Raw genomic sequence first — 55,600 nt, 5'->3', positions numbered from 1 at the left:
AACAGGCCTGCGAAGATGATCATGCCGACGCGGTTGTTAGACTTGAACAGCGCCAGGCACTGATCGGCATCGTTGATATCGAGCGTGATGATCTGCCAGGCGAACATGCCGGCTGCGACAACCAAGCCGAGATAGGCGATGATGCCGACGCCTGCGAGCAGGAAGGCTGCGAAGGTGAGGATCAGCATCAGGCCATAGAGACCGACCAGCCACGGCTTGGTGTTGTCGCCGAAGAGACGCGCGGTCGAGCGGACTCCGATCAGCTCGTCGTCTTCCTTGTCCTGGTGGGCGTAGATGGTGTCATAGCCGATCGTCCAGACGACCGCGCCGATATAGAGCAGCACCGGCGCCAGCGACAGGCTGCCAAAGATCGCGGCCCAGCCCATCAGCGCGCCCCAGGAAAAGGCAAGCCCAAGGAAGAACTGCGGCCAGTCGGTGAAGCGCTTGGCGAAAGGGTAGAGCGCCACGATAGCAAGCGACGCAACGCCGAGGATGACGGAAAACCAGTTGAGCTGGAGGACGACCAGCAGGCCGACCAGCGCCTGTAGCAGGATGAAGATCTTCGCCTGCGTGCGGGTGACGCGGCCAGACGGCAGCGGGCGCGAGCGGGTGCGCGCGACTTCCATGTCGATCTTGTGATCGACGAGATCGTTATAGGTGCAGCCGGCGCCGCGCATGGCGACAGAACCGATGAAATAGAGCAGCAGATGCCAGATCAGCTGACCGCCGGAAAAGAGCCCCACATGAGCCGCCGCATTGGCCGCCATCGCCGCCGACCAGAAGCACGGCCAAAGCAGCAGCTGCCAGCCGATCGGCCGATCCCAGCGCGCCAGCTGCGCATATGGCCACAGCCATGGCGGCAGCACCCGGTAAACCCAGTTGTTGGACGGCGCATCCGCAACGCGCCCGTTGATTCCGTCGATCTGTTGCATGCGGTCATCTAGCGACGTGGGGGATGGCGGGTCAAGCGGGATGGTGGGGCTTACGCCGCACCCTAACCATTCCACCGCCGGATCACCGGCTCCGTCAAATCATGCTCATACCCCAGCACGCTGACGCTCGTCGTATCCAGCACGAAATGCGCCCCGCCCTCCGGCGGCAGCCCCAGCCAGCGGGCGGCCAGCACGCGGAGGAAGTGGGAGCTTGAGAAGATCAGGACTGGGGCGTTTGCCGCGCGGATCGCGGCGATGATGCGGTCGGCGCGGGTGCCGACGTCGGCGGCTTTCTCGCCATCGGGGCAGCCGTCGCTGAAGAGTTGCCAGCCGGGGCGTTGAGCCAGGATCTCCTTGGTCGTCACACCCTCGTAGGCGCCGTAGTCCCATTCGGCGAGGTCGTCCTTGACGACCATGCGCTCGCCGAAGCCGGCAAGGCGGCAGGTGTTTCGGGCGCGCTGGGAGGGGCTCGACCAGACTTCGGCGACGGTCAGGCCTTCAAGGCGCGGGCCGAGGCGGTGGGCGGCGGCTTCGCCGTTTTCGGTCAAGGGGATATCGCTGCGGCCGGTGTGGCGGCCGGACAGGCTCCATTCGGTCTCGCCGTGGCGCACCAGCGTAATCTCGGGGTAGGCACTGCTCATCTCGCAACCCTTTCAAAATGAAACAGCGGGAATAAAAAAGGCGCGGGTCTCGCCGCGCCTTTTCGTCAAGTCAGAGAATGACCTTTTCGAGCGGCGGACGCGTTGCCTCGAATTCCTTCAGCTTCGCCTCGTTCGCGGCGATATAGTCGCGATTGTCGGGGGTGGAATACTGGTTCTTGGAAATCTGGATCTGCATGATGAAAAGCTCATCCCAGCGGAAGCCCATTTCGGAGCCGGCCAGATAGAACTCCCACATGCGGAAGAAGCGTTCGTCATAAAGCGCCACGGCTTCGGCCTTGCGCGCCACGAAGCGCTCGCGCCAATGGCGCAGCGTGTAGGCATAGTGCAGCGGCAGGACCTCGACGTCGCGGACCAGAAGGTTCGCCTTTTCGATGGCCGGCAGCGTTTCGCCGATCGAGGGGATATAGCCCTGCGGGAAGATATACTTCTCGATGAAGGCGTTGGTGCCGAAGCTCGGCTTCGGGCGGGCGATCGAATGCAGCACCATGACGCCGTCATCGGCTAGCAGCTCGTGCACCTTGCGGAAGAAGTTGCCGAAGTTGCCGATGCCGACATGCTCGAACATGCCGACCGAGACGATGCGGTCGAACTTCTGGCCCTTCATCGTGCGGTAGTCCTGCAGCTCGAAGCGCAGCCGGTCGTTGAGACCGCGCTTTTGCGCCCGCTCGCGGGAGATCTTCAGCTGCTCCTCACTGAGCGTGATGCCGGTGAGATCGAGCCCCGGTGTGGACTCCGTCAGATACATGCCCATGCCGCCCCAGCCGGAGCCGATCTCCAGCGCGCGCTGGTTGGGCTGAAGCAGGAGCTTGGCGGCGATGTGGCGCTTCTTGGCGACCTGGGCCTCCTCCAGGCTGATGCCCGGCGGATTGTAATAGGCACAGGAATATTGCCAATCCTCATCGAGAAAGAGCTCGAACAGCTTTTCCGACAGATCGTAGTGGTGGGCAACGTTGCGCTTGTTGTGATTGACGGGCAGACGGCTCTTTAGCTGCTGCAGGGCGATGCGGCCGATCAGGAGGGCCGCCATCGGGATGTCGAAGATTTCGTTGGTGGTGTTCTGTTTCACCAGGGCCAGGAAATCGTAGATGTTGCCTTGTTCCAGAATGAACCGGCCATCCATGTACATTTCGCCGAGCTTGAGGGTGGGGTCTCGGCGGATCAGTCGCTCCGCCTCCTCGTCGGCAACGCGGGCGGCAACGAGATCTCCGGTGCCGTCCCCGATGGTGTGTGTCTCGCCATTGGCGAGTGTGAGCTTAAGGTTACCCTTGCGGATGATTTTTTGGACAATCGATAAGAAAGCCGACGCCATAAGTAAGGCCTCGCAATGTGACAGGAATCCAGTCAACTTAGGCCGTCTGGCCTGCCTTACAAGCGCCGTATTTGGCACTTCGGCAACAAGGCTGCCGAAGTGTGACATTTCTGCAATGCTTATCCGTAAACCCTTATTTTCGCTTCATGGCCTCGGCGAGTGCTGCGCCGAATGCCCCCTGGCTCTCCTGCTTGGGGCTCGACGAGCGCCGCTCGTTGCCGCCGCGAGGGGCTGGATTTGAACGGGTTTCGCCGCGTGGCGCAGGGGCGCTAGCGCCGTCATCCTTGCGCATGGAAAGGGCGATGCGCTTGCGTTTTGCATCCACCTCGACGACGCGAACCTTGACCACATCGCCGGCTTTCACAACTTCGTGAGGATCTTTGACGAAGCGGTCGGCGAGCTGCGAGACGTGCACCAGGCCATCCTGATGGACGCCGATATCGACGAAGGCGCCGAAGGCGGCGACGTTGGTTACCGTTCCCTCAAGCGTCATGCCCGGCTTCAGGTCGGAGATCTCGTTGATCCCTTCCGCGAAGGTCGCGGTCTTGAAGCTCGGGCGCGGGTCGCGGCCAGGCTTTTCCAGTTCCGACAGGATGTCCTTGACCGTCGGAAGGCCGAACTTGTCGTCGATGAACTGGCGCGGATCGACCGATTTCAGCACCGCGCTGTCACCCATCAGCGTGCGCAGGTCGCGGCCGCAGGCGGCAACGATCTTCTTGGCGACGCCGTAGGCCTCCGGGTGGACCGAGGAGGCGTCGAGCGGCTCCTTGCCATCGCGGATGCGGAGGAACCCGGCGCATTGCTCGAAGGTGCGCTGGCCGAGGCGCGCGACCTTGAGCAAATCACGACGGGTTTCGAAGCGTCCGGTTTCGTCACGATGCCTGACGATGGCTTCGGCGATCGAGGTTCCAAGGCCGGAGACACGGGCGAGCAGCGGCACAGAGGCCATGTTGAGATCGACGCCGACGGCATTCACGGCGTCTTCGACCACGGCATCGAGCGAGCGCGACAGCTTCTGCTGGTCGACATCGTGCTGATACTGGCCGACGCCGATCGACTTCGGTTCAATCTTCACAAGCTCTGCCAGCGGATCCTGCAGGCGGCGCGCGATGGAGACGGCGCCGCGCAGCGACACGTCGAGATTGGGGAATTCGGCAGCGGCCGTGGCGGATGCCGAATAGACCGAGGCGCCGGCTTCCGAGACGATGACCTTGGTGGGCTTCGCGCCCGGCAGATCGGCCAGCATGTCGGCAACCAGCCTCTCGGTTTCGCGACTGCCGGTGCCGTTGCCGATCGAGATCAGCTCGACATTGTGCTTGCGGATCAGCGAGGCGAGCTCGATCTGCGCACCGCGCACGTCGTTGCGTGGCTGGAAGGGATAGACCGTCGATGTCGCGACCACCTTGCCGGTGGCATCAGTGACGGCGACCTTGACGCCGGTGCGGATACCCGGATCGAGGCCCATCGTCGGGCGCGAGCCTGCGGGGGCGGCGAGCAACAGGTCCTTGAGATTGCGGGCGAAGACGTGGATCGCCTCTTCCTCGGCGCGTTCACGCAGCTCACGCATCAGGTCAAGCGACAGCGACATGGAGAGCTTCACGCGCCATGTCCAGCTGGCGACTTCCATCAGCCAGCGATCGCCGGGACGGCTGTTGCCGATCTCGTAGGCCGCAGCGATCATGCGCTCGACCGGCTTGTTCGGCGAGGCAGTCTCGGCGTCGGCCTCGATCGTCAGCGTCAGCACTTCCTCGTTCCAGCCGCGCAGCATGGCGAGCGCGCGGTGGCCGGGGGCCGTTGCCCAGCGTTCGGAATGGTCGAAATAGTCGGAGAATTTTTCGCCGGCCGCCTGCTTGCCATCGACCACCTTGGCCTTCAACAGCGCCGCACCGCGCATATGGGCGCGCAGCTTGCCGAGCAGGTCGGCATTTTCGGCAATGCCTTCGGCGACGATATCGCGGGCGCCTTCCAGCGCCGTCTTCACATCGGGGACATCAGCGGTGATATAGGCTTCCGCCAGCGTTGCCGGCTCCTTGGCGCGGTCGGCAAGGATTGCCTCGGCGAGCGGACCGAGGCCGCGCTCGCGGGCGATCTCGGCGCGGGTGCGGCGCTTCGGCTTGTAGGGCAGATAGAGATCCTCGAGCTCGGCCTTGGTGGCCGCGCCCTTGAGCTTTGCCATCAGCTCTTCGCTCATCTTGCCCTGGCCCGAGATGGACTCCACGATCGTATCGCGGCGGGCTTCGAGCTCGCGCAGATAGACGAGGCGTTCGGAGAGATCGCGCAGCTGCGTATCATCCAGGCCGCCGGTCACTTCCTTGCGGTAACGCGCGATGAACGGCACGGTCGCGCCCTCATCCAGCAACTCGATCGCGGCCTTGGCCTGCTCGGGCCGGGCATTGATCTCGGAGGCGATGACTGCGGAGAGCATGCGGATATCAGCGGCCATGATGGTTCCTGCGTTTCAATTGAGGTGGCGGACCATAGCGGCGAAAAGCGGCAAGGCAAGGATGGAGATGGGTTTCCACAGCGGAAGTGGGTGGTTGGAGGGGCACAACGGGCAAAGGCCGGGATGCTACGCGCTATAAGTGGCCATAATCTTAGGCCACTTGTGAATGGATCCCTAAATTCTACGCCGCTCACATCACGCTTTATGTGCGAACAACAGGCCCATCGGCGACTTCTTAAGTTCCTTATGTGCATTTTTCAGGTCCATGAAGCGCGCTGGTATGTCCTTTAACTTCGGGACATCCAATATCTGGTTTGCAGCGAAGGCCGCAGCACCGAAAAGCGGCGTTCCGGTTGCGATCGCCGCGATTTCGACGGCGCCAACTGAAATCCAAGTTCCGAGATCGTACCCAGCGAACTTGAGGCCCTTGTTCCGCAACTCCTTCACGTTCTTCTGATGATGCTCAAACGCAACCTGAATGTTCTCGACGATCTTGTCACTCGACCTGAAAAAGGCCTCGGGTTTAGTCTCGGCGATTTCGCCGACACCTGCGGAGAGCACCTCACGGATTTCGTGGAATGCACCTTGCTGTCGCATCTCAATCAAGGCGGGGGCCGGGATGTTCCCGAGCCATTCCATGTCTGTCTCGGCAGCCCGCTGCAGGCCCTTCACCATATGAAGATGGGTATTGTCCAACGCAATCGATGAATTGTATTCGAGCTTCCAGTTGAAGTACCGCCAAGAGGTGGGTGCATCGAGCAACGGCGTTCCGCCCAGATATCGGCTCTTCAGGAGCAGGTCTGTCGCCTGCATCATCCGGCCGACGGATTGTGCAGCCAAGACCTGCCCAGGGCCCGATCCCTCAGGCAGAAGATGGCCATCGCGCTGCATGGAGCGGGATATCTGCTCCTCGATACTTCCTGTCCAATCGGTATCGAACAACACACGGTCCGTGTCGGAGATCTGTGCTGCTGCCTTCTCGGGAGTGTCTAGGACATTACAGAACTCATAGAGCTCTTCGATACCTGAAAACTTGCGGCCAAACAGTTTCTCCGCGTGAGTGACACCGTCGCGCTGTGAGACATTGCGGAGGAATTCGACTTCGGATTCGTCGACGGAAGATCTAAACGGTGTCACGACCACGATCGGTGCGTCGAGCTTTGCTGTCGCTAGGTCGCGGTAACCCATGAGATTGATCGCATGCTTCGCGAGATAATAGAGCTGAACATCGGGGGATGAACGCTCGAACACATGCCTTGAGTGCCAGAACGGGTCCGAGAGTACGATGGTATCTATGTAGAGGCCGGTGCTGCTTGCGATGTTCCGTTGGTAGGATGGAAACAGGTCTCCGCCATAGATCGCCTTGGTCGATTGCAGGTCCTGAATATGGTAGTGGGACGGGTCCGCGGCCGCTCCCCAGAATTCTTCCAGCGCCTCCAGAAATTTCGGTATCTGCGGACTGTATTCTTCGACGTTCAGTGGGTGACTGGAAATCATGCGACCGAATTCGTGAGCGTCGGCACCCGCATCCTTGGCCGCCTTTACGAAGAACCCAAGATTTCTCTCGATGAACTCGAAATAGGAATTAGTGATGTACTCAAGAGACATTGCGTTTTTCGTGCGCTCACGATTGTCCATCGCCGCCACGGCAAGCGCCATCGAACGCACCCGCCCGTCAACAGTGGTCAGGTCGATCTTCCCGTCCGCACCCGTACGAACCGCCATCAGGCTTTGCTCAAGGCCTTCCGCCACCTCCTTGGCAATGAAGATCTTGCCTTCTGCGAACTTCGTCCGCAGCACCTCCAGGCGCCACCGTAATTCCTCGTCTCTTTCCTCTTGGTCCATCAACAGTTCCCCTCAAGCCGTTTACTCGCTGTCTGAAATTGCACTGGCACGACGGCATTTAAAAGAAACTAGGCCGTCCCGTCCAACACTGAACGACTGGAGGCACGTTTTGGAGATGAATGAGAATAAAGATTGCGAATAGTCGAAATCCGCTTCGCGCCGATAGACGACATTGCTATTCGACCGCGATGGAAAGCCTATTTCTGAACATCAAAGACTGCCGGATGGCACCCGAGCTAACCAAATCCCCTCCCCGCCCGCTCCATCCCGCTTTTGCAGCTTGTAAACCAGCGCCATTCTTTGCTAGCAGAGGCGACCGTTTTCAGACCCGCAAGGTAGCGCCTTCCCCGTGGAGGCAAGGAAAGTGACATGCCCGATCTGCTGTTAGAACTCCGCTCCGAAGAGATCCCGGCCCGCCTGCAGCGCAAGGCTGCCGGCGATCTGAGGAAGCTTGTGACCGACGCGCTCGTCGAGGCGGGACTTTCCTATGAGGGTGCGCGGGAATACTGGACGCCGCGCCGGCTGACGCTCGACATTCGCGGACTGACCGCCCGCTCCGCCGATGTGCGTGAGGAACGCAAGGGCCCACGCACCGACGCCAACGAAAAGGCGATCGAAGGTTTTCTTCGCGCGGCCGGGCTGTCGTCGATTTCCGAGGCGCAGGTGCAGAGCGATCCGAAGAAGGGCGATTTCTACGTCGCGATCATCTCCAGGACTGGCCGCAGCGCCGAGGAGATCATTGCTGAGGTGATGCCTTCGATCATCCGCGATTTCCCCTGGCCGAAGCCGATGCGCTGGGGCAAGGCCTCGTCGCAGCCGGGGTCGCTGCGCTGGGTGCGGCCGCTGCAGTCGATCGTCTGCCTTTTCGGCACCGAGCATGAGGAAACGACGGTCATTCCGTTCGAAATCTCCGGCATCGTCGCCTCCAACATCACCTACGGCCACCGCTTCCATGCGCCCGAGGCGATCACCGTCAAGCGCTTCGACGATTATGTCGCGAGCCTTGAGAAGGCCAAGGTCATTCTCGACGCCGAGCGCCGCAAGGACATCATTCTGCACGACGCGCGCGACGTCGCCTTCGCCAACGGCCTCGAACTGGTCGAAGACGAAGGTCTGCTGGAAGAGGTCTCCGGTCTCGTCGAATGGCCGCAGGTGCTGATGGGCAGCTTCGAGGAAGCCTACCTCTCGATCCCGTCCGAGATCATCCGACTGACGATCAAGACCAACCAGAAATGCTTCGTCACCCGCAAACCGGGTGAAGAGACGCTTTCGAACAATTTCATCCTCGTATCGAACATCGAAGCGACGGATGGCGGCAAGGAAATCATCCACGGCAACGGCAAGGTCGTGCGCGCCCGTCTTTCCGACGCGCTGCACTTCTGGAAGCGCGACCAGGGTGATCTGCCGGATCTGGAGACGCTGGAGGCTTCGGCCAAGAAGTTCGGCCTCGACCTGAAGAAGCCGCTCGACCAGCGCATGGCCAAGCTCGATGCGCTCAACGTCACCTTCCATGCCAAGCTCGGCACGCAGGGCGAGCGGGTGGAGCGCATCCGCGCCATGGCCGCCAAGGTCGCCTTCCCCGCTGGTGCCGACTACAAGCTGGTCGATCGTGCCGTGGTCCTCTCCAAGGCGGATCTGCGCACCGAAGCTGTCGGCGAATTCCCCGAGCTGCAGGGCGTGATGGGCCGCAAGTACGCCGCTCTTCAGGGCGAAGAAGCGGTGGTCTCGACCGCGATCGAGGAACACTACAAGCCACAGGGCCCATCCGACCAGCTGCCGCAGGACAAGGTGGCGATCACGGTGGCGCTTGCCGATAAGCTCGACACGCTGATCGGCTTCTGGGCCGTCGACGAGAAGCCGACGGGCTCCAAGGACCCCTTTGCGCTCCGCCGCGCCGCGCTCGGCGTCATCCGCATCATCCTGGAGCGTGGCGTGCATCTGACTTTGCTTCCGCGCATCGTCAGCCACATGGCGCGCATCGACATGGATATCGGCAATACGGTTGCCGCCGACGACATGTCGCGCCAGCTCGACCTCCTGTCGTTCTTCCACGACCGCCTGAAGGTTTATCTGCGCGACCAGGGCGCCCGCCACGACCTGATCGACGCGGTGCTGACGCCCGAGACCGACGATCTTCGCATGGTCGCCCGCCGCGTCGAGGCGCTGACGCATTTCGTCAGCTCCGAGGACGGCAAGAACCTGCTCGCAGGCACCAAGCGCGCCGTGCAGCTGCTGGCCGCCGAGGAGAAGAAGGGCACGGTGGTCGCCGACGGCGTTTCGGATGCGCTTCTGAAGCTCGACGCCGAGAAGGAGCTTTTCGCGGTGATCAAGACGGTTTCGGCCGAGGCATCCGGCGCGATCGAGAAGGAAGATTTCCGCTCGGCGATGGCTGCTCTCTCGACGCTGCGCGCCCCTGTCGACCGCTTCTTCACCGACGTGCTCGTCAACGACGAGGACGCGGCGATCCGCGCCAACCGTCTGGCGCTATTGCGCCTTATCCGCGAAGCCACCGGCACCGTCGCCGACTTTTCGAAGATCGCCGGCTGATCCCTCTCAGCCGACGATGCCCAAGGTGATCACAGCCAGGACCGCGTAACGCGCGGTCTTGGCGATCGTCACCAGAAGCAGAAATACCGGCAGCGGTTCACGCATCACGCCGGCAACGACTGTGATGGGATCGCCGACGATGGGCAACCAGCTTGCCAGCAGCGACCATTTCCCATACCGCCGATACCAACGCTGCGCCCGATTAAGCGCCACCTCCCCCACCGGAAACCACCGCTTGTGGCGAAAGCGCTCGATGCCGATGCCGAGCAGCCAGTTGACCAGCGAACCGAGGATATTGCCGAGGCTGGCGACCACGACGAGCAGCAGCGTGGAATATTGGCCGGAGAGAATGAGCGCGACGAGCCCGGCCTCTGACTGCGCGGGCAGGATGGTGGCCGCGATCAGCGAGATGGCGAAGAGGCCGGCATAGGCTGCAAGCGTGGTCATGTCGCACTGGGCTTGGTGGTCTGCATGGTGGGGCTCTCAAATGGCGACGGCGTGCGTTGGGGTTTCATGATCATGTTGCGGGGCTGGGCGCAAGCGTTTGGGGTGTTGAACGACGCGATCGGCACACCTTGACATGATATCACATGCGATATCATATAACCGCCATGATCGTCGTTGATGCAAATGTCATGGTTTCGGCTTTGCGATCCTCGAAAGGCGCCTCGCATCAGCTTGTGCGCGAGATGCTTACTGGTGGTGTCGCCTTCGCTTTGTCGCCGGCGGTGGCGCTGGAGTATGAAGATGTGCTGAAGCGGCCGGGCATTCTCGGCAAGGCTCCCTGGCTCAGCGAGAGTAAGATCGACATCTTGCTCGATGCGGTGTTCAGCAAGGCTGTGCTCGTCTCGCCGTGGTTTCACTTCAGGCCGTTCCTCGCTGATCCGAAGGACGACATCTACATCGAGTGCGCCCTGGCAGCCGGAGCCACCTTGATCGTCAGCAACGACCGCCATTTCCGGCATCCCGCAGTGAGCGCCTTTGGCATGTCAGTCATGAGCGCTGGAAATTTCATCGCGCAAAGGAGACAAGAGACATGAGCACCTATCCTCTCAGAATAGCCGATCATGTGATGGAAGAAGCCAAGCGCGCGGCGGCGGAGGACAATGTATCGCTGAACCAGCTGCTTTCCGCCTTCATCGCCGACGGCATCGGGCACCGGCGGGCGATCATGAGCTTGAAGAAGCGAGCGGAACGGGGCGATGCCAGTGCGGCCCTCGCCATCCTCAACAGTGTTCCCGATAGCGAACCAGATGCCGGCGACGAATTGGTCGCTGCGAAGAAGACGAGCCGGAAGTAGCACGGGAAACGGCTGACGGCGGTGCTGTGTACTGGGGAGTCTGTTCTCCGCAAGGTCCACTCACGTCGAGCTCGCCGATACGGCAGCAGATGCTCGGGACGAGCCCGAGCATGACGGCGGAGTGTGGGGCGCCGCCTCTAAGTTATTGAGATAGAAACGCTTTCAAATTCTCGGCGCCATCCTCGGCCTCGTGCCGAGGATCTAAGCACGTCTCCAAGAATGCGGCGTGAATGGCTCCCACGCCAAGCCACGCCACTGATCGCGCGCCCCCTCAACAACAAAAACAGCCGCCGGATCGCTCCGGCGGCTGTCGTCATCTATCGCTCTTCCCGAAAGTCTTACGCCGCGCGGCGGGTCTGCGCTGCCCCGTACTCAGCCTGGGTGCCGACGCGGAAGCCGCGGATCAGGTTGAGGAGCTCGTCGGTGTCGCTGGCGAGCGATTCCGCCGATGCGGTGGTCTCTTCGGCCATGGCGGCGTTCTGCTGGGTGGCGGCGTCGAGCTGGTTGATCGAGGAGGTGATCGAGCGCAGCGTCGTGTCCTGCTCGGAGGCGCTGTGGGCGATCTTCGAGACGATGTCGTTGGCGGCCTTGATCTGGTCGGAGATGCGCTTGAGCGCCTCGCCGGCCTCGCCGACGAAGCGAACGCCCTGTTCGACCTGGCCCGAGGAGCGGGCGATCTGGTCCTTGATCTCCTTGGCGGCGGCAGCCGAGCGCTGAGCCAGTTCGCGGACTTCCTGGGCGACGACGGCGAAGCCCTTGCCGCTTTCGCCGGCGCGCGCGGCCTCGACACCGGCGTTCAAGGCGAGCAGGTTGGTCTGGAAGGCGATGTCGTCGATGACGCCGATGATCTTGCCGATCTCCTCGGACGACTTCTCGATCCCGCCCATCGCCTCGATCGCCTGGGTGACCACGGCGTCGCTGCGGTTGGCCTCGGAGCTCACCGAGTGGACGCGCTTGCTTGCTTCATGCGCGCCTTCGGCGGTCTGGCGCACGGCGACGCTCAGTTCGTCGAGTGCCGCCGAGGTTTCCTCGAGGCTTGCGGCCTGGCGCTCGGTGCGCTGCGACAGCTCGTTGGAGGCACGGCGGATTTCTTCCTTGCTGACGGCGATATCGCCGCCCTTGACCGAGACCTTGGACATGGCGGCCTCGAGATGGCCGAGCGCGTCATTGAAGTTGTCGCGCAGGGTGGCGTATTTCTGGCCGAGATCGGCGCAGCGAACCGTGAGGTCGCCACGGGCGATCTGCTCGAGCGCCTGGCCGATGGTGGAGACCACATGGGCCTGCACTGTGGTTTCATCACGCTGCATGCGCTGATTGTTCTCGCGCTCGTCGTCGAGCGCCATCTGCTGGGCGGCTTCGCGCTCGGACATGGCGTGGCGCTCGCGGACCTTTTCCTGCAGCGCCTTCGTGGCCTTGGCCATCATGCCCACTTCGTTGTTCATGTCGGTGTGCGGAATGGCGATCGTGACATTCTCTTCGGCGACAGCCTGAAGGGCGGTGTGGATGCGGGTCAGCGGGCCGGAGATGCTGCGAACCACGTAGAAGGCGGCGGCGGCGCCGAGCAGCAGCACGACGAGGCCACCCGACAGCGCCTTCAGCACGTCGGAGCGAACCTGCGCGTCGAGATCGTCGAGATAGACGCCGGTCGCGACCACCACCTGCCAGGGTTCGAACGCCTTGGTATAGACAGCCTTGCGGAACTGCGCATCGGCCGGCTGGCCGGGCTTCGGGCCGTAGAAATCGACGATGCCACCGCCGGCGCGGCCGACCTTCACGATCTCGTCGCGGTAAGGCTTGCCACGGCTGTCGGGCGAGCCCTTGCTGCTCTTGCCAAGCTTCGGCGTATCGTAGGTGATGCGCATGACGACGTCGTAGTCGTAGCCGATGAAGTAGCCGTTGGGCTCGTAGCGGATCGACGAAAGCTGCTTGTATGCCAGCGCCTGCGCCTGTTCGCGGGTCAACTCGCCGGATTTCTCGCGGTCGTAATATTGCTGCATGATGGACAGGCCGGATTCCACCTGCGTGCGCAGCATCTCGTTGCGCTCATGATAGATCGCATTTGTCGAGGAGCGTATCTGCAGGTAGGAGGCGGCACAGAAGGCCACCATCAAGCCGGCGACAAGCAAAAACAACTGCCTGGAAATTCTAAGATTCTTCATTTGGCCTCGCAACGGAGCTCTGGTGAGATCATCCGGCGCGGTATCCTACCGCGTATGCGCCGGCGCCACGGCGCCCGACGCTGGTACTGCTGCGAAAACGACATGCGGCTACCGGTCGCAGCTAGAAATGGCCTGTTTTTTATAAGAAACACTTAACCAAGGACTAGATGATGTCCCAAACACGAAGTGGGTCCAAACGCGGTGCCAGGCTGGGCCGGCGAAGTATAAAATAGAAAATGCGCCCCTGCTTCTCTTCAGGAGCGCATTTCACCACCCTTTTGAGGTGGAGCCCCGGATGACCAAAACTTTGGACGGGAGGGGCAGGGAACTTTAAATCAGGGCCTAAGCTTGAAATTAGAAACGTCGAGCGGGCGCGTTTGTTCCGCCGGCTGGCCTGCAGCACCTGCGACGACGGGCTTGGTATCAGCGCTAATGACGGCCGACGTCGTCGCTGTATCGACACCGTCGACGGCGGCTGGGGCAGCGGCTACAGCCACCGGCGCGGGCGCCTTAGTCACGAACACGACGGGCGAGCCGCCCATCCAGCCTTCGGTGCGAAACAGCTTCTTTTCGCCGTCGATGTCGCGGATCTGCGAGTGCTCGAGCGCGCCATCGGCGAGCGTCGGGACGATATATTCCTTCTTCGCTTCCACGACCTGAAGCGGCGGGCATGTGGTGCAGGTCATCTTGAGGATGCTGCTGTCGGTCGAGGCCGCATCGGCGCCGATCACATCGATCGACGACGCCATGGCGGAACCCGCCATCAACGCACCGACGACACCCAAAACAACCGCAGAAACCTGACGCATGGAAACACTCCGTCTTACCTTGAACACAGGTTTAACGCGGCTTTATTTCCATCCCGTCAGGGGAAAGGGTAAAAATTTAGAGAACTGATCCGATTTCGATATCGGATCACGCTTTTTCGCGCTTGATCGCCTGCCAGCCGATGTCGCGGCGGCAGAAACCGTTGTCCCACTCCACCTTGTCGAGCAGCGCATAGGCGCGGGCCTGGGCCTCGCCGACCGTCTTGCCCGTCGCAGTGACGTTCAGAACGCGGCCGCCGGTGGCGACCAGCGCGCCATCCTTCAGCACTGTGCCGGCATGAAACACCTTGGCGCCCTCGCCCGCTTCGGGGATGGACTTGATCGGGGTGTTCTTGTCGTAGGAGCCGGGATAGCCCTTGGAGGCCATGACGACCGTCAGCGCCGGGTCATCGCTCCATTCGGCGGTCACCTTGTCCAGCGTGCCGGTGGCGGTCGCATAAAGGATCGGCAGGAGATCGCTCTTCAGGCGCATCATCAGCACCTGGCATTCGGGATCGCCGAAGCGGACGTTGTATTCGATCAGCTCCGGGCCCTTCTTGGTGATCATCAGGCCGGCGAAGAAGACGCCGGAGAAGGGATAGCCACTCTCGGCCATGCCGCGCATGGTGGGCTCGATGATCTCCTTCATCGTGCGCTCGACCATCTCAGGTGTCATGACGGGGGCCGGAGAATAGGCGCCCATGCCGCCGGTGTTCGGGCCGGTATCGCCCTCGCCCACCCGCTTGTGGTCCTGGGCGGTGGCGAGCGCCAGTGCGTGCTTGCCGTCGCTGAGGCAGAAGAAGCTTGCCTCTTCGCCATCGAGATAGGCCTCGACCACGACCTCGGCACCGGCAGCGCCAAACGCGCCTTCGAAGCAATCGTCGACGGCGGCAAGCGCCTCATCGATTGTCATCGCAACCGTCACGCCCTTGCCGGCTGCAAGACCATCGGCCTTGACGACGATCGGGGCGCCCTGCTCGCGGATATAGGCCTTGGCCTTGGGGGCGTTGTTGAAACGCTGGTAGGCGCCGGTCGGGATATCATAGCGGGCGCAGATATCCTTGGTGAAACCCTTGGAGCCCTCGAGCTGGGCGGCGGCGGCAGACGGACCGAAGACGGCGAAGCCCTCGGCGCGAAGGCGATCGGCAACGCCGGCCACCAGCGGCGCTTCCGGGCCGACGACGACGAAATCGATCGCGTTGTCCTTGCAGAAAGCAACGACTGCGTCGTTGTCCTCGGTGTTGACGGGGACGAGCGTCGCATGCTCGGCGATGCCTGGATTGCCGGGGGCGGCGTAGAGCTTGGTGAGTTCGGGCGATTGCGCCAGCTTCCAGGCCAATGCGTGCTCGCGTCCGCCCGATCCGATCAACAGAACCTTCATGCCCGTCCCTTTCCAGTTTGTGAGTGGCGGTTAAGGGGCTGGAGCGGAAAGGTCAAGCCTAAAGGCTACCAACCGCCGCCGCCACCACCGCCGCCGCCACCGCCGGAGAAACCACCACCCCCGCCGCCGGACGAGAAGCCGCCGCTGCCGCCGGAAAAGCCCGACGAGGTCGAGGTCACCGGCGCGGGGAGCGTCGAGGCGATGGTGGAGGCCATCGAGGAGGAGAAGCCGCCGATGCTGTCGCCGAAACTGCCGGAATGGGTCGGATACCACATGGGCGAATAGGCGGCCACCGCAGCTCCGGCTGCGGCAGCCGTCGCCAGCCAGGTCTGGAAAGCATCGCTCCAGGGTTTTTCGACACCGAGGGCGACCGCATAGGGCAGCAGCGTTTCGAAATGTTGCGGCGACATGGCGGGTGCGCCGGCCATGTTCATGCGGTCCTTTTCGGCAACCGTCAGGTAGCGGCGCAGGCCGTCGATGTGGTCCATCAGTCGGCTGCCGAGCGGCGTCGGCGCGCCCATCAGGAAGAAGAACACCACATTGATCATGACGATGCCGCCGACGGCGACGATGACGGGCCAGTGGTCGGCTGCTGTCAACTGTTCCACGGCGGCAGTGACGATGCCGGCGAGGATGGACAAAAGCGTGAAGCCGAAGAAGCCGCCGATGATCACGCCGCCGATCTTGCTGCGCAGCGATGCCCCCTTGCGGAAACTGAGGCCGAGGCGCGACGACAGGATGCCTAGGAACACCGCCGAGAAAACGGTGGCGGCGATGAAGCCGCCGAGATCGGCATCGATCTCGCCGAAGGCCAGAACGGCGATGATGAAGATGACGCTGAGGACAATGCCGCCGACCGTGTAGAGCGCATTCGAGTGATAATACTTGCCGCGATGTTCGCTCTCGATCGCCTGGCGGAACTTCTGGCCGGCGTCGCGCACCTTTTCGCCATTCGACTTGCTGATCGCAAAACTCTGGCCGAAGCGACCGACGAGGGAGAGGAAGGCGGCCTGGCCTGAAGGCAGGGCTTTCGGCAGCGGCTTGTCGGTTCGGGTGACCGTGATGCTGGAGCCGATATCGTCGAAGGTGACGTATCCCTTGACGGCGAGGTCAAGCGCGTTGGCCGAGAAGGCCGGCCAGCCGGCGCCGTTGAAGCCCTTGTTGTCGATATAGTTGACCAGCGCCGGCGACAGACCCTCGGGCGGGTCCCAGCGCGGCACGACGACACCTCGGGCCGGATCACGGCCTACCCTCACCCAGAAGAACACGTAATAGAGTGCGACGAGGAGAAGGCCGGCGACGGCGATGACATCGGCCATGTGGTCGCGCAGCCACCAGGCGCGAAGTTGCGCCGCCGATGGCTGGTCGATGACGCCCTTCGGCACGCCGGCGACGACGGTCAGGCCTTCGTTCTGCCCGAGCATGCGGGTGGTGGCGAAGATCGCCTGGTTGCCTTCGATGCGCGACGTGGCATTCGTGGCTCGCGAGCCAAACGGGCCGGTATAGGCGGCAAGCTTCGTCACCTCGCCCGATGGCATGGTGATGCGCGCCGAGGCCTGCTCGATGGCGAACTGCCAGCCGGTGCCGGTGACGTTCCAGTAGACCTCGTCATGGTCAGGGAAGTAGCGGATCATGCGATCGGCCTTGTAGGTCAAGACATAGGTGTGCTCGCCCTCAGGCACGATGGTGTCGCTGGAGCCGGCATAGATGCGGATGCCGCCATCGATGCTTTCGGTCTTATAGGGCTCAGGTTGCCCGTCACGGGTGACGGAGAGGAGATCGAAGCCGACGCGGATTGTGTGTCCCTCGCCATCCAGCATGGTGAGCGGGAAATCGCGGAAGATGCCGCGCTTGACCTTGAACCCCTCGGCAACGATCGAGATCGTCTCAGTCACGGTGAGGTCGCCGTCCTTGGCGACCTCGACTTCCGAATGGTAGGAAGTGATGCGTTCATTTGCGGCGGCAAGAGATGCCGCCAGCAGAAACATCAGAGCGGCAACGAGACCGGACAACCAACGCATCAAGACATTCTCCCCCTTGTCTTTTTGGATTGCCCGGCGAGATCGGCTGCCGGTTATTCGTCCTTAATCGCGACGCCGAGCGAGGACAGCACCTTCCAGTAATCCGGGAAGGTCTTGCCGACGCAATCCGGATCCAGAATGGTGATGCCGTCGATCTTCAGGCCGGCGAGCGCGAAGCTCATGGCGATGCGGTGATCGGCAAAGGTGTCGATATCAGCCGGCAGGTGCTGGCCAGCCAGCGCCGGGTCGGAAGAGACGATCAGGTCGTCGCCATCCTCGGTCGCAAGGCCTGCGCGGATGTTGTTGAGGCCGGTCGAGACGGCGTGGATGCGATCGCATTCCTTGACGCGCAGATTGGCGATGCCGACGAAGCGCACCGGCGTTTCGTTGAAGGCGGCGAGCACGGCGATGGTCGGCACCGCATCCTGCATCTGCGAGCCGTCGATTTCGGCGGGCAGATGCGGGAACTGCCTGATGACGTCGTAAGCTTTCGCGTCGGGCTGGGTGAAGTCCTCATTGGCAACGCCGAGGTCGATCGCGCCCTTGGTCAGCACTTCGGCGGCCCAGAGATAGGTGGCGGCGGAAGCGTCCGGCTCGATGACGAAATCGGTGGCGGTGTAGCCGGTCGGCTCGATGACCCAGGAGGACGGCGTCGGCTGGCTGACCTTGGCTCCGAAGGCGCGCATGACTGATAGCGTCAGGTCGATATAGCCGCGCGCGCCGATATCGGCACCGGCAAGCTCGATCGTGAACGGCTCGGAGCCGCAAGCGGCCGCCATCTGCAGGGCGGAGACATACTGGCTGGAGAGGCCGGCATCGATGACGACCTTGTTGTTCGCAAAACGGCCGTTGGCGTCGATCGTCACCGGCGGGCAGCCGGTCGGCGCTTCGATGGCCACGCCGAGCGACTTCAGGGCGTCGACCAGCGGCTTGATCGGGCGCTTGCGCATATGCTCGTCGCCATCGACCACATAACGGCCATGGCCGAGCGCCAGCGCTGCCGTCAGGAAGCGGGTGGCGGTGCCGGCATTGCCGAGGAAGAGCGGAGCTGCGGGCGCCTTGAGTTCGCCGGAGCTGGTGACGACTAAGGTCGTCGCGTCGGGCTCATCCACGGTCACGCCCATGGCGCGCAAAGCTTCGGCCATATAGCGCGTGTCGTCGCTCTTCAGCGCGCCGGTCAGCCGGCTGGTGCCCTTGGCGAGACCGGCCAGAAGCAGCGCGCGATTGGTGATCGACTTCGAGCCGGGAGGCACGGCGCGGCCGGACAGCGGCTTGGCCGCCGGGATGATGGTGAGCTTGTCTTTACTCATGGGCTTGTCTTCACTCATTACGTCTTTTCCGCTGGCCCTATCCGGCCGCGATCTTGCCCTGCTCATAGCAGTTTTTCAGCAAAGGCAAATGCCTGTTGTCAGAACTCTGAAGTCAGAACTTTAAGCTCGGGACGGCGCGATCGGCCTCGTTGGTGATCTCGAAATACTCGCGTTTGGTGAAACCGAACTGGTTGGCGACGAGGTTCGAGGGGAAGCTTTCGACCTTGACGTTGAGATCGCGGGCGGAGCCGTTGTAATAGCGGCGTGCCATCTGGATCTCGCTTTCCATGGTTTCGAGCGAGGTCTGCAGCTCGCGGAAATTCTCGTTGGCCTTCAAATCTGGATAGGCTTCGGCGAGCGCCATGACGCGACCGAGCGCTGCACCGAGCAGGCCTTCCGCCTGCGCACGGCCGGCGACATCGCCTGCCGGAACGGTCTGCGCCTGGTTGCGGAGCTTGACGACCTCTTCGAGCGTCGTCTTTTCGTGGGTGGCGTAGCCCTTCACCGTTTCGATCAGGTTAGGGATCAGATCGGCGCGGCGTTTCAGCTGCACATCGATGCCGGACCAAGCCTCCTCGGCCATCTGCCGGGCGCGCACGAGGCCGTTGTAGACAAAGACCGCATAGAGCGCGATCAGGACGATGAGGCCTAGAATAATATACATCGCGAATCCCCCGTTACGACGTCAAGTCGGCCGGGAGACTATGCGGCTTGGCGGCGCTTGTCATCTCCCGCCTTTCTTATCTGGCGCATCCCAAGATCTCGCGATACCGCGGCGGCCGGATAGGGCCTATCTTGACCATGGATCGGCCGACGGCGGCGGGATCCAAACAAGGTCACGAGGATCAATCAGCCATGAGCGCAGCCATCTTCCTGCTCAACATGCTTGCCATCGCTTCGTTCTTCATGCTCAAGGGCGCGCCGCGTCCGGCAGCGCGCACCGTAGAGGTGAAGGCAGACAGGCGCTATTGAGCGCTCAGGCAGCCTTGCCGGCGAGATTGACGCCACCAGCGTCGGTCAGCAGGAAGGCTTCGCCGCAGGCCTTGGCGAGCGTGCGCACGCGAAGGATATAGCTCTGGCGCTCGGTGACCGAGATCACGCCGCGCGCATCCAGCAGGTTGAAGACGTGGCTGGCCTTGATGCACTGGTCGTAAGCCGGGAAGACGCACTTGTGCAGCTTCTGGTTATCGCTATCTCCAGGCGCGCCGGCGGCGAGCAGCGCCTGGCATTCCTTCTCGGCATCGATGAAGTGGCGATGCAGCATCTCGGTGTTGGCGAATTCGAAGTTGTGGCGCGAATATTCCTGCTCTGCCTGCAGGAAGACATCGCCATAGCTGATCTTCTCGTCGCCTTCGCGGCCGTTGAAGTTCAGGTCGTAGACGTTGTCGACGCCCTGGACATACATGGCGAGGCGCTCGAGGCCGTAAGTCAGCTCGCCCGCGACCGGTGAGCATTCGAGGCCGCAGACCTGCTGGAAATAGGTGAACTGCGAGACTTCCATGCCGTCGCACCAGCACTCCCAGCCGAGCCCCCAGGCGCCGAGCGTCGGGCTTTCCCAATCGTCCTCGACGAAGCGGACGTCGTGCAGCAGCGGATCAAGCCCGATCGCGGCGAGCGAGCCGAGATAAAGCTCCTGCAGGTTCGGCGGGTTCGGCTTCAGGATGACCTGGTACTGGTAGTAATGCTGCAGACGGTTCGGGTTTTCGCCGTAGCGACCGTCGGACGGGCGGCGCGAGGGCTGCACGTAGGCGGCCTTCCAGGGCTTGGGGCCAAGCGCGCGCAGCGTGGTCGCCGGATGGAACGTGCCGGCGCCGACTTCCATGTCGTAAGGCTGCAGCACCGCGCAACCCTTGTCCGCCCAGTAGCTGTGCAGCGTCAGGATCAGCGCCTGAAACGAGCGCTTCGGGTTCATGTGGTCGGGGATGCTGGGTGCAGACATGAGGTTAGTCGCCATTCAATTGGATCGGTGGGCGACAGGTGCCACGAGCGGCGATGGGGGTCAAGGGTTTCGCATTCCGATCTGTTCCCCACAGTTTGCAGGGAGGACAAGCGGTGCCGGTTGCCTTATAGTGAGCACAGACCTTGCCTTGGAGACGATTATGAACGCCAAGAACGCCGTGATGCTATCGGATGAGGATCTTCGCTATGCTGAAGAGCTCGTCGAGGACGGGCGGTTTCCGAGCGTGTCCGACGTGGTCAAAGCCGGGCTTACGCGGATGCGGATGTTTGAGCAGGCTTCAAACGATCCGCTGGCCGGAATGGCGGACGAAATTAGGCGGCGCGCGGAATTGCCCGAGGATCAGCGCATTCCTTGGGATGGCAAAGCCATGGCAGAAAGACTGAACGAAAGGCTGGCTCGAAAATTCAAGGAAGAGGCGCCGGATGCCCTACACGATCACGCAGCATCCGCTCGTCGAAGCCGATCTGTATCAGATCGCTGAACTCATTTCGGACTTCGCCGGGCTGCGGATCGGCCAAAGCAAAATAAACGAAATAACAGCGTTCATCGACCGCCTAACCGATTTTCCTCATATCGGCTCCATCCGAAGCGACCTCTATCCCGGGCTGCGCGCCATTCCGGCCTCGGAAAAGGCAGTCGTCTGCTTCACCGTCGACGACGAAGCCCAATCCGTCTTCGTTCTCTGCATTAGCTATGGCCGAGCGGATTGGCAGGCGCGGGTTCGTGAACGCAGCTGATCAAGCCCCCCCCTCACTCATCATCCTTCTTCAAATGATACTCGCCCGTCACCGGGTCCTTCACCAGCGTACCGATCGCTCCGGTCTGCTGCTCCCTCTGGGCGCGGCGGGATTTTTCCTGCAGGCGCTTGGCTTCGGCCACGAAGCGGCGGTAGAGGAGCCAGGCGCCCAGGACGAGCACACCCATGATCAAAAGCTGCGGCATGTCGTCTGTCTTCAACCCCTCGTTATTTTAACGCAATTGCTTCATAGCCCGTATCGGCTCCACAATGCCTTGTCTTCGGCGGTCTCGACAAGACCGGCCGCGAAGCCGGAGGCGGCTCCTTCGAGCGATGATGATATGCCGGGAATGCGGCGTCCGAAAAGCCCCCTTGCAGGGGTTACGAGTTCCAGCTTGGTTTTCGAGCCGTAGCGTTTCTTCAATTCCTGGCGCATGTCGCCGAGACCGTCGATGAGGCCGAGTTCCAGGCCGCGCGTGCCGGTCCAGAAAAGGCCGGAGAACACCGTCTCGTCATCCCTCAACTTGCCGGCGCGGCGTTCGCGCACCATGGCGATAAAGACCTGGTGGATCTCCAGCTGCAGGGTCTTAAGATATTCGATGTCCTTTTCCTTCTCCGGCTGGAAGGGGTCGAGGATCACCTTGTTTTCGCCGGCGGTATAGACGCGGCGCTCGACGCCGATCTTCTTCAATAGCTCGGGGAAGCCGAAGCCCCCGGAGACGACGCCGATCGAGCCGACGATCGAGGTCGGGTCGGCGATGATCTCGTCGCCCGCAAGCGCGATCATGTAGCCGCCAGAGGCTGCCACATCCTCGACGAAGACGATGACCTTCTTCTGCTTTTCGCGCGCCAACTCGCGGATGCGGGTGAAGATCAACCGCGACTGAACGGGCGAGCCGCCGGGGGAATTGATTGAGATGGCGACGGCCGGCGCGTCCTTGAAGCTGAAGGCCTTTTCCAGCACCTGCGCGGTCGAGGCAAGGTTCAGCGCCGGGCGGAACTGGCTGCCGCCGGTCATAACCGCGCCTTGGAGCCTGACAACCGGGATCACGATGCCCTCCTTGCGGAAGCGCTTCGGCATCAGTTTTCTCAAAAATCCGGCCATTCCCATTCCTTCGTATAGGCTGCGTGAAACGTCTCTCCCATGTATGCGTCGCAGCGGCAAACACAATGGGCGAGACGCAAAACAACCGCGCGCCAAGTTTCTTGTTGCGAATGACTTGCATTATCATTCTAATCAGCCATATTGCTCTTATTGATAGAACAGGCGGATGCTGCATGGACATTATGACACCCAAGGCCAAGACGGGCTGGCGCCACGAGCGCGAGGAGGCGTCGATGGCCGATGTCCACCGTACCATCGGAACGCAGAAGCACGCCTCGCGCTGGCGCCGCGCCATCGCTTTCGTCGGCCCCGGATATCTGGTGGCCGTCGGCTACATGGACCCCGGCAACTGGTCGACCTCGCTCGCCGGCGGCTCGAAGTTCGGCTATACGCTGCTGACGGTGGCACTGCTCTCCAACCTGATGGCGATCGTGCTGCAATCGCTCTGCGCGCGCTTGGCCATCGGCTCCGGCCGCGATCTGGCGCAGGCCTGCCGCGATGCCTTCCCGCGCTGGGTATCGATCCCGCTCTGGCTGTTCGCCGAAATCGCGATCATCGCCACCGATATCGCCGAGGTGATCGGCACGGCGATCGGCCTCAACCTGCTGTTCGGCATTCCGCTCGAACTCGGCGTGCTCATCACCGCGCTCGACGTCTTCCTCATCCTCTATCTGCAGAAGATCGGATTCCGCTGGGTCGAAGCCTTCGTAATCGCGCTGCTCGGGATCATCACCGTCTGCTTCGGCGTGCAGATCTTCATGGCCGATCCGCAGTGGGGCGATGTGATCCGCGGCTTCTTCCCGACCACGGAGATCGTCTCCAATCCGGAGATGCTCTATCTGGCGCTCGGCATTCTCGGCGCCACGGTCATGCCGCATAATCTCTACCTGCATTCCGGCATCGTGCAGACCCGCGACTACGGCCACAGCCTGCCGGAAAAGCGCGAGGCGCTGACCTATGCGACGATCGATTCCACCGTGGCGCTTTGCTTCGCGCTTCTGATCAATGCCTCGATCCTGATCCTCGCCGCCGCGGCCTTCCATGCCAATGGACGCACCGATGTCGCCGAACTCGGCGAAGCCTCCTCGCTGCTGGCTCCGCTGCTCGGGCTTGCGCTGGCGCCGACGCTCTTCGGCATCGCGCTTCTGTGCTGCGGCCTGAACTCGACGGTGACGGCCACCATGGCCGGGCAGATCATCATGGAAGGGTTTCTGAAGATCAGGCTGCAGCCCTGGATCCGGCGATTGATCACCCGCGCCATCGCCATCGTGCCAGCCGGTTTCGTGACCATCTGGTATGGCGACGCGGGCACCGCCGAGCTCTTGATCCTGACGCAGGTCGTGCTCAGCCTGCAGCTTTCCTTCGCGGTCTTCCCGCTGGTGATGTTCACCGCCAACAAGGCGAAGATGGGTGACCTCGTGGCACCGCGCTGGCTGTCTGCCATCGCCTACACGATCGCCATCATCATCGCCGGGCTGAACATCAAGCTGCTGTTCGACTTCGTGATCGGCTAACGCCTGGAGTACGCCGCGCGGCCGTTGTTGAGGTCGTCGACGAAGGGGGAGAACTTGTGGCTCCCCTCCTGATGCATAATCAGCGGCGCGCGCAGCGACAGCCGGGCGCGTGAGCCCTTGATCGCGGTCACCAGGATGCGAACGGCGTTTTCGCCCTCGCGTGGATGGATAGCCGTGATCTCGATGCCGCCGAAGCGACGACCGCAGGCGTCGATGATCTCGGCGATCGATTCCGGGCGGGCGATGAGCGACAGCTGGCCGCCGGGGATCATGATGGCGCCGGCCGTGCGCAGCCAGCTTTCGAACAGGTCCGCCGTCATCGCGTGCGCCTCGGCCTTCAGCGCGTCCGGCGTCTTTCGGTCGCCGGGATCGTTGAAGGGCGGATTGAGGATGACGTGATGGAAGCTCTCGTCGATGAGGCCGGCATCGTTGCGCGCCTTGGCCTTCAGCGTCACATCCGCTTCGATCACCGTGACACGGCCCGCCATGTGGGCGTTTTCCTCAAGATCGAGACTGCGGCGGGCATAGCCTACCATCTCGGCGGAGCGCTCGAAGAGCACGACCTCGGCCTTCGACAGCCGCGAGGCGACGGCAAGACCGGCCGCACCGGCGCCGGCGCCGAGGTCGGCGACCTTTACCGCTCTCTCATCATCCACCAATGCAGCAAGCAGCATGGCGTCCATGCCGGAGCGATGCCCCCTGCCCTTCGGCTGGAGAATGTGAAAGGCGCCGCGATGGAAGGCGTCTATGGTCTCGGTTACTGGCTGATCGGGCGTGGGCTCGCGGGTCACGGTGTCGCTCACTTCTGCTCACGCAATTCGTCGCCGAGACCGGCGTCAATGAGGATGCGGCGGGCGCGGTCGGCCTGGTCGTCCTCGACCAGCAGACGGCGCGGCAGCATGCCGAGCGAGCCTTCCAATATGCTCATGCCCTGATCGGCGATGAAGCAATGGATACCGGCATCCTTCATCAGGCTTTCAGCGAAGGAGAGCAGCACGGGATCGTTGGCGCGGATAAGTTCATGCATTTACCGTGAAATCCCTTTCAATTTTCCGCGACGTGGCAATTTCGCCTCTTGCCGCTCAAGCCGCCCCTTTCTATTGTCAAATCCAATGAGTGAACAGGAGTCCGGGTCGTTGGGCGTGGTCATACCGCTTGAAGAAAGCAAAAACAAACTGGCATCCGTCAAGCCTTTGGTGGATCTAACCAAGGCGGACATGGAGCGGGTCAACCAGTTGATCCTTTCTAAGGCCGGTTCAGACGTGCAGATGATCCCCGAAGTGGCGAACCATCTGATCTCGTCCGGCGGGAAGCGCCTGCGCCCGATGCTGACGCTCGCCTCCTCCGCGCTCTATGGCTACCAGGGCGAAAACCACATCAAGCTCGCGACCGCGGTCGAGTTCATGCACACGGCGACGCTTCTGCACGACGATGTCGTCGATGAAAGCGACCTGCGCCGTGGCAAGTCCACCGCCCGCATGATCTGGGGCAACCAGGCGAGCGTGCTGGTCGGCGACTTCCTGCTCGGCCAGGCCTTCCGCATGATGGTCGATGTCGGCTCGCTCGATGCGCTCGACGTTCTCTCGTCCGCCGCCTGCGTGATCGCCGAAGGCGAAGTGCTGCAGCTTTCCGTCGCCAAGAACATGGAAACCACCGAGGATGATTATCTCTCGGTCATCCGTGCCAAGACAGCGGCGCTGTTTGCGGCTGCCGCCGAAGTCGGCCCGATCGTGGCGGATGCCGGCAAGGCCGGACGCAACGCGATGAAGTCCTACGGCATGAACCTTGGCCTCGCCTTCCAGCTGGTCGACGACGTGCTCGATTACGGCGGCAAGGCTGCCGATCTCGGCAAGAATGTCGGCGACGACTTTCGCGAAGGCAAGATCACGCTTCCCGTCATCCTCGCCTATCGGCGCGGCACCGAGGAAGAACGCGCCTTCTGGCGCAAGGCGATCGAGGGTGGCGAAAGCAACGATCAGAACCTCGAAAAGGCACTTGGCCTGATCACCAAGTACGGAACGCTGAACGATACCATTGGTCGGGCGGTCCATTATGGCACGATTGCACGCGATGCTCTCGCGCCGCTTCCCGATACGGCATGGAAATCCGCACTGATGGAAGTCATCGACTTCTGCATCGAGCGCGTCAATTAACCGACGATCATTGGTCCAAGGCTGATTTTCTTGCGGGGTCGCTTCAAAAAAGCCATCCTGTCGTGAATCAGTCTTCTCAACTGATTTTGCAGTCGACGCTGGTGGGCTGCTCTCACGAAAGGTTTTCTAATGCGGCGGAAATTTGCCATACGTCTTCTTTCGAGCGCGTCGCTTGCGGCAGTTCTGTCGCTGAGCGTGCTCGGCGGCGCCAATGCCGAAGACGCGGCCAAGAAGGACGACGCCAGCGCGACCGTGATCTTCGATCCCGATAGCGTCAACACCTTCTCCGGCGCATTGCTTGCCGCCCGCACCGCCGATGTCGACCACGATTACGAAACGGCGATCGAGCTCTACAAGAAGGCGTTGCAGATCGAGCCCGGCAATCCGGAGATCCGCCAGCGCCTGATGATCTCGCTGCTGCTCAATGGCGACATCAAGGACAGTGTGCGCTACGCCAACGAACTGAAGAACGATCCGAGCATCGAGCGCCTCTCGACCATCGTGCGCGGCGCCGACGCGATCCGCCGCGGCGAATACAAGACCGCCGAGAGCGCGCTGAAGACCACCGGCCCGACCGATCTCGACCGTGTCATGAACGACCTGATGGCCGCCTGGGCGCGACTGGGCGCCGGCAAGGGCAAGGATGCGCTGGCGCAGGTAGAGAAGCTGAAGGGGCCGGAATGGCTCGCCATCTTCCAGAATTACAATGCCGGCGCGATCGCCATCGTCAACGGCGACGTGCGCTCTGCGCGCAAGCACCTGAACGACGCCGTGCTCGACAAGGATGGTGCGGCCACCGCCCCCGATACCTTCATGCGCGCCATCATGGCGCTCGCTCGCCTCGAAGCGACGCAGGGCAACAAGCAGAAGGCGCTCGACACGGTTTCGGTCGGCGACAACCTGCTGCCCAACTACGCGCCGCTCAACGCGCTGCGCCAGAGCATCACCAATGACGAAAAGCAGGTGCAGCAGATCACGAACGCCAAGCAGGGTGCGGCCGGCGTTCTGTTCTCCTTTGCCGGCGCGCTGAACCGCGACGGCGCCGAGGATATCGTCTCGCTCTACCTGCAGATCGCCCGCGCGCTCGACCCTGATAGCGCCGACGCGCTGGTCATGCTCGGCGGCATCGCCGAGAAGCAGAGCCAGCTGGACCGCGCCATCGCGCTCTACAAGGAAGTGCCCGACAATTCGCCGATGAGCCGCATCTCCGAGCTGCAGCTCGGTCTGGCGCTGGCCGAAGGCGGCAAGGTCGAGGAAGCCCGTGCGCATCTGCAGGGGCTGATCCAATCGGATCCGAAGGATATTCGCAGCTACCTCGCCTATGGCAGCGTTCTCTCCGACGCCAAGGACTACAAGGCGATGGCCGAGAACTACGACAAGGCTGTAGAGGTTATCGGACCGCTGCCGGGCAAGAACACCTGGACAGTGTTCTTCCAGCGCGGCATCGCCTATGAGCGGCTGAAGCAGTGGGACAAGGCCGAGCCGAGCTTCCGCAAGGCGCTGGACCTCAACCCGAACCAGCCGCAGGTCTTGAACTATCTCGGCTACTCCTGGATCGACATGAACCGGAACCTCGACGAGGGTCTGGAGATGATCAAGAAGGCCGTCGATCTGCGGCCCGACGATGGCTACATCATCGATTCGCTCGGCTGGGCCTATTTCCGCCTCGGCAAGTTCGACGACGCGACCGAGGAACTGGAGCGCGCCGCACAGATCAAGGCCGGCGACGCAACAATAAACGATCATCTGGGCGACGCCTACTGGCGCGTCGGGCGCAAGCTCGAAGCCGTCTACCAGTGGAACCGGGCACTGGGCTCGGAACCCGAGGCGGCCGAGATCCCGAAGATCAAGGACAAGATCGCCAACGGCCTGCCTGCCGTGACCGACGACGCCAAGACCGTCGACAAGAAGATGCCCGATCCGGCCCCTGTCGACCCGAAGCCGGCCGACAAGAAGACCTGATCATCCATGGCTGACACCGGCTTCGGCTTCGCCGACGGCGTTGCGATCAGCGAGGATGCCTTTGCCAAGATCAATCTGGCCCTGCATGTGACGGGCCAGAGAGACGACGGCTATCATCTGCTCGAAATGCTGGTGACGTTCACGCGGGCGGGCGACCGGCTGGACTTCGCACCAGCGGATGCCGACGAGTTTCATATCTCCGGACGCTTCGGCGACGCGCTTGCGGGCGATGGCGGTACCAATCTGGTGCTGAAGGCGCGCGATGCGTTGCGTCTTGCCGTCCTCGACGTTGGCGGGACCGCGCCACCCGTAAAGATCCACCTGTACAAAGATTTGCCGATTGCCTCAGGCATCGGCGGCGGCTCGGCGGATGCGGCGGCGGCGCTGCGTGGGCTGATGCGGTTGTGGGGTACTCCCCTGCCCGCCGCGACCATCGACGCCATCGCCATCAAGCTCGGCGCCGATGTGCCGATGTGTCTTGCGAGCCGGCCGCTGATCGCGCGCGGTATCGGCGAGCGGATCGAGACGGTGCGCGACCTGCCGGTTTTTCCCATGGTGCTCGCCAATCCGCTGAAGGGCGTTTCGACGCCCGAGGTGTTCCGCAAGCTGGCGACCAAGACGAACGGCGCGCTTGCGGTAGCACCCGGTCTCCCCTGGCTGGACGCGTTGCGCGCCATGCGCAACGATCTCGAACCGCCGGCGCGTGCGCTGCTGCCCGAGATCGCCGAAATCGCCGATATGCTCCGCGACCAAGGCGCGCTATTCGTGCGGATGTCAGGATCGGGCGCGACGTGCTTCGGCATATTCGCAAGCATGGACGAGGCAGAGGCTGCGGCGCGTGCGCTTCACGGCAAGCGGCCGGACTGGTATTTCGAGGCAACCGAAACATTGGCGGGAGATGATGATGACAGGCGTTGACGACACGCGTCCGTTTATTCCGGTGGGATTTGCCGTGCTGACTGTATCAGACACGCGCACAGCTGCAGACGACCGCTCAGGCGATACGCTGGCGGCCCGGATTTCGGAGGCGGGACACCGCCTCATCGCGCGCGCCATCGCGCCCGACGACAGGCAGGCGATCGCCGCGCAGGTGCAGGCCTGGACCGCGCAAGCCGATGTCGACGTGATCATCACCACCGGCGGAACCGGCTTTACCGGGCGCGACGTGACGCCCGAGACGCTGGAGCCGCTGTTCGACAAGCGCATGGACGGCTTTTCGGCTGTCTTCCACCGTATCTCGCAGGACAAGATCGGTACATCCACCGTGCAGTCGCGCGCGACGGCGGGGCTGATCGGCACCACCTTCGTCTTCGTGCTGCCGGGATCGCCCGGCGCCTGCAAGGACGCGTGGGACGGCATCTTGAAGGCGCAGTTCGATTATCGCCACATGCCGTGCAACTTCGTGGAAATCATGCCCAGGCTCGACGAGCACCTGAAGCGCGGCGCTTGATTCCTAGCTCCGCGCCGAACGCGCCACCCAGGACGGGATGAGCTCGGCCGATAGCTTGCGCAGCTTCTGTCCCTTGACGAATTCGGCAAGCTGCATGCCGCTGCGCGCCGTCGCCAGCGCATGTTTTTTCGGCAGCAACAGGCCAAGCTCGAGCGGCGCCAGGCGGCGCAGGCGCTGATAGAAAGGCCGGCGATAACCGCGCGAGGCGGTGAAACGGGCGGGCAGCTTGTTCAGCGCCACATATTCGGCGATCTCGTCGATCCAGCCGCTCTGCGGGCGGGCGCCGGGCTCAACGAATAGCAGCCATTCGCCGCGCGCCGAGCGCAGTATGTCCTTGATATCCCAATGCTGATGGAAGCGGCAGCCGGCAGCGTCCGCGACCTTGGACGAGCCATCGCGCGAGCCGTGGTCGAGCACCACCACATCGCTCACCAGCCCCTCCACGGCACCAGCAACCAACACCGATAATGTCTGCGCCAGCTCAGGTTCCTGATCCCGGCATTCCAATACGACAGTCAACATTGCTCATTTATAGTGCGACGCACAAAACATTACCAGCGACAGTTTTCCAATTTTGTTCTTGCATTGTTCTCATTTCAGCGATAGGAATTTAATCACCAGAACGGATGGGGACACCTAGTCTTCCATCGACGGAGAAACCCGATGAACGAACAGTCCCTTGCAGGGCAGGCCGCATTCGCGCCTGCCAATACGGCGGATATTGCCGACGCGATGATCGTTTCTTCCGGCCTCAGGATCGAGGTCGACCGCCGGCGTGGCCGCGGTGCGGGGCTGAACCCGAGCGGGCGCTTCGAGCCGCAGAGCCGCGAGGGCTTTGACGATGGCTGGCAGACGCTTGAGGAGTTGCCGCCGTTCAAGACCGAGGTGCAGATCGAAAAGCCGCGTACGGCGATCACCCGCAATGAATCGCCGGATATCCCCTTCGACCGTTCGATCAACCCTTATCGCGGCTGCGAGCATGGCTGCATCTATTGCTTCGCGCGCCCCACGCACGCCTATATGGGCCTGTCTGCGGGGCTTGATTTCGAAGCCAGGCTGTTTGCCAAGCCGGATGCGGCCAAGCTTCTGGAGCGCGAGCTCGCCAAGCCGGGTTACAAGCCGCGGGTGATCGCCATCGGCACCAACACCGACCCGTACCAGCCGATCGAGAAGGAATGGCGGATCATGCGGGATATCCTCGAGGTGCTGGAGCGGGCCAACCATCCTGTCTCGATCGTCACCAAGTCTGCGCTCATCCTGCGCGATCTCGATATCCTGCAGCGCATGGCGGAGAAAAACCTGGTGCGCGCCTCGCTGTCCGTGACGACGCTGGACCGCAAGCTGGCGCGGACGATGGAGCCGCGCGCATCGACCCCATCGAAGCGGCTCGATGCGTTGAAGGCGCTGAGCGACGCCGGCATCCGCACATCGGTGATGATGGCGCCGGTCATTCCGGCGCTGAACGATCACGAGATCGAGCGTGTGCTCGATGCGGCGCATGCCGCTGGCGCCACGGAAGCCGGGTATGTGATCCTGCGTTTGCCGCTAGAAGTGTCGCCGCTGTTTCGCGACTGGCTGCTGCAGCACTATCCCGACCGCTACCGACACGTCATGTCGCTGGTGCGCTCGATGCGCGGCGGCAAGGATTACGACGCCGATTTCAGTAAGCGCATGAAGGGCGCCGGTCCCTATGCCTGGCAGATCGCCCGGCGCTTCGAGATGGCCACGAAGCGGCTCGGCATGACCCGCCGCAGCATGCCGCTGCGCGACGACCTGTTCGTGCCGCCCAACGGCAGCGGCGTGCAGCTGTCGCTGCTCTAGTTTTGCAGCATGTCGTTGTCGCAAAACCGCTGCACACTTTTGCGCGACGTGCTCTGACATTCCCTTACGGACGGCTGACCCTGGCCTTCCGTTCTCAAGTCCCCGGCCCGCCGCCCTGATCCGGGGACTTGCAGGAAATCGGGTTGGCGTGCGAAGTTCAGCCGCATGAAACGTCGCACGCCACCCGATTCTCCCATGCTTTTCGAAGATGTCCCACTGCTTCCGGATTTCCGGCTGGAGCTGAAGGCGCGCAAGGCCGGCCACTGGCCTGTTGCCGGCGCCGACGAGGCGGGGCGCGGGCCGCTGGCGGGGCCAGTCGTTGCCGCCGCCGTCATTCTCGATCCCAAGCGCATCCCCGATGGCCTGAACGATTCCAAGCAGCTTTCCGCGCAAAGACGGGAAGAGCTCTTCGAGCAGATCCTTGCCACCGCGACCGTCGCGATCGCCTCATCCAGCTCGCGCCGCATCGACGAGACGGATATCCGCAAGGCGAGCCTCGACGCCATGCGCCGCGCGATCCTGAGCCTCTCCATCCCGGCAAGCTATGTGCTGACCGACGGGCTGGACGTTCCGCCCGGGCTTGAGTGCCCCGGTCAGGCCGTCGTCAAGGGCGATGCCCGCTCCGTGTCGATCGCTGCCGCCTCCATCGTCGCCAAGGTCACGCGCGACCGGATGATGACGCGCGCCGACCTGATCTTCCCCGCCTATGGTTTCGCCGCGCACGCCGGCTACGGCACCGCGCGCCACCGTGCCGGCATCGACAGCCACGGCCCATGCCCGCTGCATCGGATGAGCTTCGGGCGACTCAAGCAGTTCCTGGTCACCGACGGCGAGTAGGCGACACCTCGCACGTCGTTTCAGCATTACCGCGACAACATCCCCAAAACGCAAAAAGCCCCGGCGAACCGGGGCTTCGAAATGCGATAGGACCGATCTCAGTTGAGGCGGGTCTTTACCTGGCCGAGGGCGTTGCCGAAGAGTTCGGACTGAACCTTGGCATCGGCCTTCTTGACGAGAACCGTTTCAGCGGCGGCGATGGCGAGGTCGACGGCTGCGGAACGAACCGCCTTCATCGCATCGGCTTCGGCCTGCTTGATCTTCGCTTCCGAAACCGCGGTGCGGTTGGCAACGAATTCCTCGGTCTTCTTCTTGGCTTCGGCGGTGAACATTTCCGCTTCGCGCTCGGCGGCTGCCAGGATATGGGCAGCTTCCGCTTCGGCTTCCTTGCGCTTGCGCTGATATTCGGCCAGCAGGTGCTGGGCCTCTTCACGCAGACGCTTGGCTTCCGACAGCTCGTTACGGATCTGATCGGCGCGGTCGTCGAGCGACGTCGCCATCATGCCGGGAACCTTGAGGTAGACGACCAGCGCCAGGAACAGGACGAGACCGACGAATGCGAAGAATGTTGCGTCCAGTGCAAATTCCATCGATCAAGCTCCCTTCTTGGCCGCGGTAACGGCGGACGTGACTTCAGCCTTGGTGGCGGTGCCACCGACCAGCTGCTCGACGACGGCCTTTGCCGTTTCCTCGGCGATCGTGCCGACATCCGCGAATGCCTTCGCCTTGATATCGGCGATATGGCCTTCCGCAGCCTTCAATTTTTCGCCCAGAGCGGCTTCAACCGCACGGCGGTCGGCCTCGGCCTTGAGCTTGGCGGCGTCGCGCGCTGCCGTGCCGATTGCGTTCGACTTGGCGCGGGCTTCTGCGAGTTCGGCTTCGTAGGCAGCAACGTCTGCGTCTGCCTGCGCCTTCAGGCGTGCAGCCTCATCGAGGTCCTGGGCAATGCGCGTGTGGCGCTGCTCGAGGATACCGCCGATGCGCGGTGCAATGACCTTTTGCATGAGCACGAAGAAAATGACGAAGGTAATCGCCAGCCAGAGCAGCTGGGACGCATACGTCGAAGTATCGAAAGGCGGAAAAACACCGCCATGGTGTTCGGCTGGCACGCCGGTCTCGGTATGAACCTCGCCTGCGGCCGGGGCAGCATGCGCGTCTGTACCGGTCGCTGCACCAGTTTCTGCGGTTCCCGCCGGGGCTTCTTCAGCGTAAGCCGGGGTCACAAAAAACATGCTCACCTCCAGGTGTACTGCAAATACAAAGGATCACGGCTCGCTGTTCGCAGGCCGTGATCCCTCAGTGCGCCGAAATTAAACGGCGAACAGCAGAAGGAGAGCGACGAGCAGCGAGAAGATGCCCAGAGCTTCCGTAACGGCGAAGCCGAATACCAGACGGCCGAACTGGCTGTCAGCGGCAGACGGGTTGCGCAGGGCGCCCGACAGGTAGCTGCCGAAGATGTTGCCGAGGCCGAGAGCCGTACCGGCCATACCAAAGCAAGCGAGGCCTGCACCGATGAATTTTGCTGCTTCCGCGTCCATGTTGTACTCCTTTGAAATGGTTGTTGCGGCGAATTGACTGACGCCCGCGGGCGTCAATGTCGGTATCCCTTAGTGGCCACCCGGATGGATCGCGTCGTTGAGGTACATGCAAGTCAGCACCGCAAAGACGTAAGCCTGGAGGAAGGCGACGAGGAACTCGAGACCCGTCAGGGCGACGGTCATGATGAGGGGAAGAACGGCGCCGCCGATACCAACCGCACCCATGGCTCCAAGCGAGGCAACGAAGCCCGCGAACACTTTAAGGGTGATGTGACCGGCCAGCATGTTGGCGAAGAGACGAACGGAGAGCGAAATCGGACGCGACAGGAACGAGATGATTTCGATGGCGACGACCAGCGGCAGCAAGATGCCGGGAACGCCCTGAGGCACGAAGACATTCAGGAAGTGGAAGCCGTGCTTATAGAAGCCGTAGACCAGAACCGTGCCGATGACGAGCAGAGCAAGAGCAAAGGTGACGATGATCTGGCTGGTGATGGTGAAGAAGTATGGGAACATGCCGAGCAGATTTGCCGTCAGCACGAACATGAAGAGCGAGAAAACCAGCGGGAAGAACTTCATTCCCTTGGATCCGGCGCCTTCTTTCAGCATTCCCGCGATGAACTCGTAGGACATTTCGGCGACCGACTGCGAGCGGCCCGGCACGATGGCACGGTTCGACGTCGAGAAATAGAGGAAGCCGGCGGCCACGGCAGCGGAAGCCGCCATGAACAGCGAGGCGTTCGTAAACGAGAAATCAATCCCGCCGATTTCGATCGGCACAATCTTCTGGATCAGGAACTGATGAGTCGGATCGTTAGACACCGCTTGTTCTCTCTATATCTTATACCCGCACGAGACGGGATTATTGCACTGGATCGAACGCCTGAACGTTCCGCCCTATTTCCGGTCGCTTTCGCGCATATCGAGATCAGGTTTCGCAACCTTGCCCGCAGCGCGCATCACGTTCAGCACGCCGGCACCAAATCCAAGAAGAAGAAGTACGATCAATCCCCAAGGCGCAGTGCCGACAAAACGGTCGAAGAGATAGCCCAGGACAGCGCCGACCACGACTGCGGAAATGAACTCGCTCGAAAGCTTCATCGCCTGGGCATAGCCCTTGCGGCTTACCTCGGCGCGGGCCTCGTCGGCCTCGTCCTTCCCCGCCTCGATGCGCTTGGTCGCGAGTTCCGCTCCCAGTTGCGCACGGCGCTTTTCCAGACTCTCCTCGCGGTCATCCGCCATCGTGCTCTCCTCCGCCTGCCGCCGTCCGCTACGCCGCTACCCCGGTTTACCGGACAACGACCCCAAGGCTGAAGAACCTTCCGGCCCGCTTTGAAGTCGCGCGCAACATAGTTTTAGCAAAATCCATAGTCAAGGCGTAGCAGGCCGATGTCCAGCCATAAAATAAGCGATCAAAAACATATGGTTAGATCGATACCGGCGGGTTGTGGCGGAATCGGGGGAAAGAATCCGCGGGCTGACGCGGCAATAAGGCGCGAAAACGCGCCTTTTACCGGGTTTTTGTCAGCTCCAGCCGCCGCCATAGGTGCGGTAGAAGACGTGCAGGCCGATGCGGCCGACCTTTTCCATGGTCTTTGCCCATTTCGGGCGAACATAGACGGCGTGGTAATGGGTGGCGGAGCCAACCTGGGGCAGCCAGATGCGGCCGGCGGTGACCGCCATCGCCACATCGCGGGCGATTCTCCAATGGGCCTGCGAGTTCACGCGGTCCTTGATGTTGTCGCAGGCGAAGGAGAACTGGCAGCGGTTGCGCCAATCCTCGTTCTGGTAGACGACGCCGCAGATGGTCTTCGGGTAGGCCGGGTTGCGCACGCGGTTGAGGATGACCTGGGCGACGGCCGCCTGGCCCTTCACGGTTTCACCACGCGCCTCGAAATAGATGCCTGATGCGAGACACTGCTGCTCGGCTGGCGAGAAGACGCTGGCCGGCAGGATGCTCGCGGCCCAGGCGTGATCCTTCGGGCCGATCTGCGGCACGAAGCGGCCATTGTCGGCCTTGTCGGTCAGGATCGAATCGAAGGGGGACTGGCGGGCGTAATCGGGAGCGGCGGGGGCGAAGGCGGTGGCGAGCACGTCGGACTTGTTGCTGGTGACGAGATCAGCCAGCATCGGCGAGATGTCGGCGGCGGGCTTCGGCGGCTGCTTGCGATAGAAGTTGGTGGCGATCTCGATTTCCTTGCCGCGGATCTTCGGCTTCACGAAGGCCGACTTGTCCTTCAAATTGAAGGTCGGCTGAAACAGAAGGCGGGTCCGCTGCAGGATCGAGCCGGCGGAGAAATCCTTTGGCGGCTGCACGCGCTCGACAGCGACCACCCTGCCCTTCTTGGTGGCGCGATTGACGCGGTCTTCATCGGGCGTGTCTTCGTGGCCCTTGTTCTCGGCGGTGAAGGCGACCTTGCGGCCATCGGGCAGCACCATGCCGGCGCCGGATGCGATCGCGCCGGTGACCGCGGGATCCGCGAAGGCGAGCTCGGCCTGGTGGATGGAGCCGGCGGGCGAGTTGGTCAGCACCATGCGCCAGTTCTCGCGGCCCTGGTCGAGGCCGGCCAGAAGGGCTGCCAGATCGGCATGCGAGGCCATGGTGGGGAACATCAGCCACGCGCAGACGCCGAAGAGCGCGGGGGAACTCCATCTTTGCAGCAAAGGGCGCAGCTTATCAAAGCGGCGCAACGCACCAGGGGTGCGTGATTTGCCAGGGACACGACTATTTCGACGCAACACCAGACTCCGGCATGGGACGCATGAACATGCCGATAAAAATGTCTCATTAACCTTGATGCTTGGTTAATACGCCGCCCCCAATTGATACAGCATTTGCTTATAGATACTGAAACGCAAAAGCCCGGCGCGAGGGCCGGGCTTTTGGAGGATGGAGTACCACGTCAGATGATGACGTGCGATCCGAGCTCGACCACACGGTTTGCCGGCAGGCGGAAGTAGTCCGACGGGTTGGCGGCGGCGTTGGCGAGCGCGATGTAGAGGCGGTCCTGCCAATAGGGCATGCCCGACTTCGCATCCGGCACCAGCTTGCGGCGGCCGAGATAGAAGGAGGTCGACATGATGTCGAACTTCAGCCCGGTCTTGCGCAACGTCGCCAGCGCCTGCGAGACGTTCTGCGATTCCATGAAGCCGAACAAAAGCTCGACGCGCGAGAAGCGCTCGGAGATCTGCTCGACCTTGTAGCGGTCGGCACTCGGCACGCGCGGCTTGTTGACCGTGCGGATCGTCAGGATCACGTTCTTGTCGTGAAGGACGTGGTTGTGCTTCAGATTGTGCAACAGCGCGGCGGGTGCGGATTCCGGATCGCTGGTGAGGAAGATCGCGGTGCCCGGAACATGGGCCGGCGAGTGGTCGCTCTTGCGCTCGATCGAGGAGATGAACGAGGCCAACGGGATATCCGTATGACGGGTCTTTTCCATCAGCAGCGCCGAGCCGCGACGCCATGTCCACATGACGACAACGAAGGCGGTGGCGATCAAGACAGGGATGTAGCCGCCATCGTGGATCTTGATGAGGTTGGCTCCGAGGAAGATCATTTCCAGCACGAAGAGCGGCGCCAGCACGGCGGTCGCCGTCAGCACCGACCAGTTCCAGCGGACGCGGACGAACTCGAAGGCCATGATCGAGGTCACGACCATGGCGCCGGTGACGGAGATACCATAGGCCGTGGACAGCGAATCCGACGAACCGAAGGAGATGACCAGGAAGATCACGCCCAGGAACAAGAGCAGATTGACCGACGGCACGAAGATCTGCCCGGTGTTGGTTTCCGAGGTGAAGAGGATTTCCATGCGCGGCAGGAAGCCGAGGTTGATCGCCTGGCGGATCAGCGAGAACGCGCCGGTGATGACCGCCTGGCTGGCGATGATGGTGGCGGCGGTGGCCAAGATGACGGCCGGCAGCAGCGCCCACTTCGGGAACATCAGGTAGAAAGGGTCGCTCATGGCATGCGGGTTGCCGAGCACCAGAGCGCCCTGGCCGAGATAGTTCAGCGTCAGCGCCGGGAAGACCAGCACGAACCATGCCCACTGGATCGGGCGGCGGCCGAAATGGCCGAGGTCGGCATAAAGCGCTTCGGCGCCCGTCAGCGTCAGGAACACGGCGCCGAGCACAATCACGCCAAAGAAGCCTTCATGCATGAGGAAGCTCACGGCATAATAGGGATTGAAGGCGGCGAGGATGCCGAAATCATCCGAGATATGCGAGATGCCGACGACGGCGAGCACGATGAACCAGAGCGCGGTGATCGGCCCGAAATAGCGCGCCATCGTTCCCGTGCCGCGCGATTGCACGGCAAAGAGCACGGCGAGGATGGCGACCGAGATCGGCACGATATAGCTGCTCAGCTGCGGCGCGACGAGCTTCAGACCTTCGACGGCCGACAGAACCGACAGCGCCGGCGTGATCATCGCGTCGCCCAAAAAGAGTGCCGCGCCGACGAGGCCGAGCATCATCAGAAGCGCGGTGTGGCCGTTGGCGGTCTTCAGCAGAAGCGCCAGCAGCGACAGCGTGCCGCCCTCGCCTTCGTTGTCGGCGCGCAAGAGAAGCAGCACGTATTTGATTGTGACGATGATGGTCAGCGCCCAGATCATCAGCGAGACGACGCTGATGACCTCGAAACGGGTGAGGCCATCGGCGGCGACGGGCTTCAGCGCTTCGCGAAACGCGTAAAGCGGGCTGGTACCGATGTCACCGTAGACGACACCGACAGAACCCAGCGCAAGATAGAAGAGCTTGCGCGGGCTCATGTTCTGGTCGTGTGAATGGCTGTCTGCGGACATGAAACAAAAACAGGCTCTTCAGAGCCAGCCTTTCCAACGGAAGAAGAAGAAGGGAATGACGGCGGAAACCAGCATCAACCCGAGCGAATAAGGATAGCCCTGGGCGAAATGCAGTTCCGGCATGAATTCAAAATTCATACCATAGATGGAGGCGACCAGCGTCGGCGGCAAGAAGACCACCGATGCGATCGAGAAAATCTTGATGATCGAGTTCTGTTCGATGTTGATCAGACCCAGCGATGCATCGAGAAGGAAGGTGATGTTGCCGGCGATATAGGACGAGTGCTCGTTCAGCGACTGGATATCGCGCGAGACGGTGCGGCACAGTTCCTTCGTGGCACGATCCTGCTGCACGGCCGGCACATTGTAGAAGAAGGTCATCAGCCGCGACATGGAGGCCAGGCTGTCGCGCACCTTGCTGACGAGGCGCTGATGGGCAGCGATATCGCGCAGCTTCTCCTCGAGATAGTTCGAGGGCTTGCGAACCTTCTTGGCGCGATCGCCGAAGACGTGGGTCGACAAGATATCGATGCGGGCGACCGAGATTTCGAGAATTTCCGCCGTGCGGTCGATGATGGTCTCAAACAGCTTGGCGAGCAGCGACGCACCGTTGCGCCAGTGGGCGGGAATACGGTGAAGGGCTGCGATGAAGAGCGCGAAGGACTTGGGCTGGGCGTAGCGGATGGTGATCAGCCGCTTGCCGGCGAGAATGAAAGCGACATCCGTGAGGACAGGCGCATCGGTCTCTGCCTTCCAGACCAGCGAGGCGGTCATGAAGACGGCATCGCCTTCGGTATAGAGACGGGCTGAGGGCTCGATATCCTTGAGGTCCTCGCGGGTCGGCACTTCGATGCCGAGCGCCTTCTCCACATAGGCCTCTTCCTCGCGCGTCGGCTCGATCATGTCGATCCAGACGATATCGTCGCGCATGGTCTCGACCTTGGTGAGATCACCGAGCTCGACCGATTGGCAATTGGAGCAATAGGCAGTGATCACCGGGTGCTTCTCCCGTGATCCAGGGCTGTGAGGGCCATCGCCGTTCGCATCAAAAAACCTTCCGCGAAGCGCCTGAAAAAGCGGCGCTCAAGCTGCAAGTCTTCAAGATTAACGAAAGCGGCTGAAGAATGTTCATCAATATCCCGTCATAGCCGGCCGAAGCTCGGGTATGCACTATGCTCAACCGCATCGCAGTCACCAATCCTTCGATCGACAAGAGAACTCCGAACATGCAGCTGGCATTCGCCGCTGCAGGGCTGGCTATCATCGAGCATTCGCACACGCCGCCCTCATGGCGACGGCGCGCCATATGACGGAAACCCACGCAAGAATCAAGACATCTTACGTGAACTGCGTTGTTTGATCACATTTTGCCCGCAATTGGGAGTCTAGCCGCGCGGTCTGAAACGGCACACATCACTCGAATACGATAGCGGGAGCGGCACGCTGCGGCTTCTGTTCAAGCTGCGCCCAGACCTTGGCGGCGATGTCGCGATAGATGCCGGCGACGATGCCGTTCGGCTCGCTGGCGACCAGCGGGGTGCCGGCATCGGAGGCTTCGCGGATGTTGATCGTCAGCGGCACTTCGCCGAGGAAGGGCACGCCAACGCGCTCGGCTTCGGCGCGGGCGCCGCCATGGCCGAAGATATCGTAGCGCGCGCCGGTATCGGGAGCGATGAAGTAGCTCATGTTCTCGACGATGCCGAGAACCGGCACTTCCACCTTCTTGAACATGTTCAGCCCCTTGCGGGCATCGATGAGCGCCAGATCCTGCGGCGTCGAGACGATGACGGCGCCGGCGAGCGGCACCTGCTGGGCCATGGTGAGCTGCGCGTCGCCGGTACCGGGCGGCATGTCGACGACGAGAACGTCGAGCTCGCCCCAGGCGACCTCACGCAGCATCTGCATCAGCGCCGACTGCACCATCGGGCCGCGCCAGATCATCGCGGTCTCCTCATCGACGAGAAAGCCCATCGACATGACCTTGAGGCCGTAATTCTCCATGGGATTGATGATGCGGCCATCGGTCTGCGTCGGGCGGCCGGAGATCTGCAGGAGGCGCGGCATGGAGGGGCCGTAAATATCGGCGTCGAGAATGCCGACGCGCAGGCCATTGGCCTGCAGGCCGAGCGCGAGGTTGACCGACGTGGTGGACTTGCCGACGCCGCCCTTGCCGGAGGCGACCGCGACGATGGCGCCGATCCCGGGCACGCCGATCTTGCCGGCGCGTTGCTGCGGCTGCGCGTGTGCGTGGCCTTCATGACCATGTCCAGCCTGGGGCGGCGTGCGGGAGGCGGCGGCGCCCGATGGCGCGCCCTTCTTGTCGGCCGTCAGCGCGACCAGGGCGCCTTTGACGCCTGGCATTTCCTTGATGACGCGCTCGGCGGCGAGCCGCAGCGGCTCCAGCTCCTTGGCGCGCTCGGCGGGGACGGTAATGGAGAAGTAGACCTTGCCATCCGATATGAACACATCGGAGACCATGCCGAGCTCGACAATATTATGCTCGAGATCGGGGCCGCGCACCGTTGCCAGCGTTTCCAGCACCTGTTCCTTGGTGACTTCAGTCATATCGTCCTCACACCCTTATCTGGCTCTGTAGATAGAGGAGCGCGAAGTGATCGCCAAACAAAATCGGCGCTAGGCAAAAACCTGGGAAGAAGGGGGGGGAGTTTCCAAAGGAGACCGCTGAGCCATCAAGTCCGCCGGGCTTTCGCCCTGATGGCACAACGGTCACCCAAGTGGATAAGGGGTTTCTAGGGCGTCAGATCTGAAAGACCAGTCAGAATTGAGGGAAAAATGCATAAGCCCGCGCTTATAGGCCGGGAGGCGTATCCCAAAAACAACAACCCGCCGCTCGATGTCCAGCGCACAGGGCTGCCGGGATCGAGCGGCGGGTTGAAGGTCGCGCCTTTAATATGGCGTCGTTGCCAAGTCCCCTCTGGACCGCTGACAATTAGGAAGCAGAAAGCGTGCCAATTCGAAATGGCGCCGAATCTGGTCCTATCCGCAGCAAAAGAGGCCGGATTGCCCGCGCCCTGGCGCAATTTTTAGGCTGCTGCGACAATAGCGCACAGTATTTGGGCAGCTACTTGATCAGGCCGATGCGCAACGCCTTGGCAACGGCCTGGGTGCGATTGACCGTGTCGAGCTTCTTGGTGGCGCGGTTGAGGTAGTGATTGACCGTATGCTCGGAGAGACCAAGGATATCGGCGATCTCGACGCTGGTCTTGCCGGCGGCGGTCCAGTTGAGGCAGTCGATCTCGCGGTCGGTCAGGGCGTCGACCACCCGGTTGTCGAGCGCGCGGATCTCGGCCAACCTGTCGAAGACATGCGTGGAGATATAATGAAGCTCCAGCATCTCCTCGGGCGCGAAGGGCTCGCGGTCGCCGGAGAAGGAGACCGCGCCGCGGGCGCCGGAGGGATCATGCGTCGGGAAATAGGCGCAGCGCATCATCCGGAAGCGCTCGAACAAAGCCATGACGATGCCAGACTTGCCGTCCGACCGATCCAGCTTCGCCTTCGACAGGTCGTTGAAGAACGGAACGGTCGACGAGCGCAGCTTGCCCATGACAGGACTGTTGGTCAGCAGCGCCTCGTGATCATAGGCCGAGAGCAGCTCGGCCGGCCAGTTGGTGATGACCGTGTTGCTCTGCAGATCACGTGCAGTGGCCGAGGGGAGATTGAGCACCATGAAGGCGCGAACCCGGTAGGCTTCCGTCAGCCTCTTCATGAAACGAAAGATATCGAACTGGGTGTTTAATCCAGATACCTCGTTTACGTACACGTTCACGGAAGTCGAATGCGGCAAAGGGTTCATGGTGTCATCAGCTCAAAAAATCAGGGACGTCATAAGTGGCCTGCTCAGGTCGCATGCCGACGGCAGCATCGCCGTCAATATAGCCTACGGCACTACACCCCAGGACTGGGGATTGACAACTGGCAATTGTGACGATTCTTCACAAAATCACAATATGCCCTGCCGCTGAAAATGAGCATATTTCCGTACGAAAGGTGACAAAGCATCCCTGGATTTGACGATTGTCAAATTGGCAGGGTGTCAGCGGCGCGGGCCAAGGCCGATCCGCATGCCGCTCATGATGCTTTCGGCGGCCCGGCGGACGGGCAGCGCCCACTCCTCCAACCGCTCAAATGTCAGCCGATAGGCCGGTCCGGTGACGGAAACGCCGCCGACGAAGGACAGGTCCTCGGAGTAAACGGGGGCCGCGACACAGCGGATGCCGACCTCGTGTTCCTCGCGGTCGAAGGTATTGCCCGAGCGGCGGATGTCGGCGATCTCGCGGCGCAACGTCTCCGGCGTCAGCGTGTTTTCCGTGAAGCGTTGGAACGACACGCTTGATATGATCGCGTCCAGCCGATCGTCCGGCAGCGCTGAAAGTGCCGCCTTGCCGACGCCGGTGCAATAGATGGGCGAGGCATTGCCGATCTGCGAATACATCCGGACCGGCTGGCTGCCCTCGACCTTGTCGAGATAGATGACGGAGGCGCCGCGCAGGACGCCGAGATGCACGGTCTCGCCGGTCAACTGCTGCAGGGCGTTGAGATGCGGTTCGGCGATCAGCCGGAATTCGTTGCGTGCCCAGCTGCGCGAGGCGAGATCGAGAAGACGCAGGCCGGGTGCATAGCGCCCATCGGCCAACACTTCCAGCAGGCCTTCCTCGGTGAGGTGCCCAAGCTGACGGTGCAGCGTTCCTCGCGGCTGGCCGGCGACCGCGAGGATATCGGTGAAGCGCATCGGGCTGTCGGCGTGCGTGACGATATCGAGCAGCACCATCAGCTTGCCGAGCGTGCCCGTCTCGCGTTTGTCCGCACCCTCGTTCTTATCCACGGCGTTTTTATCCATGATGTCGCCATCAGTCGCGCCCATGCTGGCCCTCATGCCTTGACAGAGACCATAGGCTAATCCGATAATTCCATATAGTCAAATTGAGTTCTGAATAATGGAACTATCGGGAGGATAGTGGTGGCGGAGCTTGGAGCGCAATATCCCGAATTCAGGGACCGAAGCGTGGTGGTGACGGGCGGCGGCTCCGGCATCGGTGCCGCGATCGTCGAGGGGTTCGCGCGCCAGGGCGCCAAGGTCTCCTTCATCGACATCGCCGAGGAAGAAAGCCACGCGCTGGTCGACCGCTTGTCGCGCGACAGCCTGCACCCGGTGCGCTTCCACCATGCCGATCTGCGCGATGTCGCTGCAATCCGCGCGACCATCGAGGCGATCGTTGCCCATTCCGGCCCGATCGGCGTGCTCGTTAACAACGCGGCGCGCGACGACCGGCATGATTTCGACCAGGTGACACCCGAATACTGGGACAACAACCAGGCGACCAATCTGCGGCACGTGTTCTTCGCGGCGCAGGCTGTGGCGCCATCGATGCGCGAGGCCGGTGGCGGGGCGATCATCAACATGTCGTCGATCGCCTTCATGCTCAACATGCCCGACTTCCCGGCCTACACGACGGCCAAGGCGGCGATCATCGGGCTGACGAAGAGCCTGGCCGGCAAGCTCGGCCCCGACAATATCCGCGTCAACTGCATCCTGCCGGGCATGATCGTCACCGAGCGGCAGATGAAGCTGTGGCTCACCGAAGAGGGCATTGCCGGCATGATCGAGCGGCAGTGCATCAAACGCGTTTTGCAGGCCGACGCCATTGTCGGGCCCTGCCTGTTTCTAGCATCCGACGGCGCCTCCGCAGTGACGGCGCAGTCCCTTATTGTCGATGGAGGCATTTTCTGATGGCAACACCCCGATATATCGCGGTCGACTGGGGCACGAGCAGCTTCCGGCTGTGGCTGATCGGCAGCGATGGCAGCGTACTGAATGAAAGCCGCAGCGACGAAGGCATGACGACGGCGGCCAAGACCGGTTTCGCCGAGGTGCTGGCAAAGCATCTGGCCAAGGTCGGGGCGCCCGATAATATCCCCGTCATCGTCTGCGGCATGGCCGGCGCCAAGCAGGGCTGGGTCGAGGCCGGCTATGTCGACGTGCCCACGTCGCTGTCGGCGATCCTGACCGGCGCCGTGCCCGTGCCCGGCCAGAGCCGCGACATCCGCATCCTGCCGGGCCTTGCCCAGCGCGACCGGGCATCGCCCGATGTGATGCGCGGCGAAGAGACCCAGCTGCTCGGCGCGCTTGGCCCCGATAGCACCGGCGCGCAGGCCGTCTGCATGCCCGGAACGCATTCGAAATGGGTGCATGTGCAGGAAGGCGAGGTCATCGGCTTCTCCACCTTCATGACCGGCGAACTGTTCGACGCGATCACCAAGCACACGATCCTGTCGCATGCGGTTGCCGGCGCCGAGCAATCGCCGGCCGACAACTCCGCCTTCAAGGCATCGGTCTCGACTGCCTTCCGCCAGCCGCAGATGGCGACGAACCTGTTGTTCACGGCCCGCTCCGGCCAGCTGCTGCACGGCATGACCGCTTCGGCGGCGCAGGCGCGGATTTCCGGCACGCTGATCGGCCTGGAGATCTCGGGCGCGCTGGCCGACGCCGCCAACGACACGCCGATCGCGCTGGTCGCCTCCGGCCGTCTGCAGAAGCTTTACGAGACCGCCTTCAAGGCGCTCTCGCTCAACGTCACGACCATCGATGCCGATACGGCGGTGCTTCGCGGCCTTTCGGCCGCTGCAAACGCCATCTGGCCCAACTAAGCCCAATCAAGAAAGAACAGAGCGATGAACCGCATCCCCTTCCCCGCCATGAAGCGCCCGCTGATCGCCATCCTGCGTGGGATCAAGCCCGAGGAGACCGAGGGCGTCGTCGGCGCGCTGATCGAAAACGGCCTGACCGCGATCGAGATCCCGCTGAACTCGCCAGAGCCGTTCAAGTCGATCGAGATCGCCGCCAAGATGGCGCCGGCCGACGTGCTGATCGGCGCCGGCACCGTTCTCACGACCGAGGCGGTTGACAATCTCCACAATGCCGGCGGCAAGCTTCTGGTGACGCCGAATGTCGAGCCAGACGTGATCATCCGCGCCCGAAACTACGGCATGGTGACGATGCCCGGCGTCTTCACGCCCACCGAAGCGCTTGCCGCGGCGCGCGCCGGCGCAACCGGGCTGAAGTTTTTCCCGGCCAGCGTGCTCGGCCCATCCGGCATCACGGCGATCCGCGCCATCCTGCCGCCGGAACTGACGATCGCGGCCGTCGGCGGCGTCTCCGACAAGAATTTTGCCGAATACACCAAGGCCGGAATCCTGGCCTTCGGTCTCGGCACGAGCATCTACAAGCCGGGAATGACTGTCGCTGAGGTTGCCGAGCGCGCAAAGGCAACCATTTACGCATACGACGCAGCAGTGGGAGCTTGAGCGTATGACCGACATTCATGAGTTCGCGGGGCGGACTTTGTCGAGCACCAATTCGGTGCTGGGCGAAGGACCGACCTACGATCCCGATACCAATACCATCTGGTGGTTCAACATTCTCGGCAAGGAATTGCACGAACTGAACCTTTCGACCGAAGAGAAGAAGGTGCACACGCTGCCTGTGATGGCGAGCGTGCTGGCGCGGATCGACGCCAAGCGGCAGTTGCTCGCGACCGAACAGGGCCTGTTCGTGCGCGATATCGAAAGCGGCGGCCTGACATTTTACGCCGCACTTGAAAACGACCGGCCGGAAAACCGCTCCAACGACGGGCGCATGCATCCCTCGGGCAGCCTGTGGATCAGCACGATGAGCAAGCGCGCCGAAACCCAGGCCGGCGCGATCTATCATGTGGCGCGCGGCAAGGTGACGAAGCTCTTCGGCGGCATCACCATTCCGAACTCGATCTGCTTCTCGCCCGATGGCTCTGTCGGCTATTTCACCGATACGCATCTCAGCCGGCTGATGCGGGTGATGGTCGATCGCGAGACCGGCCTACCGACCGGCGAGCCGATCGTGCTTGTCGACAGCATGGAGGAGGACGGCGGGATCGACGGCTCCGTGGTCGATGCCGACGGCTATATCTGGAACGCACGCTGGGGTGCCGGCACCGTCGATCGCTACAGCCCCGACGGCCTGCGCATCGCCCGCTACAAGGTGCCCGCTGCACAGCCTTCTTGCCCGGCCTTCATCGGACCGGATGCGGATCGGCTGGCGGTCACCACCGCCTGGGAAGGCCTAGACGACGCGGCCCGTGCCAACCAGCCGGATGCCGGCGCCCTGCTTGAGCTCGGCGTCAGCGTCCGCGGCGTTTTCGACGCAGCCTATATTCTCTAAGGCATCTTCCAGGATGTGTTTTGAAGGGCGTCCCTCGGGGGCGCCCTTTTGCGTTGCAGTGACACGGCGATCTCTGTCTCACGCTGTCCCAGCGCCTGAAAAGTTCCGAAAATTTCGTCAGTTTCTGCGTGTATTTTTCTGGGAACCATTAGCCAACCCATTCATTTACTTCACGAACCGGCCGAGCTGATACAGCTCTCGCTAAAAGAGAAAAGCGCGGCCAGAGATCACCCAAGGACACTGAAAGTAGGTACGATATGACACGCAAACTTCTCACCACCGTTGCCGCTGGCGCCCTGTTTGCCACGGCCTTCGCACCGGTCGCTTTCTCGCAGAGCGCGACCCAGCCGGCCTCGCCGAGCGCACCGTCCATGTCGGCACCGGCCGACCCGGCAGCGCCGAAGCCGGATGCCATGAAGCCGGCAGGTGATGCCGCCCAGGCGCCCGCACCGGCCGCCACCACCGATACCGCACAGGCAGGCGGCGGCACCTATCTGACGGAGCAATCCGCGGATCAGATCAGCGCCAACACCTATATCGGTCAGGCCGTCTATAACGGCACGAACGAGAGCATCGGTAACGTCAACGACCTGATCATGAAGAAGGACGGCGGCCTCGTCGCAGCCGTGATCGGTGTCGGCGGCTTCCTTGGCATCGGCGAAAAGAACGTGGCCGTGCCGATGGAAAAAATCACCGTGGCCCAGAACACGACGGATGGCAGCGTCAAGCTGACGACCTCGGAAACGGCTGAAACGCTGAAGGCAGCGCCGGAATTCAAGACGCTGCAGATGCAGTCGGCCGAAAAGGCCCCGGCTCCGGGCGCGATGGATAACACCGCGACCGGCTCAACGACAGCCAAGTAAACACTGCATCGTTAGTCGCAGTGCATGCGTAACCGATGGCGTCCGAGAGGGCGCCATCGGCTTTTGTGGTATGTGGAGATCGTTGCTGTCGGGCAGCGGAGATGGCACAATCTAAGGCATGGAAAATCGCGCCGCCAAAGCCATTGCCGATGACATGCGATCGACGCTGAACACAGTGCTCGGACAGCTGGCGCGTATCGACAGCAAGCTCGACACCAAACCGGATCAGGGTTGGATCATCAATGTGGTCTGCAGCATCCTCGGCGTCGTGCTCACGGCGATTGCTGCCACGGCAGGCCTGTTCGCGCTGATCAAGTAATAGGCGGCGCTTACGCCATCGCCCGTTCGCCGGTGTCGTATTCGTTCTCGTGCAGGAACCTCAGCGTCGCGATGGCGTCGGCGGGTTTGCCGAAATAATAGCCCTGCCCCATGCCGCAACCGAGCATGCGCAGTTTCGCCGCTTCCGAATAATCCTCGATGCCTTCCGCGACGACTTCGAGATCGAGGCCTTCGCACATGGTCAGGATCGCCTTGATGATGTGCTCGGACGCACGGTCGGAATTGATGCGCGAGACAAAGGCGCGGTCGATCTTGATCTTGTCGAACATGAAATCGCGCAGGCGGCCGAGGCTGGACTGGCCGGTGCCGAAGTCATCCAGCGAGATGCGCACACCGGCCTGTCTGAGGTCGGCGATGATGCGGTTTGCGGTATCGGCCGAGCCCATGACGGCGGTCTCGGTGATTTCGAGTTCGAGACGGTGCGGATCGAAGCCGACGCGACCGAGGATGGAGAGCACGTTGGCGCTGGTGCCGGGGTCCATCAGCTGCGCGGATGAGAGGTTGAAGGACAGGAACATTTCGCGCGGCCAGGAAAGTGCCGCTTCCGCCGCCTTGCGCAGCAGCGCTTCCGAGAGTGCATCGATGAAGCCGCGTTCTTCGGCGAGCGGCACGAAGACGCCGGGCGAGACGAAGCCGAGATCCGGATCGTTCCAGCGCGCCAGCGCCTCGAAGCCAAGGACCTGGCTGGTGGCGAGCGAGACGATCGGCTGGAAATGCACGTCGATGGCATCGGAGATGATGGCGTTTCTGAGCGCCTGCTCGAGCTGCGTGGCGCGCTTCATTTCCTGCGCGATCTCGCGCGAATAGACGGTGATCTGGCTGCGGCCGCGGCGCTTGGAGCGATAGAGCGCGGTCTCGGCACTCTTCAACAGCTCCTCGAACTCCTCGCCCGCGAAGGGATAGATGGCGAAGCCGAAGGAGGCCGAGAGGCGCACGTTGCGGTCGCCGAGATCATAGGGTGCCGACAGTACCTCGCGGATCATCTGGCCGAATTTCTCGGCGCTGGCGCGCTCGAAGACCAGCGGCAGGACGAAGGCGAACTCGTCGCCATCATGACGCGTGACGACGGCGCCATCGGGGATGCAGGCTTTCAGGCGGTGGGCGACCTGGCAGAGAATTTCGTCGCCGGCGGCGGAGCCGAAGAGGTCGTTGATCGGCTTGAAGCTATCGAGATTGGCGATGCCGATGGTGAAGGGTGCCGGATCGTCGGCGCGTTCGGCCGAGATCTGGGCGATACGGTCGCGCATGCGATAGCGATTTCCGAGCCCGGTCAGCGGGTCGGTATAGGCCATCGTCTGAAGCTCGTTCTGGCTTACCGGTGCCAATGGCATATCCGCCAACATCATCATTCTGATCCAGAGCTTCCCCAATACCCGGCAGAATGGCGGGCAAGTCTTAAAAATTCGATATTCGACAACCCTGGATCATCGTGAATTGCCTCCCAAGAATTGGGGAGTTGACCGCGATCAGAGCCTAAAGAGAGGCCCGCTGTGCCTCTGGCTGCATGAATTTCTGGAAAACCGTTTCCAGAATATCCGGGCTGACGGGCTTCATAATCACGTCGTCCATACCCGCATTGGCGCATTCGGCGCGGTCACGCTCGAAGGCCTGGGTGAGCACACCGATGATCGGGGTGCGGGGTCCGTCGCCTTCGACTTGGCGGATCAGGCGGGCGGCTTCGAAACCGTTGAAGCCGGGCAGCGAGATATCCATCAGCACGATCTTTGGCCGGTATTCCGTCCACATCCTCACTGCTTCGTCGCCAGTGGCGGCGATGCGGTAGCGATAGCCCAGCCCTTCGAGGATCTGCGAGAAAACGATCTGGTTGATATCGTTGTCTTCGGCCACCAGCACATCGAGTTCGAGCTGATCGTCCGACGTGGTGATCTCCCAATCGCTGTCGATCCGGTCGGCCATGGCGCCGCGGTTGTTGCGGTTGAAATGACGGGCGATCTGGAAGGTGAGCTCGGTGGAGATCTGGAAGCCATCCATGACCAGCGACGAGATGCCGTACTGCTCGGCAAGCTCCAGGCAGCGCATGCCCATCTGGTTGTCGATGATGACGAGATCGAGCGACAGACCGGCCGACGAGGCGATCTCCAGGAACTGCTCCTGCTCGTCCTCATTGCGCACCGAGCAGGCCTCGAAGCCATATTTGGCCAGCGTTCGAAGTGCCGCGGTCTCGGCGGCGATATCGCCGGTGACGACGAGGATGCGGCGGCCGGAGAAATTCTCGGGCACGATGGCTTCCATGGCGGCCGGCTCGCGGCGCTCGCTGCCGCCGTCCATCGGAACATAGGCGCGACGATAGGTGCTCTTGGCCGATGTCGTGACGCTCGATGCCTTCTCGAATTCCTCGAGATCGCCGCCCTCGCGCGGCAGGTCCTGCATGGTCGAGACGAGGAAATAGCGTCCCGGCTTGCCGATGCGGTGCTTGCGCGAGATGATTTCGCGCTCCGAGCCGTCGCGGGCGATCTGGCGCTGACGCACGACCGACATCTCGCCGGTTTCGAGAACATGGCGATCACTTTCCTCGAAGCGGGCGGCCACTTCGGGCGAGAAGAGTTCGGCGCTCTTGCGGCCCAGCACCTCATCGGCCGTCGTCTGGTACTTATCGCAGAAGGCAACGTTGACTGCGACGTAGGTGAGGTTGCGGTCCTTGACGAAGAGCGGGAATGGCAGGTTGTCGAGGATATCCTCGGTGAGCTGCACGCGCTCGAGATCGAGCCGCCACTGCTCCTCGCGCTTCTTCACCTCCGAGATATCGGAGATGACGCAGACGCCGTAGCCATTGGGGAGCCGGCGCTTCTGGAAGCCGACCCAGCAATCGTTGCCGTAGCGCTCGACCGCCTCGTAGCGCTCGCGCCAGTGCGTGGCGATCTTCTGCGAGAGCCAATCTTCGCGGCTGAGCGCACCCTGCTTGCCCGCAGAGCGGCTGCGGATGCCGGTCTCGTAGACGGCGCCGAGGAAATCGCGAAGCCGCGTTCCGGGCTGTAAGAGATCGGCACAGATCGGGAAGAAATCGAGGACCTGCCGGCTGCAAAAGACGATGTGGTCGGTCTTGTCATAGACGATGAAGGCGGAAGACAGGCTTTCGCAGACCGCGTCGAACAGCGCCGCCTGGAGGCCAGCCGCGGTTTCAACCGCGCCCTCCTGCGGGGCTGTGTCCGCTTGATCGCGACCGGCACTCATACTTACGCGTCCTACATCTGTCCGAATGGATTGTATTCTCGGCGGGGTACTATCGGCAAAATGCCAGTTTTGTCTTAAGGCGTGCTTAACATTAAGCAGCGGAATCCCAGGGTTTGGACAAGCCCTGAGATCGACGTTTTCACCCTTCCCTCACGCTCCCGAATCCGCGAAAATGGCGGCATGTCGATCAAGCAGCTTTCCGAAACGCTCATCAACCAAATCGCCGCCGGCGAGGTCATCGAACGGCCCGCGAGTGCCGCCAAGGAATTGATCGAGAATGCGCTCGACGCAGGTGCGACGCGCATCGAGATCGCCACCTCCGGCGGCGGCAAGAGCCTGCTGCGCGTCACCGATAACGGTTCGGGCATGGACGAGCGCGATCTCGAGCTTGCCGTGCGCCGGCATTGCACCTCGAAGATCACCGATACGCTCGACGATATCAGCACACTCGGCTTTCGCGGCGAGGCACTGCCCTCGATCGGCTCGGTGGCGCGGCTGACGATTTCGAGCCGTCGCCGCGACAGCGATGGCGGGGCGGAGATTTCGGTGGCGGGCGGCAAGCTGCAGCATCTCAGGCCCTCGGCGCTCAACCCCGGCACCATCGTCGAGGTGCGCGACCTGTTCTTCGCGACGCCGGCGCGACTGAAGTTCCTGAAGACGGAAAAGGCCGAGGCGGCCGCGATCACCGAGATCGTCAAGCGCATGGCGATCGCCTTTCCGCAGGTGCGTTTCGTGCTTTCGGGCACCGACCGCACGACGCTGGAATTTCCGGCGACCGGCGAGGACCATCTGGCGCGCATGGCGCAGATCCTTGGCAAGGATTTCCGCGACAACGCGATCGAGATCAATGCCGAGCGCGAGGATGTGACGCTTAAAGGCTTTGCCGGCGTACCGACCTTCAATCGCGGCAACGCGGCGCATCAATATGCCTTCGTCAACGGCCGGCCGGTGCAGGACAAGCTGGTGCTGTCGGCAATCCGCGGCGCCTACGCCGAGACGATCCCCTCGGGACGCTACGCGGTGGCGGTGCTGTCGATCGGGCTCGATCCGGCGCTGGTCGACGTCAACGTGCATCCGGCCAAGTCCGACGTTCGCTTCCGCGATCCGCAGCTGGTGCGCGGGCTGATCGTCGGGGCGATCCGCGAGGCCCTGGCGCGCGACGGCAGCCGAGCGGCGACCACAGGCGCCGACGGCATGCTGCGCGCCTTCCGCCCCGGCTTCCAACCGAACGGCTACCGGCCGCAGCAAGCGCCGCAACAGCCATGGAGCGCTGAGACTTCGCCATCGCGGCCTTTCTCCGCCGTGCCTAACGGCTCCTCCTCCTATTCCCCATCCTATCAGCGCCCTGTCGGCAACGGCTTCGGCGAGCGGCCGCAGGCCTCCTTTGATGGACTGACCATGCCGGCGGCGCGGGCCGAGACCGCGCAGACATCGTCCTGGACGGCGCCTTCGCCCGCTTCAGAGGCCGAAACGCCGTCGCGGTTCCCGCTTGGCGCGGCGCGCGCGCAGCTGCACGAGAACTATATCGTGGCGCAGACGGAAACAGGCCTTGTCATCGTCGACCAGCATGCGGCGCATGAGCGGCTGGTGTTCGAGGCGATGCGCAAGGCGCTGCATTCCAAGCGGCTGGCCTCGCAGGTGCTTCTGATCCCCGAGATCATCGACCTGCCGGAAGAAGATTGCGACCGGCTGATGCAGTTCTCATCGGAGTTCGGCGAGCTCGGGCTTGGCATCGAGCGCTTCGGGCCGGGGGCGATCGCGGTGCGTGAGACGCCGGCGATGCTGGGCGAGGTCGATGCATCCGGGCTGATCAGGCAGCTGGCCGACGAGATCGCCGAATGGGACACGGCCTCGGGGCTTTCGGCCAAGCTCGAATATGTGGCGGCGACCATGGCCTGCCACGGATCGGTGCGCTCGGGACGGCGGCTGCGGCCGGAGGAGATGAACGCGCTGCTCAGGCAGATGGAGGTGACGCCGGGTTCCGGACAGTGCAATCACGGCCGGCCGACCTATATCGAGCTCAAGCTTTCCGACATCGAGCGGCTGTTCGGGCGGAGCTGAAATCGCTGGCAATGGCGGCTATTGCGGGTTATGGCAATCCGATGACGGCCTCGTTTTGAGGATTGGCTTTAAGGATTGGAGCGCATGAACTTGTTTGAAGGCAACGGAAACCGCGAAGCGAAGATACGCTATCTCGATGCGGATTTTCAGATCCTGTCGCCGGGTTCGTACGTCGTCTGCGCCATGACGGGCAAGCAGATCCCGCTCGACGAACTGCGCTACTGGAGCGTTGCTCGCCAGGAGCCCTACGCCGACGCCGTCTCCTCCTTCGAGGCCGACAAGCGCGCCGGCGTGCTGCCGAACCAGAAGCGGTAATCGCTCGCCTGATGGCATTGGCGGGACGGCGGAAGCCGCGCCTCGGCCATGGAGAAAACAATGATCAAGATCCTCGCATTGCTGCATAGCGCCGTCGGCCGGGATTGGCAGACACCGCCCAAGGAGATGGGGCTGAAGACGCTCTATGAAGCCGAAGCGCAGGGCTTCGTCGAAATCCGCGGCGAATTCCAGAAGCGGCAGTTCCGCCTGACGCCGATGGGCTTCCAGACCGTCGAACGCGACCGCCGGCGCCTGGAAGCGCGCAAGAGCTAAACCGGCTCGCCGCGACCTTTCTCACACCGCAAAGGACGAGAACTGGTGCCTATCCGTTCATCCGGCCTGCTCTCCGCCGCCCTCGCCGGGATGGCTATTCTGCTGGGTGCTTTATTTGGGACCGCGGGCTCCGCGCTTGCCGGACCCTGCGCGCCGGAAACGGTCGAGAACACCAACTACGTGATCTGCACCGTCGATCCCGCCAAGGCGGATCTGCGCCTCTTCTGGAAGGGCGACGACGGGGCGCCCTACCGCTCGTTCCCTGGCATCGCCGACGCCGTGTCCGCCAAGGGCAAGACGCTCGTCTTCGCGCTCAATGCCGGCATGTATCACGAGGATTTCTCGCCGATCGGGCTTTATGTCGAAGATGGTCAGGAGTTGCGGCCGGTGGCGAGCGTCAAGGCGCCCAAGGCGAGCGGGCCTGTGCCGAACTTCTACAAGAACCCCAATGGCATATTCTTTATCGGCGACAAGGGCGCGGGCATTCTGCCGACCGCGACGTTCGAGAAGCAACGTCCCGATGTCAGGCTTGCCACGCAGTCGGGGCCGATGCTGGTGATTGCAAACAAGATCAACCCGATCTTCATCATCGGCTCCAGTGACCGGACGCGGCGCAGTGGGGTGGGCGTCTGCGCGGACGGGATGGTGCGTTTCGCGGTCAGCGACAATCCGGTCAATTTCCACGATTTCGCGCGGCTGTTTCGCGATCACCTGCAGTGTGCCGACGCGCTGTTTCTGGATGGCGGTGGTGGTGCGGGGTTCTATAGCGGCGAATTGGGGCGTAGCGATTTTTCCTGGCATGGTGGGTATGGGCCGGTGTTTGGGGTGGTGGAGTAGGCCGGCTTGCCGCGAGGTTAGAGCCAGGATTACCCCCCTCTGCCCTGCCGGGCATCTCCCCCACAGGTGGGGAGATCGGCTGGGCGCATCCGCTCGCTCAACCTTCATTGTTTGGCGTAGACCTAACCACTGGCCGATCTCCCCCCTTGTGGGGGAGATGTCCGGCAGGACAGAGGGGGGTGATCTTGGCGCGGTGGCAATCAGTGAAACGCCCGAACCTCGACAGGAGCCCGACAAGCGATAGCAGCCTTGCGGCCCCAGGCCAGCGCATCCTCCATGCCATCAGCCTCCAGCACCCAGAAACCGCCGACATGCTCGCTGGTCTTGAGATAGGGACCGTCGCTCACCGACACGGTTCCATCGGCATCGGCGCGCAAGGACTTGGCGGTGCCCGCCCGATGCAGGCCGCCGACGAAGAGCCGGATGCCGGCCGCGATCATCTCATCGTTCAGCGCATCGATCGCCCGATGCATCGCCTCGTCTTCCGAGAGGGCGGGGTCGTAATCATCAGGGTGGTGAATGGCTACCAGATAGCGGGGCATGACGTCTCCTCCATGTTGAACCTATTGTAGAGACGATTGGGGGCGACGGCATCCGACATGTGTTGTGGTTGAGCGGTAATGACGTGGGCGGTAATTGCTGGAGGCAGGCGCGGAGCGAGGATTACCCCCCTCTGCCCTGCCGGGCATCTCCCCCACAAGTGGGGAGATTGGCTGGGATTGCCCGCTCGCTCCACCTTTATTGGCTGGCTGGGAGCAAGCCGCGAGTCGATCTCCCCCCTTGTGGGGGAGATGTCCGGCAGGACAGAGGGGGGTGTTCCACGGTAGAACGCCCGTTAACGCCCCTACCCCGCCGCCATCTCCTTCAGCCGTCGTTCCCTGCACGCATCCAGCGCGCGGTCGATAATCAGCC

The 55,600-nt window shown here is 62.5% G+C and carries 55 protein-coding genes (2 of these 55 running past the window's edge); 22 read left to right on the top strand and 33 right to left on the bottom strand.

Features of this window, described 5'->3' with window-relative positions:
- From ubiA to ACVTFQ_RS02465, 5 genes are all read right to left on the bottom strand, one after another.
- A protein-coding gene (gene ubiA / locus ACVTFQ_RS02485; protein WP_111561851.1) for a 4-hydroxybenzoate octaprenyltransferase crosses the window boundary here: on the bottom strand, positions 1-932 show its 5' portion. It extends 28 nt beyond the left edge of the window; the window shows 932 of its 960 coding nt (coding positions 1-932); its start codon is at positions 930-932; the stop codon falls past the left edge of the window.
- Positions 933-994: 62 nt separating this feature from the next.
- Positions 995-1,573, bottom strand: coding sequence for a histidine phosphatase family protein (locus ACVTFQ_RS02480; protein ID WP_111561850.1), 579 nt, complete (start codon positions 1,571-1,573; stop codon positions 995-997).
- 70 nt (positions 1,574-1,643) lie between these two features.
- Positions 1,644-2,903, bottom strand: coding sequence for an SAM-dependent methyltransferase (locus tag ACVTFQ_RS02475; protein ID WP_111561849.1), 1,260 nt, complete (start codon positions 2,901-2,903; stop codon positions 1,644-1,646).
- 133 nt (positions 2,904-3,036) lie between these two features.
- A complete protein-coding gene (locus tag ACVTFQ_RS02470) occupies positions 3,037-5,346 on the bottom strand; it encodes a Tex family protein (RefSeq protein ID WP_111561848.1) in 2,310 nt (769 codons plus the stop codon).
- Positions 5,347-5,541: 195 nt separating this feature from the next.
- Complete coding sequence (locus ACVTFQ_RS02465; protein WP_111561847.1) at positions 5,542-7,191, bottom strand: hypothetical protein; 1,650 nt, start codon at positions 7,189-7,191, stop codon at positions 5,542-5,544.
- 369 nt (positions 7,192-7,560) lie between these two features.
- Between ACVTFQ_RS02465 and glyS the strand changes: the two genes are divergently transcribed.
- Positions 7,561-9,738 carry a glycine--tRNA ligase subunit beta gene (gene glyS / locus ACVTFQ_RS02460; RefSeq protein ID WP_111561846.1) on the top strand — a complete coding sequence of 726 codons (2,178 nt, stop codon included), beginning with the start codon at positions 7,561-7,563 and terminating at the stop codon, positions 9,736-9,738.
- 6 nt (positions 9,739-9,744) lie between these two features.
- Here glyS and ACVTFQ_RS02455 read toward each other — a convergent pair whose 3' ends face one another.
- Entirely contained in the window at positions 9,745-10,185 is a 441-nt protein-coding gene (locus tag ACVTFQ_RS02455) for a YqaA family protein (protein WP_111561845.1), read from the bottom strand.
- A 143-nt stretch (positions 10,186-10,328) separates the two neighbouring features.
- On the opposite strand from ACVTFQ_RS02455, the gene ACVTFQ_RS02450 reads away from it, so the two are divergent.
- Positions 10,329-10,778, top strand: a complete 450-nt coding sequence (locus tag ACVTFQ_RS02450; protein ID WP_247750104.1) for a putative toxin-antitoxin system toxin component, PIN family — start codon at positions 10,329-10,331, stop codon at positions 10,776-10,778.
- On the top strand, positions 10,775-11,038 hold the full coding sequence (locus tag ACVTFQ_RS02445) for a hypothetical protein (protein WP_111561844.1): 264 nt from the start codon (positions 10,775-10,777) through the stop codon (positions 11,036-11,038). Before ACVTFQ_RS02450 ends, ACVTFQ_RS02445 begins: the two co-directional genes overlap by 4 nt.
- 338 nt (positions 11,039-11,376) lie before the next feature.
- On the opposite strand, the gene ACVTFQ_RS02440 is transcribed toward ACVTFQ_RS02445, so the two are convergent.
- From ACVTFQ_RS02440 to ACVTFQ_RS02410, 7 genes are all read right to left on the bottom strand, one after another.
- Complete coding sequence (locus ACVTFQ_RS02440) at positions 11,377-13,197, bottom strand: methyl-accepting chemotaxis protein (protein WP_111561843.1); 1,821 nt, start codon at positions 13,195-13,197, stop codon at positions 11,377-11,379.
- Between the two features lie 335 nt (positions 13,198-13,532).
- Entirely contained in the window at positions 13,533-14,006 is a 474-nt protein-coding gene (locus ACVTFQ_RS02435) for a plant virulence effector HPE1-like domain-containing protein (RefSeq protein ID WP_111561842.1), read from the bottom strand.
- 106 nt (positions 14,007-14,112) lie between these two features.
- Positions 14,113-15,384, bottom strand: coding sequence for a phosphoribosylamine--glycine ligase (gene purD / locus ACVTFQ_RS02430; RefSeq protein ID WP_111561841.1), 1,272 nt, complete (start codon positions 15,382-15,384; stop codon positions 14,113-14,115).
- Between the two features lie 65 nt (positions 15,385-15,449).
- Positions 15,450-17,405 carry a DUF2207 domain-containing protein gene (locus tag ACVTFQ_RS02425; RefSeq protein WP_162746538.1) on the bottom strand — a complete coding sequence of 652 codons (1,956 nt, stop codon included), beginning with the start codon at positions 17,403-17,405 and terminating at the stop codon, positions 15,450-15,452.
- Between the two features lie 53 nt (positions 17,406-17,458).
- Positions 17,459-18,715, bottom strand: a complete 1,257-nt coding sequence (locus tag ACVTFQ_RS02420) for a 3-phosphoshikimate 1-carboxyvinyltransferase (RefSeq protein ID WP_112436988.1) — start codon at positions 18,713-18,715, stop codon at positions 17,459-17,461.
- A gap of 112 nt (positions 18,716-18,827) precedes the next feature.
- A complete protein-coding gene (locus ACVTFQ_RS02415; protein WP_112436987.1) occupies positions 18,828-19,379 on the bottom strand; it encodes a LemA family protein in 552 nt (183 codons plus the stop codon).
- Between the two features lie 312 nt (positions 19,380-19,691).
- Positions 19,692-20,654, bottom strand: coding sequence for a glycine--tRNA ligase subunit alpha (locus ACVTFQ_RS02410; RefSeq protein WP_111561837.1), 963 nt, complete (start codon positions 20,652-20,654; stop codon positions 19,692-19,694).
- A 160-nt stretch (positions 20,655-20,814) separates the two neighbouring features.
- Between ACVTFQ_RS02410 and ACVTFQ_RS02405 the strand changes: the two genes are divergently transcribed.
- Together ACVTFQ_RS02405 and ACVTFQ_RS02400 are read left to right on the top strand one after the other, a co-directional pair.
- Positions 20,815-21,156, top strand: coding sequence for a hypothetical protein (locus ACVTFQ_RS02405; RefSeq protein ID WP_181459219.1), 342 nt, complete (start codon positions 20,815-20,817; stop codon positions 21,154-21,156).
- The gene (locus ACVTFQ_RS02400) at positions 21,098-21,412 is read left to right on the top strand and encodes a type II toxin-antitoxin system RelE/ParE family toxin (protein WP_111561836.1); all 315 of its coding nucleotides are present in this window, start codon (positions 21,098-21,100) and stop codon (positions 21,410-21,412) included. The genes ACVTFQ_RS02405 and ACVTFQ_RS02400 overlap by 59 nt, the downstream gene beginning before the upstream one ends.
- A gap of 13 nt (positions 21,413-21,425) precedes the next feature.
- Here ACVTFQ_RS02400 and ACVTFQ_RS02395 read toward each other — a convergent pair whose 3' ends face one another.
- The gene (locus ACVTFQ_RS02395; RefSeq protein ID WP_018898632.1) at positions 21,426-21,617 is read right to left on the bottom strand and encodes a membrane protein; all 192 of its coding nucleotides are present in this window, start codon (positions 21,615-21,617) and stop codon (positions 21,426-21,428) included.
- A 41-nt stretch (positions 21,618-21,658) separates the two neighbouring features.
- Complete coding sequence (locus ACVTFQ_RS02390; protein ID WP_111561835.1) at positions 21,659-22,516, bottom strand: S49 family peptidase; 858 nt, start codon at positions 22,514-22,516, stop codon at positions 21,659-21,661.
- Positions 22,517-22,689: 173 nt separating this feature from the next.
- On the opposite strand from ACVTFQ_RS02390, the gene ACVTFQ_RS02385 reads away from it, so the two are divergent.
- Positions 22,690-24,030: an Nramp family divalent metal transporter gene (locus ACVTFQ_RS02385; protein ID WP_111561834.1), complete on the top strand. Its 1,341-nt coding sequence runs from the start codon at positions 22,690-22,692 to the stop codon at positions 24,028-24,030.
- On the opposite strand, the gene ACVTFQ_RS02380 is transcribed toward ACVTFQ_RS02385, so the two are convergent.
- Both ACVTFQ_RS02380 and ACVTFQ_RS02375 read right to left on the bottom strand, forming a co-directional pair.
- Complete coding sequence (locus ACVTFQ_RS02380; RefSeq protein ID WP_181459218.1) at positions 24,027-24,833, bottom strand: tRNA1(Val) (adenine(37)-N6)-methyltransferase; 807 nt, start codon at positions 24,831-24,833, stop codon at positions 24,027-24,029. The genes ACVTFQ_RS02385 and ACVTFQ_RS02380 overlap by 4 nt on opposite strands.
- Positions 24,830-25,057, bottom strand: a complete 228-nt coding sequence (locus ACVTFQ_RS02375) for a putative signal transducing protein (RefSeq protein WP_018898628.1) — start codon at positions 25,055-25,057, stop codon at positions 24,830-24,832. The genes ACVTFQ_RS02380 and ACVTFQ_RS02375 overlap by 4 nt, the downstream gene beginning before the upstream one ends.
- Positions 25,058-25,166: 109 nt before the next feature.
- Here ACVTFQ_RS02375 and ACVTFQ_RS02370 point away from each other — a divergent pair, with 109 nt between their 5' ends.
- The 4 genes from ACVTFQ_RS02370 to moaB all read left to right on the top strand — a co-directional run bounded on the left by ACVTFQ_RS02370 (position 25,167) and on the right by moaB (position 29,595).
- Positions 25,167-26,183 carry a polyprenyl synthetase family protein gene (locus tag ACVTFQ_RS02370; protein WP_018898627.1) on the top strand — a complete coding sequence of 339 codons (1,017 nt, stop codon included), beginning with the start codon at positions 25,167-25,169 and terminating at the stop codon, positions 26,181-26,183.
- A 129-nt stretch (positions 26,184-26,312) separates the two neighbouring features.
- Positions 26,313-28,145 (top strand): tetratricopeptide repeat protein, encoded by a 1,833-nt coding sequence (locus tag ACVTFQ_RS02365; protein WP_111561833.1) that lies wholly within the window; start codon positions 26,313-26,315, stop codon positions 28,143-28,145.
- Positions 28,146-28,151: 6 nt separating this feature from the next.
- On the top strand, positions 28,152-29,063 hold the full coding sequence (locus tag ACVTFQ_RS02360) for a 4-(cytidine 5'-diphospho)-2-C-methyl-D-erythritol kinase (RefSeq protein WP_111561832.1): 912 nt from the start codon (positions 28,152-28,154) through the stop codon (positions 29,061-29,063).
- Complete coding sequence (gene moaB / locus ACVTFQ_RS02355) at positions 29,050-29,595, top strand: molybdenum cofactor biosynthesis protein B (RefSeq protein ID WP_047508070.1); 546 nt, start codon at positions 29,050-29,052, stop codon at positions 29,593-29,595. Before ACVTFQ_RS02360 ends, moaB begins: the two co-directional genes overlap by 14 nt.
- Before the next feature lie 3 nt (positions 29,596-29,598).
- On the opposite strand, the gene ACVTFQ_RS02350 is transcribed toward moaB, so the two are convergent.
- Positions 29,599-30,117, bottom strand: coding sequence for a glycosyl transferase (locus ACVTFQ_RS02350; protein WP_111561831.1), 519 nt, complete (start codon positions 30,115-30,117; stop codon positions 29,599-29,601).
- 141 nt (positions 30,118-30,258) lie between these two features.
- On the opposite strand from ACVTFQ_RS02350, the gene ACVTFQ_RS02345 reads away from it, so the two are divergent.
- Together ACVTFQ_RS02345 and ACVTFQ_RS02340 are read left to right on the top strand one after the other, a co-directional pair.
- Entirely contained in the window at positions 30,259-31,416 is a 1,158-nt protein-coding gene (locus tag ACVTFQ_RS02345; RefSeq protein ID WP_018898622.1) for a PA0069 family radical SAM protein, read from the top strand.
- 165 nt (positions 31,417-31,581) lie between these two features.
- Positions 31,582-32,253, top strand: coding sequence for a ribonuclease HII (locus ACVTFQ_RS02340; protein WP_111561830.1), 672 nt, complete (start codon positions 31,582-31,584; stop codon positions 32,251-32,253).
- A gap of 98 nt (positions 32,254-32,351) precedes the next feature.
- Here ACVTFQ_RS02340 and ACVTFQ_RS02335 read toward each other — a convergent pair whose 3' ends face one another.
- The 11 genes from ACVTFQ_RS02335 to ACVTFQ_RS02285 all read right to left on the bottom strand — a co-directional run bounded on the left by ACVTFQ_RS02335 (position 32,352) and on the right by ACVTFQ_RS02285 (position 43,451).
- Positions 32,352-32,843 (bottom strand): F0F1 ATP synthase subunit B, encoded by a 492-nt coding sequence (locus ACVTFQ_RS02335; RefSeq protein ID WP_018898619.1) that lies wholly within the window; start codon positions 32,841-32,843, stop codon positions 32,352-32,354.
- A 3-nt stretch (positions 32,844-32,846) separates the two neighbouring features.
- A complete protein-coding gene (locus tag ACVTFQ_RS02330) occupies positions 32,847-33,485 on the bottom strand; it encodes a F0F1 ATP synthase subunit B (protein ID WP_111561829.1) in 639 nt (212 codons plus the stop codon).
- Positions 33,486-33,563: 78 nt separating this feature from the next.
- Entirely contained in the window at positions 33,564-33,791 is a 228-nt protein-coding gene (locus tag ACVTFQ_RS02325; RefSeq protein ID WP_015338972.1) for a F0F1 ATP synthase subunit C, read from the bottom strand.
- Positions 33,792-33,860: 69 nt separating this feature from the next.
- Entirely contained in the window at positions 33,861-34,613 is a 753-nt protein-coding gene (locus ACVTFQ_RS02320; protein WP_018898617.1) for a F0F1 ATP synthase subunit A, read from the bottom strand.
- Positions 34,614-34,688: 75 nt separating this feature from the next.
- Positions 34,689-35,033, bottom strand: coding sequence for an AtpZ/AtpI family protein (locus tag ACVTFQ_RS02315; protein WP_018898616.1), 345 nt, complete (start codon positions 35,031-35,033; stop codon positions 34,689-34,691).
- Positions 35,034-35,315: 282 nt separating this feature from the next.
- Positions 35,316-36,404 (bottom strand): cell wall hydrolase, encoded by a 1,089-nt coding sequence (locus tag ACVTFQ_RS02310; protein WP_111561828.1) that lies wholly within the window; start codon positions 36,402-36,404, stop codon positions 35,316-35,318.
- 290 nt (positions 36,405-36,694) lie between these two features.
- A complete protein-coding gene (locus ACVTFQ_RS02305; protein ID WP_018898614.1) occupies positions 36,695-38,593 on the bottom strand; it encodes a potassium transporter Kup in 1,899 nt (632 codons plus the stop codon).
- An 18-nt stretch (positions 38,594-38,611) separates the two neighbouring features.
- Entirely contained in the window at positions 38,612-39,589 is a 978-nt protein-coding gene (gene corA, locus ACVTFQ_RS02300; RefSeq protein ID WP_018898613.1) for a magnesium/cobalt transporter CorA, read from the bottom strand.
- A gap of 417 nt (positions 39,590-40,006) precedes the next feature.
- A complete protein-coding gene (gene apbC / locus ACVTFQ_RS02295) occupies positions 40,007-41,158 on the bottom strand; it encodes an iron-sulfur cluster carrier protein ApbC (RefSeq protein ID WP_112437103.1) in 1,152 nt (383 codons plus the stop codon).
- A gap of 517 nt (positions 41,159-41,675) precedes the next feature.
- Positions 41,676-42,407 carry a helix-turn-helix transcriptional regulator gene (locus ACVTFQ_RS02290; protein ID WP_047508087.1) on the bottom strand — a complete coding sequence of 244 codons (732 nt, stop codon included), beginning with the start codon at positions 42,405-42,407 and terminating at the stop codon, positions 41,676-41,678.
- A 240-nt stretch (positions 42,408-42,647) separates the two neighbouring features.
- Positions 42,648-43,451 carry an IclR family transcriptional regulator gene (locus ACVTFQ_RS02285; RefSeq protein ID WP_111561945.1) on the bottom strand — a complete coding sequence of 268 codons (804 nt, stop codon included), beginning with the start codon at positions 43,449-43,451 and terminating at the stop codon, positions 42,648-42,650.
- Between the two features lie 120 nt (positions 43,452-43,571).
- Here ACVTFQ_RS02285 and ACVTFQ_RS02280 point away from each other — a divergent pair, with 120 nt between their 5' ends.
- The 6 genes from ACVTFQ_RS02280 to ACVTFQ_RS02255 all read left to right on the top strand — a co-directional run bounded on the left by ACVTFQ_RS02280 (position 43,572) and on the right by ACVTFQ_RS02255 (position 47,990).
- Positions 43,572-44,342, top strand: a complete 771-nt coding sequence (locus tag ACVTFQ_RS02280; RefSeq protein ID WP_047508090.1) for an SDR family NAD(P)-dependent oxidoreductase — start codon at positions 43,572-43,574, stop codon at positions 44,340-44,342.
- Entirely contained in the window at positions 44,342-45,259 is a 918-nt protein-coding gene (locus ACVTFQ_RS02275; RefSeq protein ID WP_111561826.1) for a 2-dehydro-3-deoxygalactonokinase, read from the top strand. Before ACVTFQ_RS02280 ends, ACVTFQ_RS02275 begins: the two co-directional genes overlap by 1 nt.
- 24 nt (positions 45,260-45,283) lie before the next feature.
- Positions 45,284-45,916 (top strand): 2-dehydro-3-deoxy-6-phosphogalactonate aldolase, encoded by a 633-nt coding sequence (locus ACVTFQ_RS02270; RefSeq protein WP_111561825.1) that lies wholly within the window; start codon positions 45,284-45,286, stop codon positions 45,914-45,916.
- A gap of 4 nt (positions 45,917-45,920) precedes the next feature.
- Positions 45,921-46,808 (top strand): SMP-30/gluconolactonase/LRE family protein, encoded by an 888-nt coding sequence (locus ACVTFQ_RS02265; RefSeq protein WP_111561824.1) that lies wholly within the window; start codon positions 45,921-45,923, stop codon positions 46,806-46,808.
- 257 nt (positions 46,809-47,065) lie between these two features.
- Positions 47,066-47,671: a PRC-barrel domain-containing protein gene (locus tag ACVTFQ_RS02260; protein ID WP_111561823.1), complete on the top strand. Its 606-nt coding sequence runs from the start codon at positions 47,066-47,068 to the stop codon at positions 47,669-47,671.
- Between the two features lie 118 nt (positions 47,672-47,789).
- The gene (locus tag ACVTFQ_RS02255) at positions 47,790-47,990 is read left to right on the top strand and encodes a hypothetical protein (RefSeq protein WP_111561822.1); all 201 of its coding nucleotides are present in this window, start codon (positions 47,790-47,792) and stop codon (positions 47,988-47,990) included.
- A gap of 10 nt (positions 47,991-48,000) precedes the next feature.
- Here the strand turns inward: ACVTFQ_RS02255 and ACVTFQ_RS02250 are convergent, their stop codons facing one another.
- Both ACVTFQ_RS02250 and ACVTFQ_RS02245 read right to left on the bottom strand, forming a co-directional pair.
- The gene (locus ACVTFQ_RS02250; protein WP_018898601.1) at positions 48,001-49,359 is read right to left on the bottom strand and encodes a putative bifunctional diguanylate cyclase/phosphodiesterase; all 1,359 of its coding nucleotides are present in this window, start codon (positions 49,357-49,359) and stop codon (positions 48,001-48,003) included.
- Between the two features lie 124 nt (positions 49,360-49,483).
- The gene (locus ACVTFQ_RS02245) at positions 49,484-51,202 is read right to left on the bottom strand and encodes a response regulator (RefSeq protein WP_111561821.1); all 1,719 of its coding nucleotides are present in this window, start codon (positions 51,200-51,202) and stop codon (positions 49,484-49,486) included.
- 180 nt (positions 51,203-51,382) lie between these two features.
- Between ACVTFQ_RS02245 and mutL the strand changes: the two genes are divergently transcribed.
- The 4 genes from mutL (at position 51,383) to ACVTFQ_RS02225 (ending at position 54,688) form a co-directional block, all read left to right on the top strand.
- Positions 51,383-53,263, top strand: coding sequence for a DNA mismatch repair endonuclease MutL (gene mutL / locus ACVTFQ_RS02240; protein WP_111561820.1), 1,881 nt, complete (start codon positions 51,383-51,385; stop codon positions 53,261-53,263).
- Between the two features lie 84 nt (positions 53,264-53,347).
- Complete coding sequence (locus ACVTFQ_RS02235; protein WP_047508114.1) at positions 53,348-53,578, top strand: DUF2093 domain-containing protein; 231 nt, start codon at positions 53,348-53,350, stop codon at positions 53,576-53,578.
- Between the two features lie 60 nt (positions 53,579-53,638).
- Complete coding sequence (locus tag ACVTFQ_RS02230; protein ID WP_018898597.1) at positions 53,639-53,851, top strand: hypothetical protein; 213 nt, start codon at positions 53,639-53,641, stop codon at positions 53,849-53,851.
- Between the two features lie 90 nt (positions 53,852-53,941).
- Positions 53,942-54,688 (top strand): phosphodiester glycosidase family protein, encoded by a 747-nt coding sequence (locus tag ACVTFQ_RS02225; protein ID WP_409527880.1) that lies wholly within the window; start codon positions 53,942-53,944, stop codon positions 54,686-54,688.
- 200 nt (positions 54,689-54,888) lie between these two features.
- Here the strand turns inward: ACVTFQ_RS02225 and ACVTFQ_RS02220 are convergent, their stop codons facing one another.
- Positions 54,889-55,230, bottom strand: a complete 342-nt coding sequence (locus ACVTFQ_RS02220) for a YciI family protein (protein ID WP_111561818.1) — start codon at positions 55,228-55,230, stop codon at positions 54,889-54,891.
- Positions 55,231-55,532: 302 nt separating this feature from the next.
- A protein-coding gene (gene lpxK / locus ACVTFQ_RS02215) for a tetraacyldisaccharide 4'-kinase (protein ID WP_111561817.1) crosses the window boundary here: on the bottom strand, positions 55,533-55,600 show its final stretch. The gene runs 973 nt beyond the window's last position; 68 of the gene's 1,041 nt are visible here — the last part of the coding sequence; its start codon lies beyond the right edge, outside the window; its stop codon occupies positions 55,533-55,535.

The organism is Rhizobium sp. O111 (assembly GCF_055616315.1).
Note: the sequence above shows the minus strand (reverse complement) of the source record. Positions and strands in the feature narration are given on the sequence as shown.

Coding starts and splice junctions, on each gene's coding strand:
- mutL (WP_111561820.1), top strand. CDS start 51,383: ATGTCGATCAAGCAGCTTTCCGAAACGCTCATCAACCAAATCGCCGCC.
- ACVTFQ_RS02225 (WP_409527880.1), top strand. CDS start 53,942: ATGGCTATTCTGCTGGGTGCTTTATTTGGGACCGCGGGCTCCGCGCTT.
- ACVTFQ_RS02375 (WP_018898628.1), bottom strand. CDS start 25,057: ATGCATGAACTTATCCGCGCCAACGATCCCGTGCTGCTCTCCTTCGCT.
- ACVTFQ_RS02390 (WP_111561835.1), bottom strand. CDS start 22,516: ATGGCCGGATTTTTGAGAAAACTGATGCCGAAGCGCTTCCGCAAGGAG.
- ACVTFQ_RS02340 (WP_111561830.1), top strand. CDS start 31,582: ATGAAACGTCGCACGCCACCCGATTCTCCCATGCTTTTCGAAGATGTC.
- ACVTFQ_RS02220 (WP_111561818.1), bottom strand. CDS start 55,230: ATGCCCCGCTATCTGGTAGCCATTCACCACCCTGATGATTACGACCCC.
- ACVTFQ_RS02475 (WP_111561849.1), bottom strand. CDS start 2,903: ATGGCGTCGGCTTTCTTATCGATTGTCCAAAAAATCATCCGCAAGGGT.
- ACVTFQ_RS02450 (WP_247750104.1), top strand. CDS start 10,329: ATGCGATATCATATAACCGCCATGATCGTCGTTGATGCAAATGTCATG.
- ACVTFQ_RS02270 (WP_111561825.1), top strand. CDS start 45,284: ATGAACCGCATCCCCTTCCCCGCCATGAAGCGCCCGCTGATCGCCATC.
- ACVTFQ_RS02420 (WP_112436988.1), bottom strand. CDS start 18,715: ATGAGTAAAGACAAGCTCACCATCATCCCGGCGGCCAAGCCGCTGTCC.
- ACVTFQ_RS02465 (WP_111561847.1), bottom strand. CDS start 7,191: ATGGACCAAGAGGAAAGAGACGAGGAATTACGGTGGCGCCTGGAGGTG.
- ACVTFQ_RS02480 (WP_111561850.1), bottom strand. CDS start 1,573: ATGAGCAGTGCCTACCCCGAGATTACGCTGGTGCGCCACGGCGAGACC.
- ACVTFQ_RS02470 (WP_111561848.1), bottom strand. CDS start 5,346: ATGGCCGCTGATATCCGCATGCTCTCCGCAGTCATCGCCTCCGAGATC.
- ACVTFQ_RS02385 (WP_111561834.1), top strand. CDS start 22,690: ATGGACATTATGACACCCAAGGCCAAGACGGGCTGGCGCCACGAGCGC.
- ACVTFQ_RS02350 (WP_111561831.1), bottom strand. CDS start 30,117: ATGTTGACTGTCGTATTGGAATGCCGGGATCAGGAACCTGAGCTGGCG.
- ACVTFQ_RS02335 (WP_018898619.1), bottom strand. CDS start 32,843: ATGGAATTTGCACTGGACGCAACATTCTTCGCATTCGTCGGTCTCGTC.
- purD (WP_111561841.1), bottom strand. CDS start 15,384: ATGAAGGTTCTGTTGATCGGATCGGGCGGACGCGAGCACGCATTGGCC.
- ACVTFQ_RS02260 (WP_111561823.1), top strand. CDS start 47,066: ATGACACGCAAACTTCTCACCACCGTTGCCGCTGGCGCCCTGTTTGCC.
- ACVTFQ_RS02415 (WP_112436987.1), bottom strand. CDS start 19,379: ATGTATATTATTCTAGGCCTCATCGTCCTGATCGCGCTCTATGCGGTC.
- apbC (WP_112437103.1), bottom strand. CDS start 41,158: ATGACTGAAGTCACCAAGGAACAGGTGCTGGAAACGCTGGCAACGGTG.
- ACVTFQ_RS02290 (WP_047508087.1), bottom strand. CDS start 42,407: ATGAACCCTTTGCCGCATTCGACTTCCGTGAACGTGTACGTAAACGAG.
- ACVTFQ_RS02310 (WP_111561828.1), bottom strand. CDS start 36,404: ATGTTCCCCACCATGGCCTCGCATGCCGATCTGGCAGCCCTTCTGGCC.
- glyS (WP_111561846.1), top strand. CDS start 7,561: ATGCCCGATCTGCTGTTAGAACTCCGCTCCGAAGAGATCCCGGCCCGC.
- ACVTFQ_RS02400 (WP_111561836.1), top strand. CDS start 21,098: ATGCCCTACACGATCACGCAGCATCCGCTCGTCGAAGCCGATCTGTAT.
- ACVTFQ_RS02305 (WP_018898614.1), bottom strand. CDS start 38,593: ATGTCCGCAGACAGCCATTCACACGACCAGAACATGAGCCCGCGCAAG.
- ACVTFQ_RS02275 (WP_111561826.1), top strand. CDS start 44,342: ATGGCAACACCCCGATATATCGCGGTCGACTGGGGCACGAGCAGCTTC.
- ACVTFQ_RS02365 (WP_111561833.1), top strand. CDS start 26,313: ATGCGGCGGAAATTTGCCATACGTCTTCTTTCGAGCGCGTCGCTTGCG.
- ACVTFQ_RS02230 (WP_018898597.1), top strand. CDS start 53,639: ATGATCAAGATCCTCGCATTGCTGCATAGCGCCGTCGGCCGGGATTGG.
- ACVTFQ_RS02425 (WP_162746538.1), bottom strand. CDS start 17,405: ATGCGTTGGTTGTCCGGTCTCGTTGCCGCTCTGATGTTTCTGCTGGCG.
- ACVTFQ_RS02245 (WP_111561821.1), bottom strand. CDS start 51,202: ATGAGTGCCGGTCGCGATCAAGCGGACACAGCCCCGCAGGAGGGCGCG.
- ACVTFQ_RS02315 (WP_018898616.1), bottom strand. CDS start 35,033: ATGGCGGATGACCGCGAGGAGAGTCTGGAAAAGCGCCGTGCGCAACTG.
- ACVTFQ_RS02440 (WP_111561843.1), bottom strand. CDS start 13,197: ATGAAGAATCTTAGAATTTCCAGGCAGTTGTTTTTGCTTGTCGCCGGC.
- ACVTFQ_RS02360 (WP_111561832.1), top strand. CDS start 28,152: ATGGCTGACACCGGCTTCGGCTTCGCCGACGGCGTTGCGATCAGCGAG.
- ACVTFQ_RS02410 (WP_111561837.1), bottom strand. CDS start 20,654: ATGTCTGCACCCAGCATCCCCGACCACATGAACCCGAAGCGCTCGTTT.
- ACVTFQ_RS02345 (WP_018898622.1), top strand. CDS start 30,259: ATGAACGAACAGTCCCTTGCAGGGCAGGCCGCATTCGCGCCTGCCAAT.
- ACVTFQ_RS02285 (WP_111561945.1), bottom strand. CDS start 43,451: ATGGATAAAAACGCCGTGGATAAGAACGAGGGTGCGGACAAACGCGAG.
- ACVTFQ_RS02455 (WP_111561845.1), bottom strand. CDS start 10,185: ATGACCACGCTTGCAGCCTATGCCGGCCTCTTCGCCATCTCGCTGATC.
- ACVTFQ_RS02395 (WP_018898632.1), bottom strand. CDS start 21,617: ATGCCGCAGCTTTTGATCATGGGTGTGCTCGTCCTGGGCGCCTGGCTC.
- ACVTFQ_RS02405 (WP_181459219.1), top strand. CDS start 20,815: ATGAACGCCAAGAACGCCGTGATGCTATCGGATGAGGATCTTCGCTAT.
- ACVTFQ_RS02445 (WP_111561844.1), top strand. CDS start 10,775: ATGAGCACCTATCCTCTCAGAATAGCCGATCATGTGATGGAAGAAGCC.
- ACVTFQ_RS02235 (WP_047508114.1), top strand. CDS start 53,348: ATGAACTTGTTTGAAGGCAACGGAAACCGCGAAGCGAAGATACGCTAT.
- ACVTFQ_RS02265 (WP_111561824.1), top strand. CDS start 45,921: ATGACCGACATTCATGAGTTCGCGGGGCGGACTTTGTCGAGCACCAAT.
- ACVTFQ_RS02255 (WP_111561822.1), top strand. CDS start 47,790: ATGGAAAATCGCGCCGCCAAAGCCATTGCCGATGACATGCGATCGACG.
- ACVTFQ_RS02330 (WP_111561829.1), bottom strand. CDS start 33,485: ATGTTTTTTGTGACCCCGGCTTACGCTGAAGAAGCCCCGGCGGGAACC.
- ACVTFQ_RS02435 (WP_111561842.1), bottom strand. CDS start 14,006: ATGCGTCAGGTTTCTGCGGTTGTTTTGGGTGTCGTCGGTGCGTTGATG.
- ACVTFQ_RS02250 (WP_018898601.1), bottom strand. CDS start 49,359: ATGATGATGTTGGCGGATATGCCATTGGCACCGGTAAGCCAGAACGAG.
- ACVTFQ_RS02325 (WP_015338972.1), bottom strand. CDS start 33,791: ATGGACGCGGAAGCAGCAAAATTCATCGGTGCAGGCCTCGCTTGCTTT.
- moaB (WP_047508070.1), top strand. CDS start 29,050: ATGACAGGCGTTGACGACACGCGTCCGTTTATTCCGGTGGGATTTGCC.